This is a genomic window from Neorhizobium tunisiense, assembly GCF_039631515.1.
Classification (GTDB): Bacteria; Pseudomonadota; Alphaproteobacteria; order Rhizobiales; family Rhizobiaceae; genus Neorhizobium.
The window spans coordinates 1-56,829 of the sequence record NZ_JBDIUU010000013.1; the positions used below are offsets into that span (position 1 = coordinate 1).

49 protein-coding genes, 3 tRNA genes and 3 rRNA genes (1 of these 55 only partly in view) are annotated in these 56,829 nt (G+C 60.9%); 28 read left to right on the top strand and 27 right to left on the bottom strand.

Going from position 1 to position 56,829, the window contains the following annotated elements; translation table 11 throughout:
• The first annotated feature begins 408 nt into the window (after positions 1 to 408).
• The 6 genes from ABCW43_RS27955 (at position 409) to ABCW43_RS27980 (ending at position 6,424) form a co-directional block, all read left to right on the top strand.
• Positions 409 to 1,889 (top strand): 16S ribosomal RNA (locus ABCW43_RS27955).
• A gap of 325 nt (positions 1,890 to 2,214) precedes the next feature.
• A tRNA-Ile gene (locus tag ABCW43_RS27960) sits at positions 2,215 to 2,291 on the top strand.
• Positions 2,292 to 2,368: 77 nt separating this feature from the next.
• Positions 2,369 to 2,444, top strand: a tRNA-Ala gene (locus tag ABCW43_RS27965).
• A gap of 511 nt (positions 2,445 to 2,955) precedes the next feature.
• Positions 2,956 to 5,757, top strand: a 23S ribosomal RNA gene (locus tag ABCW43_RS27970).
• Between the two features lie 236 nt (positions 5,758 to 5,993).
• Positions 5,994 to 6,108, top strand: a 5S ribosomal RNA gene (gene rrf, locus ABCW43_RS27975).
• The 16S, 23S and 5S rRNA genes sit together here with 3 tRNA genes alongside, the layout of an rRNA operon.
• A 239-nt stretch (positions 6,109 to 6,347) precedes the next feature.
• A tRNA-Met gene (locus ABCW43_RS27980) sits at positions 6,348 to 6,424 on the top strand.
• Between the two features lie 140 nt (positions 6,425 to 6,564).
• Here ABCW43_RS27980 and ABCW43_RS27985 read toward each other — a convergent pair.
• The 8 genes from ABCW43_RS27985 to ABCW43_RS28020 form a co-directional block, all read right to left on the bottom strand.
• On the bottom strand, positions 6,565 to 6,819 hold the full coding sequence (locus ABCW43_RS27985; RefSeq protein ID WP_445739017.1) for a hypothetical protein: 255 nt from the start codon (positions 6,817 to 6,819) through the stop codon (positions 6,565 to 6,567).
• A 36-nt stretch (positions 6,820 to 6,855) separates the two neighbouring features.
• The gene (locus tag ABCW43_RS27990; RefSeq protein WP_345930609.1) at positions 6,856 to 7,716 is read right to left on the bottom strand and encodes a DUF3313 domain-containing protein; all 861 of its coding nucleotides are present in this window, start codon (positions 7,714 to 7,716) and stop codon (positions 6,856 to 6,858) included.
• Positions 7,717 to 7,750: 34 nt separating this feature from the next.
• Positions 7,751 to 8,908 carry a patatin-like phospholipase family protein gene (locus ABCW43_RS27995; protein WP_345930610.1) on the bottom strand — a complete coding sequence of 386 codons (1,158 nt, stop codon included), beginning with the start codon at positions 8,906 to 8,908 and terminating at the stop codon, positions 7,751 to 7,753.
• A gap of 789 nt (positions 8,909 to 9,697) precedes the next feature.
• The gene (locus ABCW43_RS28000) at positions 9,698 to 11,107 is read right to left on the bottom strand and encodes an ATP-binding protein (protein WP_345930611.1); all 1,410 of its coding nucleotides are present in this window, start codon (positions 11,105 to 11,107) and stop codon (positions 9,698 to 9,700) included.
• Positions 11,104 to 11,859, bottom strand: a complete 756-nt coding sequence (locus tag ABCW43_RS28005; RefSeq protein ID WP_345930612.1) for a response regulator — start codon at positions 11,857 to 11,859, stop codon at positions 11,104 to 11,106. Before ABCW43_RS28005 ends, ABCW43_RS28000 begins: the two co-directional genes overlap by 4 nt.
• Positions 11,860 to 11,978: 119 nt before the next feature.
• Entirely contained in the window at positions 11,979 to 15,074 is a 3,096-nt protein-coding gene (locus ABCW43_RS28010; RefSeq protein ID WP_345930613.1) for an efflux RND transporter permease subunit, read from the bottom strand.
• Positions 15,071 to 16,171, bottom strand: coding sequence for an efflux RND transporter periplasmic adaptor subunit (locus ABCW43_RS28015; RefSeq protein ID WP_345930614.1), 1,101 nt, complete (start codon positions 16,169 to 16,171; stop codon positions 15,071 to 15,073). The genes ABCW43_RS28010 and ABCW43_RS28015 overlap by 4 nt, the downstream gene beginning before the upstream one ends.
• 231 nt (positions 16,172 to 16,402) lie before the next feature.
• Positions 16,403 to 17,269 carry a MipA/OmpV family protein gene (locus ABCW43_RS28020; RefSeq protein WP_345930615.1) on the bottom strand — a complete coding sequence of 289 codons (867 nt, stop codon included), beginning with the start codon at positions 17,267 to 17,269 and terminating at the stop codon, positions 16,403 to 16,405.
• Between the two features lie 250 nt (positions 17,270 to 17,519).
• Here ABCW43_RS28020 and ABCW43_RS28025 point away from each other — a divergent pair, with 250 nt between their 5' ends.
• Positions 17,520 to 17,999, top strand: a complete 480-nt coding sequence (locus tag ABCW43_RS28025) for a hypothetical protein (RefSeq protein ID WP_345930616.1) — start codon at positions 17,520 to 17,522, stop codon at positions 17,997 to 17,999.
• 478 nt (positions 18,000 to 18,477) lie between these two features.
• On the opposite strand, the gene ABCW43_RS28030 is transcribed toward ABCW43_RS28025, so the two are convergent.
• The 7 genes from ABCW43_RS28030 to ABCW43_RS28060 all read right to left on the bottom strand — a co-directional run bounded on the left by ABCW43_RS28030 (position 18,478) and on the right by ABCW43_RS28060 (position 25,712).
• On the bottom strand, positions 18,478 to 19,317 hold the full coding sequence (locus tag ABCW43_RS28030; RefSeq protein ID WP_345930617.1) for a MurR/RpiR family transcriptional regulator: 840 nt from the start codon (positions 19,315 to 19,317) through the stop codon (positions 18,478 to 18,480).
• A gap of 104 nt (positions 19,318 to 19,421) precedes the next feature.
• Entirely contained in the window at positions 19,422 to 20,099 is a 678-nt protein-coding gene (locus tag ABCW43_RS28035) for an aspartate/glutamate racemase family protein (protein WP_345930618.1), read from the bottom strand.
• Between the two features lie 71 nt (positions 20,100 to 20,170).
• Positions 20,171 to 21,136 (bottom strand): ABC transporter ATP-binding protein, encoded by a 966-nt coding sequence (locus ABCW43_RS28040; protein ID WP_445739018.1) that lies wholly within the window; start codon positions 21,134 to 21,136, stop codon positions 20,171 to 20,173.
• Positions 21,137 to 21,138: 2 nt separating this feature from the next.
• Positions 21,139 to 22,200 (bottom strand): ABC transporter ATP-binding protein, encoded by a 1,062-nt coding sequence (locus ABCW43_RS28045; RefSeq protein ID WP_345930620.1) that lies wholly within the window; start codon positions 22,198 to 22,200, stop codon positions 21,139 to 21,141.
• The gene (locus ABCW43_RS28050) at positions 22,197 to 23,090 is read right to left on the bottom strand and encodes an ABC transporter permease (RefSeq protein ID WP_345930621.1); all 894 of its coding nucleotides are present in this window, start codon (positions 23,088 to 23,090) and stop codon (positions 22,197 to 22,199) included. The genes ABCW43_RS28045 and ABCW43_RS28050 overlap by 4 nt, the downstream gene beginning before the upstream one ends.
• 3 nt (positions 23,091 to 23,093) lie before the next feature.
• Positions 23,094 to 24,047 (bottom strand): ABC transporter permease, encoded by a 954-nt coding sequence (locus tag ABCW43_RS28055; protein ID WP_345930622.1) that lies wholly within the window; start codon positions 24,045 to 24,047, stop codon positions 23,094 to 23,096.
• Between the two features lie 78 nt (positions 24,048 to 24,125).
• Positions 24,126 to 25,712, bottom strand: a complete 1,587-nt coding sequence (locus tag ABCW43_RS28060; protein ID WP_345930623.1) for an ABC transporter substrate-binding protein — start codon at positions 25,710 to 25,712, stop codon at positions 24,126 to 24,128.
• Positions 25,713 to 26,197: 485 nt separating this feature from the next.
• Here ABCW43_RS28060 and ABCW43_RS28065 point away from each other — a divergent pair, with 485 nt between their 5' ends.
• Complete coding sequence (locus ABCW43_RS28065) at positions 26,198 to 27,019, top strand: bifunctional allantoicase/(S)-ureidoglycine aminohydrolase (protein WP_345930624.1); 822 nt, start codon at positions 26,198 to 26,200, stop codon at positions 27,017 to 27,019.
• A gap of 47 nt (positions 27,020 to 27,066) precedes the next feature.
• On the opposite strand, the gene ABCW43_RS28070 is transcribed toward ABCW43_RS28065, so the two are convergent.
• From ABCW43_RS28070 to ABCW43_RS28095, 6 genes are all read right to left on the bottom strand, one after another.
• Positions 27,067 to 27,903, bottom strand: a complete 837-nt coding sequence (locus ABCW43_RS28070; RefSeq protein ID WP_345930625.1) for a GNAT family N-acetyltransferase — start codon at positions 27,901 to 27,903, stop codon at positions 27,067 to 27,069.
• A complete protein-coding gene (locus ABCW43_RS28075) occupies positions 27,900 to 28,646 on the bottom strand; it encodes an aspartate/glutamate racemase family protein (RefSeq protein ID WP_345930626.1) in 747 nt (248 codons plus the stop codon). The genes ABCW43_RS28070 and ABCW43_RS28075 overlap by 4 nt, the downstream gene beginning before the upstream one ends.
• 5 nt (positions 28,647 to 28,651) lie before the next feature.
• Positions 28,652 to 29,470: an ABC transporter permease gene (locus tag ABCW43_RS28080; protein ID WP_306862142.1), complete on the bottom strand. Its 819-nt coding sequence runs from the start codon at positions 29,468 to 29,470 to the stop codon at positions 28,652 to 28,654.
• A gap of 1 nt (position 29,471) precedes the next feature.
• Entirely contained in the window at positions 29,472 to 30,383 is a 912-nt protein-coding gene (locus tag ABCW43_RS28085; protein WP_345930627.1) for an ABC transporter permease, read from the bottom strand.
• A gap of 194 nt (positions 30,384 to 30,577) precedes the next feature.
• Entirely contained in the window at positions 30,578 to 31,867 is a 1,290-nt protein-coding gene (locus ABCW43_RS28090) for an ABC transporter substrate-binding protein (protein ID WP_345930628.1), read from the bottom strand.
• Positions 31,868 to 31,903: 36 nt separating this feature from the next.
• Positions 31,904 to 32,995 carry an ABC transporter ATP-binding protein gene (locus tag ABCW43_RS28095; RefSeq protein ID WP_345930629.1) on the bottom strand — a complete coding sequence of 364 codons (1,092 nt, stop codon included), beginning with the start codon at positions 32,993 to 32,995 and terminating at the stop codon, positions 31,904 to 31,906.
• Positions 32,996 to 33,235: 240 nt separating this feature from the next.
• Between ABCW43_RS28095 and ABCW43_RS28100 the strand changes: the two genes are divergently transcribed.
• A complete protein-coding gene (locus ABCW43_RS28100) occupies positions 33,236 to 33,964 on the top strand; it encodes a GntR family transcriptional regulator (protein ID WP_345930630.1) in 729 nt (242 codons plus the stop codon).
• Here ABCW43_RS28100 and ABCW43_RS28105 read toward each other — a convergent pair.
• Positions 33,961 to 34,518, bottom strand: a complete 558-nt coding sequence (locus ABCW43_RS28105; RefSeq protein WP_345930631.1) for a nucleoside 2-deoxyribosyltransferase — start codon at positions 34,516 to 34,518, stop codon at positions 33,961 to 33,963. The two genes, ABCW43_RS28100 and ABCW43_RS28105, sit on opposite strands and share 4 nt — an antisense overlap.
• 218 nt (positions 34,519 to 34,736) lie before the next feature.
• On the opposite strand from ABCW43_RS28105, the gene ABCW43_RS28110 reads away from it, so the two are divergent.
• From ABCW43_RS28110 to ABCW43_RS28135, 6 genes are read left to right on the top strand one after another with little or no spacing between them, the layout of a single operon-like run.
• Positions 34,737 to 35,828, top strand: coding sequence for an ABC transporter substrate-binding protein (locus ABCW43_RS28110; protein WP_345930632.1), 1,092 nt, complete (start codon positions 34,737 to 34,739; stop codon positions 35,826 to 35,828).
• A gap of 3 nt (positions 35,829 to 35,831) precedes the next feature.
• Positions 35,832 to 36,896 (top strand): FecCD family ABC transporter permease, encoded by a 1,065-nt coding sequence (locus ABCW43_RS28115; protein ID WP_345930633.1) that lies wholly within the window; start codon positions 35,832 to 35,834, stop codon positions 36,894 to 36,896.
• Positions 36,893 to 37,654, top strand: coding sequence for an ABC transporter ATP-binding protein (locus ABCW43_RS28120; protein ID WP_345930634.1), 762 nt, complete (start codon positions 36,893 to 36,895; stop codon positions 37,652 to 37,654). The genes ABCW43_RS28115 and ABCW43_RS28120 overlap by 4 nt, the downstream gene beginning before the upstream one ends.
• Positions 37,651 to 38,265: a hypothetical protein gene (locus ABCW43_RS28125; RefSeq protein ID WP_345930635.1), complete on the top strand. Its 615-nt coding sequence runs from the start codon at positions 37,651 to 37,653 to the stop codon at positions 38,263 to 38,265. Before ABCW43_RS28120 ends, ABCW43_RS28125 begins: the two co-directional genes overlap by 4 nt.
• Positions 38,265 to 38,885 carry a hypothetical protein gene (locus tag ABCW43_RS28130; RefSeq protein ID WP_345930636.1) on the top strand — a complete coding sequence of 207 codons (621 nt, stop codon included), beginning with the start codon at positions 38,265 to 38,267 and terminating at the stop codon, positions 38,883 to 38,885. Before ABCW43_RS28125 ends, ABCW43_RS28130 begins: the two co-directional genes overlap by 1 nt.
• Positions 38,882 to 39,385 carry a hypothetical protein gene (locus ABCW43_RS28135; RefSeq protein WP_345930637.1) on the top strand — a complete coding sequence of 168 codons (504 nt, stop codon included), beginning with the start codon at positions 38,882 to 38,884 and terminating at the stop codon, positions 39,383 to 39,385. Before ABCW43_RS28130 ends, ABCW43_RS28135 begins: the two co-directional genes overlap by 4 nt.
• 6 nt (positions 39,386 to 39,391) lie before the next feature.
• On the opposite strand, the gene ABCW43_RS28140 is transcribed toward ABCW43_RS28135, so the two are convergent.
• Positions 39,392 to 40,495 (bottom strand): NADH:flavin oxidoreductase/NADH oxidase, encoded by a 1,104-nt coding sequence (locus ABCW43_RS28140; protein WP_345930638.1) that lies wholly within the window; start codon positions 40,493 to 40,495, stop codon positions 39,392 to 39,394.
• A gap of 118 nt (positions 40,496 to 40,613) precedes the next feature.
• On the bottom strand, positions 40,614 to 42,488 hold the full coding sequence (locus ABCW43_RS28145; RefSeq protein WP_445739019.1) for an adenine deaminase: 1,875 nt from the start codon (positions 42,486 to 42,488) through the stop codon (positions 40,614 to 40,616).
• 270 nt (positions 42,489 to 42,758) lie between these two features.
• Here ABCW43_RS28145 and ABCW43_RS28150 point away from each other — a divergent pair, with 270 nt between their 5' ends.
• The 8 genes from ABCW43_RS28150 to ccoP all read left to right on the top strand — a co-directional run bounded on the left by ABCW43_RS28150 (position 42,759) and on the right by ccoP (position 50,120).
• Entirely contained in the window at positions 42,759 to 43,799 is a 1,041-nt protein-coding gene (locus ABCW43_RS28150; protein ID WP_345930640.1) for an ABC transporter substrate-binding protein, read from the top strand.
• A gap of 90 nt (positions 43,800 to 43,889) precedes the next feature.
• Entirely contained in the window at positions 43,890 to 44,714 is an 825-nt protein-coding gene (locus ABCW43_RS28155) for an ABC transporter permease (RefSeq protein ID WP_345930641.1), read from the top strand.
• Positions 44,711 to 45,502 (top strand): ABC transporter permease, encoded by a 792-nt coding sequence (locus ABCW43_RS28160; protein ID WP_037086550.1) that lies wholly within the window; start codon positions 44,711 to 44,713, stop codon positions 45,500 to 45,502. The genes ABCW43_RS28155 and ABCW43_RS28160 overlap by 4 nt, the downstream gene beginning before the upstream one ends.
• 6 nt (positions 45,503 to 45,508) lie before the next feature.
• The gene (locus ABCW43_RS28165) at positions 45,509 to 46,567 is read left to right on the top strand and encodes an ABC transporter ATP-binding protein (protein ID WP_345930642.1); all 1,059 of its coding nucleotides are present in this window, start codon (positions 45,509 to 45,511) and stop codon (positions 46,565 to 46,567) included.
• Between the two features lie 137 nt (positions 46,568 to 46,704).
• A complete protein-coding gene (gene ccoN / locus ABCW43_RS28170) occupies positions 46,705 to 48,330 on the top strand; it encodes a cytochrome-c oxidase, cbb3-type subunit I (protein WP_345930643.1) in 1,626 nt (541 codons plus the stop codon).
• 12 nt (positions 48,331 to 48,342) lie between these two features.
• Complete coding sequence (gene ccoO / locus ABCW43_RS28175) at positions 48,343 to 49,074, top strand: cytochrome-c oxidase, cbb3-type subunit II (protein WP_345930644.1); 732 nt, start codon at positions 48,343 to 48,345, stop codon at positions 49,072 to 49,074.
• Between the two features lie 12 nt (positions 49,075 to 49,086).
• Positions 49,087 to 49,239, top strand: coding sequence for a CcoQ/FixQ family Cbb3-type cytochrome c oxidase assembly chaperone (locus tag ABCW43_RS28180; RefSeq protein WP_007762698.1), 153 nt, complete (start codon positions 49,087 to 49,089; stop codon positions 49,237 to 49,239).
• 17 nt (positions 49,240 to 49,256) lie between these two features.
• On the top strand, positions 49,257 to 50,120 hold the full coding sequence (ccoP, locus tag ABCW43_RS28185; protein WP_345930691.1) for a cytochrome-c oxidase, cbb3-type subunit III: 864 nt from the start codon (positions 49,257 to 49,259) through the stop codon (positions 50,118 to 50,120).
• On the opposite strand, the gene ABCW43_RS28190 is transcribed toward ccoP, so the two are convergent.
• Together ABCW43_RS28190 and ABCW43_RS28195 are read right to left on the bottom strand one after the other, a co-directional pair.
• A complete protein-coding gene (locus tag ABCW43_RS28190; RefSeq protein ID WP_345930645.1) occupies positions 50,121 to 50,537 on the bottom strand; it encodes a type II toxin-antitoxin system VapC family toxin in 417 nt (138 codons plus the stop codon). It abuts the gene before it with no gap.
• Positions 50,527 to 50,811, bottom strand: coding sequence for a hypothetical protein (locus ABCW43_RS28195; protein ID WP_345930646.1), 285 nt, complete (start codon positions 50,809 to 50,811; stop codon positions 50,527 to 50,529). The genes ABCW43_RS28190 and ABCW43_RS28195 overlap by 11 nt, the downstream gene beginning before the upstream one ends.
• Before the next feature lie 142 nt (positions 50,812 to 50,953).
• On the opposite strand from ABCW43_RS28195, the gene ccoG reads away from it, so the two are divergent.
• The 5 genes from ccoG to ABCW43_RS28220 all read left to right on the top strand — a co-directional run bounded on the left by ccoG (position 50,954) and on the right by ABCW43_RS28220 (position 56,067).
• A complete protein-coding gene (gene ccoG / locus ABCW43_RS28200; protein ID WP_345930647.1) occupies positions 50,954 to 52,534 on the top strand; it encodes a cytochrome c oxidase accessory protein CcoG in 1,581 nt (526 codons plus the stop codon).
• The gene (locus tag ABCW43_RS28205; protein WP_345930648.1) at positions 52,531 to 53,040 is read left to right on the top strand and encodes a FixH family protein; all 510 of its coding nucleotides are present in this window, start codon (positions 52,531 to 52,533) and stop codon (positions 53,038 to 53,040) included. Before ccoG ends, ABCW43_RS28205 begins: the two co-directional genes overlap by 4 nt.
• Positions 53,037 to 55,328 (top strand): cation-translocating P-type ATPase, encoded by a 2,292-nt coding sequence (locus tag ABCW43_RS28210; protein ID WP_345930649.1) that lies wholly within the window; start codon positions 53,037 to 53,039, stop codon positions 55,326 to 55,328. The genes ABCW43_RS28205 and ABCW43_RS28210 overlap by 4 nt, the downstream gene beginning before the upstream one ends.
• Complete coding sequence (ccoS, locus tag ABCW43_RS28215; RefSeq protein WP_345930650.1) at positions 55,325 to 55,471, top strand: cbb3-type cytochrome oxidase assembly protein CcoS; 147 nt, start codon at positions 55,325 to 55,327, stop codon at positions 55,469 to 55,471. Before ABCW43_RS28210 ends, ccoS begins: the two co-directional genes overlap by 4 nt.
• Positions 55,472 to 55,665: 194 nt before the next feature.
• A complete protein-coding gene (locus ABCW43_RS28220) occupies positions 55,666 to 56,067 on the top strand; it encodes a VOC family protein (RefSeq protein WP_080955874.1) in 402 nt (133 codons plus the stop codon).
• Positions 56,068 to 56,121: 54 nt separating this feature from the next.
• Here ABCW43_RS28220 and ABCW43_RS28225 read toward each other — a convergent pair whose 3' ends face one another.
• Positions 56,122 to 56,829, bottom strand: the end of a protein-coding gene (locus tag ABCW43_RS28225) for a hybrid sensor histidine kinase/response regulator (RefSeq protein ID WP_345930651.1). It continues 1,215 nt past the right edge of the window; the window shows 708 of its 1,923 coding nt (coding positions 1,216-1,923); its start codon lies off the right edge, out of view; its stop codon occupies positions 56,122 to 56,124.

A 56,829-nucleotide genomic window follows, 5' to 3' on the forward strand; every position in this document is an offset into this window, starting at 1 on the left:
GCTGTTGACTTCAAATGGTGGTGGGCACTATAACCCGCTCACTGAACGAGGGCGGCGGCGCTGCTGGCGACGACGACTTTCGTTCTAAAGAAATCACTGATTGATTGGCGCATGCTGGTTGGGACCGGGTTACGGTTTGGTCTCTGAAAGCAGTGCTGTTCGGGAAGTTTTGACGGTTTGGCCTTTTGGTTTTGAAGCGTCGGTTATTTGACAATTGAAGATGAGAAGAAAGAGAAACGTGGTCGGCGGTTTTCGCGGGTGAAGCTTTCGGGCTTTGCTCATAGGAAGACAAATGACGGTCACGTTTTGAACAAGAGAACACCTGGTTTTTTGGCGCAGTGATGCGGTTTAAGATCATAGTGAGTTCTCGTCGATTCAGAACAAGAGTGATTAGTCGGATTGGATTCTCAACTTGAGAGTTTGATCCTGGCTCAGAACGAACGCTGGCGGCAGGCTTAACACATGCAAGTCGAGCGCCCCGCAAGGGGAGCGGCAGACGGGTGAGTAACGCGTGGGAATCTACCCATCCCTACGGAACAACTCCGGGAAACTGGAGCTAATACCGTATACGCCCTTCGGGGGAAAGATTTATCGGGGATGGATGAGCCCGCGTTGGATTAGCTAGTTGGTGGGGTAAAGGCCTACCAAGGCGACGATCCATAGCTGGTCTGAGAGGATGATCAGCCACATTGGGACTGAGACACGGCCCAAACTCCTACGGGAGGCAGCAGTGGGGAATATTGGACAATGGGCGCAAGCCTGATCCAGCCATGCCGCGTGAGTGATGAAGGTCTTAGGATTGTAAAGCTCTTTCACCGGAGAAGATAATGACGGTATCCGGAGAAGAAGCCCCGGCTAACTTCGTGCCAGCAGCCGCGGTAATACGAAGGGGGCTAGCGTTGTTCGGAATTACTGGGCGTAAAGCGCACGTAGGCGGATATTTAAGTCAGGGGTGAAATCCCAGAGCTCAACTCTGGAACTGCCTTTGATACTGGGTATCTTGAGTATGGAAGAGGTAAGTGGAATTGCGAGTGTAGAGGTGAAATTCGTAGATATTCGCAGGAACACCAGTGGCGAAGGCGGCTTACTGGTCCATTACTGACGCTGAGGTGCGAAAGCGTGGGGAGCAAACAGGATTAGATACCCTGGTAGTCCACGCCGTAAACGATGAATGTTAGCCGTCGGCAAGTTTACTTGTCGGTGGCGCAGCTAACGCATTAAACATTCCGCCTGGGGAGTACGGTCGCAAGATTAAAACTCAAAGGAATTGACGGGGGCCCGCACAAGCGGTGGAGCATGTGGTTTAATTCGAAGCAACGCGCAGAACCTTACCAGCCCTTGACATGCCCGGCTCGCCACAGAGATGTGGTTTTCCCTTCGGGGACCGGGACACAGGTGCTGCATGGCTGTCGTCAGCTCGTGTCGTGAGATGTTGGGTTAAGTCCCGCAACGAGCGCAACCCTCGCCCTTAGTTGCCAGCATTCAGTTGGGCACTCTAAGGGGACTGCCGGTGATAAGCCGAGAGGAAGGTGGGGATGACGTCAAGTCCTCATGGCCCTTACGGGCTGGGCTACACACGTGCTACAATGGTGGTGACAGTGGGCAGCGAAGGAGCGATCCCGAGCTAATCTCCAAAAGCCATCTCAGTTCGGATTGCACTCTGCAACTCGAGTGCATGAAGTTGGAATCGCTAGTAATCGCGGATCAGCACGCCGCGGTGAATACGTTCCCGGGCCTTGTACACACCGCCCGTCACACCATGGGAGTTGGTTTTACCCGAAGGTAGTGCGCTAACCGCAAGGAGGCAGCTAACCACGGTAGGGTCAGCGACTGGGGTGAAGTCGTAACAAGGTAGCCGTAGGGGAACCTGCGGCTGGATCACCTCCTTTCTAAGGAAGCTGTGGAATTGGTAAGACGCCTGACCTGATCTTCGGATCAACTCAGGATGAACCTTCCCGTGCTTTTTAGAACAATAGATGGCACCAGTCAGGTGACCATCGAAACGCAATACGCCACGGAATACCTTCGGGTATCGGATGGTATGGCGAACCCGCCGACTACGTTTCTCTTTCTTCAAAAGGATATGAACCATTGGTTTGCGCTCACGCACGTACCGCCCTTCGGGCTGTGCTCCGCGAGGGCGCCGGACGACCGGCGACGGCTCGCTGAGCTTGTATGGGCGGTTTACGTTTGGGCTTTCGAGCCTGGCGAGATGGGCCCGTAGCTCAGTTGGTTAGAGCACACGCTTGATAAGCGTGGGGTCGGTAGTTCGAGTCTACCCGGGCCCACCATTTTTGGTTCGCCAATGTGGTTTGTTTGATGGTTTGCCTGATCCTGGCGTTTGTTTCGTCAGGTGTTTGTGATGGTTGGGGCTGTAGCTCAGCTGGGAGAGCACCTGCTTTGCAAGCAGGGGGTCAGCGGTTCGATCCCGCTCAGCTCCACCAATTCACTTTGGTGTCGATGCGAGCGCGAAACATATCCTTTGAAGAAATAAAAGTTTGCATCACTTCGATGAAGTGCTGCCTGTTCTGCAAAAATCGTGAAGAGAAGATTGATCTGGAGGCTTCCAGGTATGGGTTTAGGCCCATGTCCGAGGCCGGTTCCAATGACGTCGTGGATGGCCTAGCCGGCCGGATACGAAAGAGGGGCCGGAAGAGGTAGGAAGCTTGTCACTCTGGTCGGTCGTTGTTGGTGTTCTGACCTTCGGGTTTGAGCATCTCTGACGACTTGCTGATGTCCGTTTGCTAACCGCGCGGACCCGGATTTAATCTCGAGAAGCTGGTCTTAAAGACAGGTTTGCAAGCGGGTCGCTCGGCGTGACCCCAATCAAGCAGGCCTGTCGAACACGTCGATGGCATCATGAGAAGGGCTGGTTGTAAAAGGTAACCGGTCCGTCGCGCATTGGGTCTGAAAGCCTGATGGGTGGCTATATTGATGAGCATTGGCAATGAGAACGATTAAGTGTCGTAAGGGCATTTGGTGGATGCCTTGGCATGCACAGGCGAAGAAGGACGTGATACGCTGCGATAAGCCGTGGGGAGCTGCGAATGAGCTTTGATCCATGGATCTCCGAATGGGGCAACCCACCTTAGATACCTAGAAAGTTTAAGCCGATCTTCGGATCGGTTTAGGTTTCTAGGTATTGTTAAAAGGTATCTTACCTTCGAATAAAATAGGGGTAAGAAGCGAACTCGGGGAACTGAAACATCTAAGTACCCGAAGGAAAGGACATCAACCGAGACTCCGCAAGTAGTGGCGAGCGAACGCGGACCAGGCCAGTGGCAATCAGGAATAAAGCCGAACGCTTTGGAAAAGGCGGCCGCAGCGGGTGATAGCCCCGTAGGCGTAGAACACTGATTGTCCTAGAGTAGGGCGGGACACGTGAAATCCTGTCTGAACATGGGGAGACCACTCTCCAAGCCTAAGTACTCGTGCATGACCGATAGCGAACAAGTACCGTGAGGGAAAGGTGAAAAGCACCCCGACAAGGGGAGTGAAATAGAACCTGAAACCGGATGCCTACAAACAGTCGGAGGGGGCAACCCTGACGGCGTACCTTTTGTATAATGGGTCAACGACTTAGTGTAACTAGCAAGCTTAAGCCGGTAGGTGTAGGCGCAGCGAAAGCGAGTCTGAACAGGGCGTTCAGTTAGTTGCATTAGACCCGAAACCGAGTGATCTAGCCATGAGCAGGTTGAAGGTTGGGTAACACCAACTGGAGGACCGAACCCGCATCTGTTGCAATAGATTGGGATGACTTGTGGCTAGGGGTGAAAGGCCAATCAAACTCGGAAATAGCTGGTTCTCCGCGAAAACTATTTAGGTAGTGCGTCGATCGAATACCCCGGGGGGTAGAGCACTGGATGGGCTATGGGGACTCACCGTCTTACTGATCCTAACCAAACTCCGAATACCCGGGAGTACTAATCGGCAGACACACGGCGGGTGCTAACGTCCGTCGTGAAAAGGGAAACAACCCTGACCTCCAGCTAAGGTCCCCAAGTCATGGCTAAGTGGGAAAGGATGTGAGGATCCCAAAACAACCAGGATGTTGGCTTAGAAGCAGCCATCATTTAAAGAAAGCGTAACAGCTCACTGGTCTAATTAAGGGTCTTTGCGCCGAAAATGTAACGGGGCTAAAGCCATGCACCGAAGCTGAGGATACGTGACTTGTCACGTGTGGTAGCGGAGCGTTCCGTAAGCCTGTGAAGGAGGACCCGTGAGGGCCTCTGGAGGTATCGGAAGTGCGAATGTTGACATGAGTAACGATAAAGAGGGTGAGAGACCCTCTCGCCGAAAGACCAAGGGTTCCTGCTTAAAGTTAATCTGAGCAGGGTTAGCCGGCCCCTAAGCCGAGGCAGAAATGCGTAGGTGATGGGAACCACGTTAATATTCGTGGGCCTGGTGGTAGTGACGGATCGCAAAAATTGTTCAACCTTATTGGATTGGTTGGGCAGTGGGGCGGTTCCAGGAAATAGCTCCACCATTATAGACCGTACCCGAAACCGACACAGGTGGTCAGGTAGAGTATACCAAGGCGCTTGAGAGAACTATGTTGAAGGAACTCGGCAAATTGCACGCGTAACTTCGGAAGAAGCGTGACCCCATTTTGGGCAACCATAATGGGGTGGCACAGACCAGGGGGTAGCGACTGTTTATCAAAAACACAGGGCTCTGCGAAGTCTAAAGACGACGTATAGGGTCTGACGCCTGCCCGGTGCTGGAAGGTTAAGAGGAGAGGTGCAAGCTTTGAATCGAAGCCCCAGTAAACGGCGGCCGTAACTATAACGGTCCTAAGGTAGCGAAATTCCTTGTCGGGTAAGTTCCGACCTGCACGAATGGCGTAACGACTTCCCCGCTGTCTCCAACATAGACTCAGTGAAATTGAATTCCCCGTGAAGATGCGGGGTTCCTGCGGTTAGACGGAAAGACCCCGTGCACCTTTACTATAGCTTTACACTGGCATTCGTGTCGGCATGTGTAGGATAGGTGGTAGGCTTTGAAGCGGGGACGCCAGTCTTCGTGGAGCCATCCTTGAAATACCACCCTTATCGTCATGGATGTCTAACCGCGGTCCGTCATCCGGATCCGGGACAGTGTATGGTGGGTAGTTTGACTGGGGCGGTCGCCTCCGAAAGAGTAACGGAGGCGCGCGATGGTGGGCTCAGACCGGTCGGAAATCGGTCGTCGAGTGCAATGGCATAAGCCCGCCTGACTGCGAGACTGACAAGTCGAGCAGAGACGAAAGTCGGTCATAGTGATCCGGTGGTCCCGCGTGGAAGGGCCATCGCTCAACGGATAAAAGGTACGCCGGGGATAACAGGCTGATGACCCCCAAGAGTCCATATCGACGGGGTTGTTTGGCACCTCGATGTCGGCTCATCGCATCCTGGGGCTGGAGCAGGTCCCAAGGGTTTGGCTGTTCGCCAATTAAAGCGGTACGTGAGCTGGGTTCAGAACGTCGTGAGACAGTTCGGTCCCTATCTGCCGTGGGTGTAGGAATATTGACAGGATCTGTCCCTAGTACGAGAGGACCGGGATGGACATATCTCTGGTGGACCTGTTGTCCTGCCAAGGGCATAGCAGGGTAGCTATATATGGAATGGATAACCGCTGAAGGCATCTAAGCGGGAAACCAACCTGAAAACGAGTGTTCCCTATCAGGGCCGTGGAAGACGACCACGTTGATAGGCCGGGTGTGGACGTGCAGCAATGCATGAAGCTTACCGGTACTAATAGCCCGATTGGCTTGATCGTTCTCATTGATTATGCTCATCGAACGAAGTTCGATGTGCCTAAGACCTTTGTCCTGACGGCGTACGCAAACCTTTGGTTTGCTGCCTGCGGACGGCCCGCGCCACATGGCGCGACGGCCTCTGGCCTGCATGGGTGCCCAAAGCGCTCATCGGGTCTGGAAAGGTTTAAAGACGTGTTCAAAGACTAAAAACGAAGTGAAAACTTCACCAGCTTCTCACAATGTTGCGCTTCGCTGACCTGGTGGTTATTGCGGGGCGGCCGCACCCGTTCCCATTCCGAACACGGCCGTGAAACGCCCCTGCGCCAATGGTACTCCGTCTCAAGACGCGGGAGAGTAGGTCGCTGCCAGGTCTGCTAAACGCAACATATCTTCTCATTCACGAAAACAAACGGCCCCTGGCCGAAACCAAGGGCCGCCCAAAAGCGGCCCTTTTGCCGTTCAATACCGAAATACGAGGCAAGCCGCACTGGAAACTTTCCCCTGCGTCCCTCACAGGAGACAAATCGCCTTCGGCAATTTGCTCCGGCACAGTCCGCCATCGCGTCGCGACGGCGGAGCCGCGACAAACCTCAAAGAGGTTTGCGCTTAACGCGGGGTGGAGCAGCCCGGTAGCTCGTCAGGCTCATAACCTGAAGGCCGCAGGTTCAAATCCTGCCCCCGCAACCAAATCTTACATAATCATCAACACGAAAGCCCTCCTCACCCGAGGGCTTTTTGCGTTTAATGCCGATGATCTGTTCGTCTGTGAAACGATTGCGCTTCATTCCCTGGTCCTCTCAATGGGACAGAGCTTACTCCAGAATGGATTATTTCAACGGGGTAAGGTCAGGGCCGCGCCACGATCCGATCTGACGAAGAACCAGATGACTTCCGGGAGCAAAGCCGCGCAAGGCATGCCTGGCAGCGTTAGTCGTCAGGCAAATCCAACCGTCGTAGCGGAAGGAGGTGAGGCCGTCCCAACGCTTGAGCATGTAATCGAATCGCTTCGGCGACCGAAGAACTGGGCAACAGTTTGGCGTGTCTGGTCGGCACCCAGTCCCCAGTTCATCGATGAGCGGCATGCTCTCCTCGCGACGGCATTTGCCTGTCGTTCCTTTTTATTGGCCCTGGGCCGGACGCTGTCTGTCGGTCCAGGACGGCGGCATCCCGACCTGAGAGGCCGCGAAGTCCACCAGACCGGGTGACCGACCGAATTTCTCGCAGGCCGGGTATTTCGGCTTTCCACCGAGACCGGACTTGATCCTCTGCGCAGACGGGATTTTGGGGAGCCCCTTGAAGGGCGTCTTGCCGGTGACGAGCATCTTTGAAAAATCATTGCCGAAGCTCGCCGCAAGCAAATAGGCGTCCCCAATCTGCGAAACGCGCGCACTGGTGGTCACGAAGTTCGCTCCCCTGGCCCATACCATCGCGCCTATTTGCTTGCCTTCCCTTGTGGTCGCCTCCGCCTCTACGGAAAGACCTCCAAGCCCCATGGGCAGCCTCGGGACGGGCACCGGGACGACGAAGTTGGCTCCGAGCGACGTTGCAGTCGACAGGCCGGCCATCGTGGCATTGGTTGGCACGATGCGGGTGATGGTGGCGTGAACGACGAGATCCGCATCCTCTTTCCGCTCCACCACCACGAAACGATCGCTGACGCCAACGCAGAGCGCGCGGCTGATCACATTCGCGACCAGGGCTTGATCGGAAGACTTCTTGATGGATAGCGCAGCACCGCCTGCAACCTTCGTTGGCTCGATGTAAATCGTTCTGGTTGAGACGAGATCGGTTGAAGCGACACGATAATTTGCCTTGGTCAGCCGCCCGTTGTTCGATGTCAGACTGTCGTAGGAGGTCAGCGAATTTGCCCGTTCGAGCGGCACGGCGGCGCAGCCGCCAAGCGACAAAGCAAGGAGAGCGGGCGCAATCAGTCGACGACACGGCTGGATGCCTGCCAGGCCAAGGCGGGGATGTAGCATCTGGTTCTCCTATCGATGTGGGAAGGTCGGCGCGTTATCGGCCCTGCGCCGTCTGCGTGCCCGTGAGCGTTTCGGTGAGCATGTTGGTGAACGAAGGCCTGTCTTTCCACAGGCTGCCGCCCGTCATCTTGGCATATCCGAGGCTGTAGACCGCACGCATGTAGTTGGTGTTGAACGGATCGGTCATGTCGTAGGCGACCTGCGCATCGATCGAGGCCACCCGGAACCGGATGCCGTTCTTTTGGGCATAGACGTAGGTGGCCACCAGCGCACTGCGTGTCTGTGCCTTGATGAGGGAGGAATTCGCCCTGGCCATGACTGTAAACGTGTTGTTCGTGGTGGTGGAAAATTCGGACATCAGCGCGTTGTTGATGATGATGTACATGTTTAGCTTCACGCCCTTGGGCCACTCGACCTTGTCCGAATTGGCCATCCATCCCTCCGGAATCGTCAGGATCTGCGAGGCCGACCCGCCGTCGGAATGCATTTCCTCGAACGACTGATCGCCCGATCTTGCTTTGATGAGCACCGCCGGATAAAGGCCGGGGATGCTTGCCGAGGCGATGACAATGTCCCGGAAGAGCTGTAACGCGTCGGGCCGGCCACTGTCGGCGATGGCGCCCATGTTCCAGATCACCGCTCTTTGGGAATCGAGGTTCGAAGTCAGGATAAGGAGGCGCCGCCCCTTGCGATGCTCTGCGGCGATTTTCGTCAGGACATCCGACGTCAGGTACCGCTCGACCATGGTTCGAAGCGGCTTCTGCTTCAGGAGGCTGGCACCCAACAGACCCTGGGGCAGGAAATCTGCATCGACCAATTCCTTGGCAACGCCGCTCGTGTAGAGATTGACGAGGATGTCGTCATAGGCCGGACCAAGGAAGGCGTAGGGCGCGATCAATGCACCCGTGCTGACGCCGCTGACGATATCAAACTCGGGCCGTTGTCCCCTATCCGACCAGGCTTTCAGCGCCCCGACGCTGAAAGCGCCTCCGGCGCCGCCGCCCGACAACACGAGGTAGTTGACTTCCTTGTGTCTCGGGATGGGTAGCCACGCACGTGCCGCGGGCAGTTCCCGGCTCATATCCGCGTAGATACGGATATCGCCAAACCCCTCGATACCGGCGGTCGCGGCAGCCTTCGGTCCATAGGCAATGCGGTCCGGCGCCATGCAGCCGGCAAGAAAAACCAGCATGATGATGGCTATCACCCGATGCACAGCTAGCGCCTTGTACCGGGCGACTGCCTGGAGGAAACGTTAAAGTCCCCACCGGCGGCACGGCAGAGATCCGCGCATGCTGTCTGCGGACTCCGTAACGGTCCGATCGTCCAACGCCGCGGCCTCACCAGATAGCCTTTGAAACTCACTGTAATCTTCCTTGGGAATCAAATCTGGCGGTATTAATTCAGAATTTGTCATTGCCTTTGGTGTTGTAATGTTAAGTGTTATTGGCCGCAGCGATCGAGCGTCCACCACCGGTCAGCCGACGAACAACGCGCTTTGCAGACGGTTGAAATCCCGCAACAAAACTTCATCGATCGCCTTGGTTTCGTCCCTGTTTTGACATCGCGAGGTTGCTTGCCGCGGTTATCGGTAGCGACAGCGAAACGGGAGGTCGATGTGGCCCACGACGACATGACGATTGCCGAGGTCCTGAAGGATCCTCTGGTCCGACAAATGATGCGAGCAGACCGGGTGTCTTTGAGAGAGATGAAAAACTGCTTCAGGAGGCGGCTTGCCGGCCGAGGATTCCGAAGGAACCCATCCCTCCGCAGAGGCCGCCGGACCGATATGCGCTAGTTCGTCTGGCCGGCAATCCTTGAGGCCGGGGTTGCCGCGAACATCGTCAGCGGCCACGGGCTGATCGGAGGCGCACCGAATTGAACCCTCGAGTCGTCTTTGGCGATGATCACTCCCGAATGCGGGAAGGCCGGGGCACTCGCGGCACGACGATCATGGGGCATTTTGCCGGCATGTGGTCGATCACCTCCGCCTGACGAGAGCCTCTTGAGCTGGGATCCGTTCTTTCGCAGCGGGAACCTGACTGCCTTGGTGCTGAGCAGCCTGTACCGGCGGCAATTGTATCTTCACCCGCAGGCCGTGCGGCGATATGTTCTCCAGCAACAGCGAGCCGCCGTGGCCTTTGACGATTTCGTCCGCAATCGAAAGCCCCAGCCCGAAACCGCTGTTGGAATTTAGTGACCGGGCCTCATCGACCTTGAAGAAGGGCTCCAGGACTTTATCCTGGAGCCCTTCTTCAAGGCCAGGGCCGTTGTCGCTCACGATGATTGCCGCCCCGCCTTGCGAACTATGGCGCAATTCGACGGCTACCTTCGTGCCGAACCTCACCGCGTTCTCTGCGATATTGGTGATGGCGCGTATGAGGGCCTTCTGTTGACACAAGTATCCAAACCGCTCCGGCCCGCGGTAAACTACATCATGCCCGAGATCACAAAATTCCGACGCAATAGTCCGCAGAAGGCTGGAAATATCGACCTTTCGAAGCGGTTCGGTTGTGGCAGTGCTACTTAGATACTGAAGGCTTTCCTCGATCATGGTGGTAAGGTTGTCAATATCGGCCAGCATTGCTTCCCTGGACGCGGGGTCCTTCGAACGTTCCACGCGCATTCGCAGTCGCGTCAGAGGCGTCCTCAGATCGTGGCTCACGGCCGTCAGCATCCGTGTGCGATCATCGACCATTTTTCGAATACGGTGACGCATGTTGTTGAGCGCCGTGGCAAGCGTGCGAAGTTCCCTGGCGCCTTCGGTGGTGAATTGCTCTCCTTCGTTACCGTCGAGGCGCAGTTGCTTTGCCGCGTCGGCAAAGCGGACGAGAGGCGACGTGATCATCCGACTTATATAGAGCACCAGGAGGAGCATCGGCAGCATCAGGATGTTGGCTTTGACGATGAACTCGACGACTGCGCTGAAAGACGAGGGGGAAACATCGGCACCGCCGAACCCGATAACGAGAGCACGCAGCGCGTCAAGGCGCACCGCAACCGTACTGTGTCCATCGCCGTCCGACGTGTTTTCAAGAACCACCGTTTCAAAATCGGCAGGCAGTACGTCGTGAAGCGCATCCGAGATGAGGTGATCATCCGTTTGACGCGCCAATTCGCTACTGACGTCGCTCCATGGCAGAACCTTCAATTCGAGACTGCCGGAGGCGCTGGCCCTCACCAGATGCTCGATTTCGTCGTCGTTTCTGGCGCTTCTGACCTGATGCACAAGCAGCTCGATTTGGGCGCCTTTGCCTATGAGCATTTTTTCATTCTGGAAAATGAATGGCTCAGGGAGAATCGCGATGAGACAGATGACGAGCAGCGGAACAATAGATGCGAACACCATGAATTGTGTTCGTATGGACGCCTTGCGAAAGCGATCGATCATGTTGCTATCGCAACCTCCGGAGTGAAGACATATCCGCCCAGGCGCACGGTTTTGATGAATGTCGGCTCCTTGTAATTCGGTTCGATTTTCTGCCGGACACGACTGACGTGCACATCAATGCTCCGTTCTACAGGTCCTGCCGAGCCTGCGTGGGTACGGGCAAGTATTTCCTGGCGGTTCATGACCTGTCGGGGGTTCTGGCAAAACACCAGCAACACATCAAATTCCGCCGTCGTCAGCGACACATGGAAACCGTCACGGTCGGTCAATTCCCGGGTGACCGGGTCAATCCGCCAGCCCGCAAACGTCATCGGTTCCTGCTTTGGCTTGATCTGCGCTGAATACGACGATCGCCGCAGAAGTGCCTTTATTCTCGCCAGAAGCTCCCTGGATTTAAACGGTTTTGTGACGTAGTCGTCGGCGCCCAATTCCAGCCCGACGACCCTGTCTATCTCTTTCGTTCGCGCCGTAAGCATGAGGATGGGGATCGTATCGGACGACCTGATTCTTCCGCATATGCTGAAACCGTCCTCGCCTGGCAGCATTCCATCCAGCACGATAAGGTCGAATTTCTTCTTCTTCAGCAGGCTGTCCATTTCAACCGCCGACCCCACCGGTTCAGCGGCATAACCCGCCTCCGTGATCAGATCGATCAGCATATTCGCGATATCCCGATCATCCTCGACGACGAGGATGCGGGCTGAAGCTTGTATAAGACCATTGCTTACGAGGTTATTCATGGGCTTAGCCATTTTGTGTCGGAATCCCGATTATTAGTTAGCCCGTTTCGCGGCATCGTTGTCAGCAACAATTGTGTTAAATTTTGTTGCCGCGGTCCGCCACAGCCTCTGAACCGATGGGTTCGTCAACATTAACGGTCAGCCTCAATCTTCATTTCATGGAGCACGGCTTGGCTGCTGTCCTCTCCGAAGCTTCGCTTTAAAAGCAGCAGCAAGTCATCGACAAAAGTGAAGATGACGGGGATAACGACGAGGCTGAGGACGGTGGAAGTCATCAGGCCGCCGATGACGACGATCGCCATCGGTTGACGGAAGCTTGCATCGCCGCCGCTGAGGCTCAAGGCCACGGGAAGCATGCCGCCGCCCATGGCAATCGTCGTCATGACGATCGGACGGGCGCGCTTGTGGCAGGCATCGACCAGGGCGTCGAACCGCGAGAGGCCGGCGCGTCGCGACATGATCGCGTATTCGACCAGCAGGATCGAATTCTTCGTCACCACGCCCATCAGCATGAGCAAGCCGATCACCACGGGCATGGAGAAACTGGTTCCGGTCAGCACCAGCGGCAGCAGCGCGCCGCCAAGCGAAAGCGGAAGGGCCATCAGGATCGTCAACGGCTGGAAGAAGTCCTGGAAGAGCAATACCAGGACGGCGTAGATGCAGAACACACCGATCCCCATGGCAATGGCGAAGTTGTCGAAGAGCTCCGAGCTGCGCTCGAGTTCGCCCTGTTCGATGAGCTTGACGTCGTCCGGAAGGTTCTGAAGTGCGGGCAGCGCCTGCGCTTCGCGATAGACGTCGCCGAGGATACGGCCGTTGAGCTCGACCGACAGCGTAACGTTTCGCGAGCGGTCAATGCGGCTGATCTCGGAGGGGCTGCCCCCGATGCGGATGTCGGCGACCGAGCCGAGATCGACGCTGCCCCTGGCACCGGCAACGCGGAGATTTGCAATGTCGTCAAGCGTCGTTCGATTGCCGGGCTCGAACCGGACGCGGATGGGAAGCTGGCGCTGGGGCAGGTTGAGCTTGGCGAGCGAGGAGGAATAATCCCCGCTCGTGGCCACGCGAACCGCTTCGGAAATTGCTTCTGCCGTGACGCCGAGGGCGGCGGCGCGGTTGAGGTCCGGCACGATCTGGACTTCCGGGGCCTGCAGGGAGGCGCTGGAGGTCACTGCTCCGATGCCCTGAAGGCCGCGCAGCTGTTCTTCGAGTGCTCCCGCAGCCCGGTCGAGCGCATCGGAATCGTCGCTTGCGAGCGTGATTTCCAGCGTCGTACCGTTACCACCCGTACCCACCTCGATCCTGACGCCCGGGAGAACGACGAGTGCTTGCCGGATGTCGTTTTCGATCTCGGCCTGCTCGCGACTGCGTTCGCCGATCGTCTTCAGATCGACGACGAGCGAGGCGGTCGCCGTATCGGCGGTAGTTGAGGAATCGATCAGGTCATCCGACGAGGCGCTTCCGACGGCGGAGAACACCCGCGTGACGTCCGGCAGACCGGAGACGATATCCGCCGCCTGCCGCGTCATAACGTCCGTTTGTTCGATCGAGCTGCCGGGTGGAAGCGTCAGAGTGACCTTGGTCTGCGAATCGTCCGATGCCGGCAGGAAGCCGGCGCTGAGCATGGTAATCGTCGAGAGTGAGAGCCCGAGGAATATGCAGACGCCGAGGACCGTCAGCTTGCGATGGTGCAGGCAGGTTTTGACGACGGCCATGTAGGCGCGCATGATCCGGCCGTCCCTCTGCTCGATGGGATGCGCTTTCATCAGATAAGCGGCCATCATCGGTGTCAGCAGGCGTGCGACGACCAGTGAGGCGAGAACCGCCACCGCCGCTGTTATGCCGAACTGGCGGAAGATCAGGCCGGGAATGCCGGTCATGAAGGCTGTCGGCAAAAAGACCGCGACGAGCGTCAGGGTCGTTGCGATGACGGCAAGGCCGATTTCATCGGCTGCCTCGAGCGCAGCCCCTTTCGGTGGTTTTCCCATTTGCAGGTGGCGTGCGATGTTCTCGATCTCGACGATCGCATCGTCGATGAGGATGCCGACCACGAGCGAGAGGGCGAGCAGCGTCACCGTATTGAGGCTGAAATCCGCCAGATACATGACGAGAAAGGTCGGGATGACGGAGAGCGGCAGCGCCACCGCCGAGAGCAAGGTCGCCCGCCAGTCGCGCAGGAAGAGCCAGACCACCACGACCGCCAGGACTGCACCTTCATAGAGCATGTGCATGGAGCCGTCGTAATTTTCGATAATCGGCCCGACCGTACCGTAGGCCTGGACGATCTCGACATCGGGATTGGCCGAGGCAAAGTCCTGGATGGCCGCTTCGATGGCGGACGCGACGCCCGTATCCGAAAAGCCGTTCGATCGTTTCACCTCGACAGCGATCACCCGCTCGCCATCGAGATAGGCGATCGACGAGCGGTCGGCAAAGCTGTCCGTCACCATGCCGATCTCGGCCAGCTGCACCAGCTCCCCGCTCGGAAGCGGGATTGCGAGCGCTTTCAGTTCCTCGACCGAGGAAACCGCCCCGAGTGTCCGGATCCCCTGCTTGCCGCCGCCGATCTCGGCTCGACCGCCTGACGTGTCCGACTGCACGGACTTGAGCTGTGAGGAAACGGTAGCAGCGCTGAGGCCGAGCGCGCTCATGATCTGGGGGTTAAGGTCGATGTGCACCTCGCGCTCGGTGCCGCCGATCCGACTGACCTCGCCGACGCCGGGTACGGAAAGCAGGGCTTTCGTCATGTCGTTGTCGACGAACCAGGAGAGTTCCGTTTCGTCGAGGCGCGTGGAGCGCACCGCATAGGTGAGGAGTGTGGAACCCTGCACCGTCACCTTGGTCACGCCCGGCGCCTGCATCTCGGAAGGCAGGTCGCCGCCCGCGCTATCGACGGCATTGCGCACCTCGTTCAGTGCTTCCTCGCTGTCCTTTCCCAACTGGAACGAGACATTGATGGTGACCGACCCGTCCGTGACCTTCGTCGTGATGTGGTCGAGGAGGCTCAGCGAGGCGAGCCTGTCTTCGATCTTGCGCGCGACTTCTGTTTCGAGCTGGGCCGGCGCGGCACCTTCAAGCGAGGCGCTGATCTTGATCGTCGGCAGGTCCATGTCGGGAAAGTTCTGCACCGCCAGCCGGTCGAAGGCGATGAGGCCGCCGACGGTCAGCAGGATGAACAGCAGAATGGCGGGAACCGGATTGCGGATCGACCAGGCGGAAAAGTTCATCGCGATTCCCTCCTTTCGAGCTGGACGAGCGCGTCTCCGACCACTCGGACGAAGGCTTTGTCCGCAAGGAAAGCGCCGCCGGTCGTCACCACCTCGGTCGAGCGGTCGAGGCCCGAGAGGATTTCCACTTCGCTGCCGTTGCGGCGGCCGGTTTCCACGCGGATGCGTGAGGCACGCCTGTTGGCATCAACGGTGAAGACGTAAGCGATGCCGTCACGCAGGACGAGCGCCGTCTCGGGCACGGTAAGCGCCGCGGTGGTCTCAAGCTCGATCTGGCCGGTGACGTAAAGGCCGATGGGCGGGCGCGCCTCCGCCGGCAGCGCCACATAGGCGAGCGCCCGCCCGGTATCAGTGCTGACCGTCGGTCCGACGAGCCGAACGGTTCCTTTGACGCGTCGGCCACCAGGACCGACGATCATGGCTGTCAGACCTTCCCTAAGGCGAGGCAAATAGCGCGCAGACACTTCCGCCTGCCATTCGACGCGCTCCTGGCGGATCATGCGGAACAGCTCCGTGCCGGAGGAGACGACGGCGCCGAGCTGGGCCGAGCGGGATGTGATCAACCCATCGTCCACAGCCAGGATAGTCGTCTTCGCGAGCTTGATCCTCTGGCTTTCCAGTAGGGCCTCGGCGGATTCCACGCCAGCCACCGCCGTCTGTTCGGCGATCAGGTATTCATTGATCTTCTCGTCCGAAAGCACGCCGCTTCCCTGCACCTTGCGTGCCCGGTTGGCATTCGCTCTCGCCTTGGCGAGATCGGCCCTGGCGCTTGCCAAGGCGGCCTCCTGGTTACGCAGTTCTGCACGCACGGTTTCGTCGGCAAGCCGGACGAGGGGCTGACCCTTGGAGACGATCGATCCGACATCGACAAGGACGGCGGTCACGCGCAGGCCTTCGATTTCCGCGGCGATAACCGCTTCGTGCCAAGGCTTCAGCCAGCCGTTGGCCGGTACTGTTTCAGGCCATTGGCGTTCTGCCGGATTGGCCACGGCGACGGTAAGCGCTGCCGCCTTGTTCTGTTGCGCAAGCACGGGCTCTGCCACGCAAGCAAGGTTCACGCTCAGGAAGAGGGTGAGGAAAAGATTTGTCGGTCGCATCGGTTGAATCTGCTTTTCTTGCATCGCGCTTCCCGCCCACGGTTGTCAGTCGCGATTTCATGTCCGAACCGGTCGGACCGGCTCGGAATTGAAATCCCTCCAGGCGACATGAGGATCGGAATTGCGTCGGGTCCCGTCACCGAAAGCCACCTATCCCAATGCGGGAAACCGAGGATAAGAGGCCAGCGAACGGGGAGGACGTCGGCGGCTTTGCCGCGCCTTCGCGGGCCGCTAGAACTTGTAACCGGCCATCAGCATCGCAGATGGCTGCACGTCGTTCTGAACGATCGGGCTATCCTTCGCATCGCCGGTCAGGAAACCGACCCCTGCCTGGCCGCGAATAACCCAGTGTTCGGTCGCCATGTACGTTACGGACGCCTCGATGTCGAAACGCTTCAGTCCCGCGCTTGCCTCATATTGCCGCAAACCCGATCTTGCGGACTGGGCAGCGGTTACCCCAAAGTAGCTTTTCATGTGGTTGTCGTCGGCGAACGTCGCGGAAGCGCCCGCGGAAAGAATAAAGCGATCGTAGTGATGGGAGACATTTGCTCCGACCTGACCGAGAAGTCCGTCGCTCCCGCCGACCGTCTTGTCGACGGAGGCATAAAATTCCATCGGTCCCCATTCATACGAGAGCTGCGTTCCGACAACAGCCCCGGCGTCGATGTCGCCAAGCCCTCTCAGGTGGGAGGAATCGTCTTCATCGCGTCCACCCCCCATGTCGTAACCGCCCTTCACCGTGAGCTTGAAACCGTTGGACTTCAGTACATCGACCGCCAGCCCGCCCGGATCGACCGTGACGCGATCACCAAAGGTCGCGGAGATCATAGGAATGGGGACCAGTACGAACTCGTCCGATCCTTCGAATTTCGGCGCATACATGGCTCCGGCGCCGACCATGACGTTCCAGTCGGAGAGCTTCTGGCGTATCCCGCCAAACCGTCCCTTGTCGAAGTTCGCTGCCGCGGGGATGGCAGCCTCTTCAGCCTCGTAGGGGTCGGCAGCACCTGCCTGGGTAAGGGGGCAAGCAACGACTGCGAGCCCCGCAGCGATGGCGACACGCCGCGGACGGCTTAAAAAGGACTTGGTCAATGACATTCCAATTGGCTCCTGGGATCCGATAGAGAGTTTTGCGCGTGAAAAAGCCTGCGCCCGCCGCGTCGGCCTCTCGCGGTCGCATTGTCCCAGACGGCGTCGTTAACTTGGGTTTTGTGATGTTAAGTAATGTTGTCCCGGTCACTGCCGCTGACCCGCAGGTGGCGGCATTCGCAACAAAACCAAATAAAACCAAACACACTCTTGCACCGGCAAAAGCTAGATTTTCTCATATCCGTATGAGGAACTCACCATGTCCATCGAAACCATTCGCCCCAAGAAAATTCTTGTGTTTCTGCCCTCGGCGGCGGCCAGTGCGATTGTCGCGAAACTGGCGGACCATGGGCATGAGGCCGTTGCAGTATCGACGTTTCCAGAGGCTTTTACTGCGCTCCGGTCCGATCAGTATTCCTTCGCCATAACGACGCGACGGGAGATCGATCTCCTGCGCAATATTCGCTCCATACCGGTGGTCAATCTCGAGGTTTTCTTCCACACCGAGCCTTCCGGCGATGGTCCATTGATAACGTCAAAACGGTTCGACAGCCGCGCATTTATGAAGCGGATCGAGTTCCTTGTTCAGCCTATGGCGATGAGAATTGAACCCGCCCGCGCCGAGCAGGCAAAGAATGAAGGGATGCCGGAACGTGACACGCCCCGATGGTGGGCGGCGATAAAGTTCATGCTGGGTTTGTCGCGCCGGCGGGAAGGATTGAAGGATGTTCGATCCTGAGAGGCTTCCAGTGGTCGCCGCCGGCCTTGGTCCGGCGATAGAAGGGACCGCAGCCGGATAGAGGCCTTGTACAATGGAGTTCTGGCGGATTGTCGCTCCAAAGCAGGAGCAGGCCTTCTTCGGGATATGTCTTTTGATTTACTGGCTAATAAGCGCCGCCTCGTTGAGCGGATACATTCTGGGAGCTCTGTTTCTGATCGTGGCAGCGGGCCGGTTTGTGCGGCATGCCGCGACCCTGTTTGCGTCAAAACTGCCGAGGAGATCGCGACTCAGGCACTATATCGTACTGTGTACGTCGGTGGCCTTCTTCTTCCTGCTGGCTGTGCGAGGTTGTTACCTTGCCGCTGTGATCGTAGACGTCGGCTTCCGTTCCGATCCGTTTGAAGCCCGTAGCGATATCGGTCAGCATTGACTAGCAGCCAGATTGAGTGCCGGGGGCAACCCGGCCGGGCGTCTCTCGCCATCGGCGTTGATCTCATCAGAGCTCATCGAGCCCTTCATTCAGCGTCTCGATGTTGCGTAGGCGCTTTCTTCCCTCGACGCCTGCCTTCTCCAGGCATCGGGTGATTATCAGATGGCAGAGGGCCATGACCGCCGTATGGTTGAAGAGGGGGCCGGGCGCCAAGGTCTGGCATTGGAAATGCCACGTTGCCGATGTCTCGAACGCGGCACCCTCGTCGGTGATATAGAGGAGCTTCGCTTTGGATTTCCGAAGCTGGGCGAGGATGGCGTCCACCTGGGCGATTCTCCGGCGCATGGCGAAGAACACCACCACGTCGTCTTCGCGCAGGCTGACAAGGTGTTCTCCAAGCGTCTGCCCCGCGCCGGGGATCGCGACGATATCCTCGATCACCTGGGTCAACTGCCATTGCAGGTAGGAGGCAAAAGGATGGCTGCTCCGAAAACCGAGCACCCAGACCTTGCGGGCGGCAAGCATTGTTTCCGTCACGGCTTCGATCTGGCCCTCGGATACGGAAAGGAACGTTGCTTCAAGATTGGCGATCGCCTGAGCGACATGCGCCTGCATCGACTGGGCGGCCGACACGTCGGCGGCGGTCGTCAGGAAGAACCGGGAACCGGTCTGCTTTTCGGCCCGGGCATGGCGACGGGCTTCTTCATAGTTCTCATAGCCGAGGCGATGGATGAAGCGCGTCACTGTGGCCTTGGAAACATGCGCAAGCGCGGCAAGTTCCTGCGCCGAATAGCTGGCAAGCTCGCCGGGAAAGTCGCAGACGAACTCCCCCAGGCGCTTCTCGGCAGGATGCAACTGGGGAATTGCCTGCCTTACGCGAAACAGGAACGATTTATCCTTCGGCACAGGAAGCTCCGCCAAGACATCAGCGCACGGACTTTCCGGCGGGACGCCGCGACTTGCAACAGAAAAAACCACCTCTCCGGGGCATTGCCTGGGAGGCGCCTCCATCAGTTCGCCCTCGATCCGGCTGCAGGGGGACGGGCGATCCGGGATAGCAACAGTTCGACCGCAGAGCGGATAGGCGCGATTACCGGTGACGAGAAGGTCCGCTGAAGATCGTCGGCCGCCTGGCCCAGCGGGCCGCCACCGATGATGACCGCGTCAGCGCAATCCCGTTCGAGGCATTCGCGAACCGCAATCTCAAGCGACGCGTGCAAACGCGCGGGATCGGAGGCAAGAACCAGCGGGTCGCCGCCGGTCAGCCGTGTGCCGGTGAAGAGGTGGGCGAGGCCAAGCGTTTCGGCCTTGGTGGCGAAACTCGCCACGAGGTCGGGGGTGACGGTCGCGATGCCGAAACGCCGGCCTCCGGCGGAGGCTTCGTACATGCTCGCCTCGCAGATGCCGACGGCCGGCAGGCTGGACAGGGCTTTCAGGCGTTCCAGTCCCGGATCGCCGAATGCGCTGACGATCAACCCATCGCTGGTCCCCTCCGCAGCCAATCCCATTTCGACGACGCCGCCGGCCGCTGCCGCAAGCTCCTCGCCATTCAGGATCATCGCTACTCCCCTCGTGGCGGTGACACCCTCCACGGAGAAATTTTCCGGCAGGTATTTCCGGGCGATCTCGGTCATCATAACCGTCGTCGCCCGCGAGGTGTTCGGATTGATCAATGTGATACGCGTCATGTCTCGTTCCGCGCGCGATTGCACGGACAGCCTCCCCGCCTCGTCATTGTTTCTCATTAGCTTTGGCCTGTTCAGGCATATTGCACGCAAGCGACGCTGCCGGCTCCGCCGACCGGCATCAAGGCCGGCACCTCCGTGCGGCAGAGGTCGGAAACCTGGGCGCAGCGCGGCGCAAAGGCGCAACCGGGCGGCATGGCGGCCAGGTCAGGCGGCGCGCCGGGAATGGTGATCAGCCGGTCGCGTCCGTGGGCCAGTTCGACGCGGGCGCCGAGCAACCCCTTGGTATATGGGTGTCTCGGTTCGCGGATGATGTCGGCAACCCTGCCTTCCTCGACGATCCGCCCGGCATACATCACCGCGATCCGGTCCGCGACTTCCGCCGCAACGCCGATATCATGGGTGACGAAGATGACGGAGAGCCCGTATTCCTTCTGCAGATCACGGATCAGCAGGAGGATCTGGATCTGGACCGTCGCATCGAGAGCCGTGGTCGGTTCGTCGGCGAGCAGGACCTTCGGGTTGCAGGCAAGCGCCATGGCGATCATCGATCGCTGCAGCATGCCGCCGGACATTTCATGCGGATAATTTTGCAGCCGGCGCTCCGGGGATGGAATCTTGACCTTCTGGAAGAGAGCAAGCGCCCGCGCCGCCGCTTGCGAGCGCGAGATGCCCTCATGCCGCATGATGGTTTCTTCTATCTGGCGGCCGAGCGTGTAGACGGGGTCGAGGGCCAGCCGCGGCTCCTGGAAGACCATCGAGGCGACGGCGCCGCGAAAGGCACCGAGATCCTTGGCCGTCAATCCGGTCACATCGCGGCCGGCGACGGTCATCGAGCCTTCGATCGTTGTGCCTTTGGGGTGCAGGCGCAGCAGCGAGCGCATGGTGACGCTCTTGCCGGACCCGGATTCGCCGAGCAGCGCGACAACCTCGCCCGGCTGTACCGAAAGGCTGACGCCGTTGACGGCCTTCACCGGTTTGCGGCCGCGATTGAACGTCACGGAAAGATTGCGGATATCGATCATTGCGGCGGTTTGCATGGTCATGCCTCCATCAATGCCGGTGCACGGCTGTGGCCGGAGCCCGGTACGGACATCAGGCAGGCCGCGGACTGGCTTTCGGATACGCTTGCAAGCGGCGGCAGCTTGTCGCTGCAGACGCTCTCGGCAAACGAACAGCGGGTATGGAACCGACAGCCCGGCGGCGGATCGATCGGGTTCGGCGGGTCGCCCGAGAGCGGCGGCTCTGAGGTTCTTTCGGACGGGTCCATCTTCGGCATCGAGGCGAGAAGTGCGGCGGAATAGGGATGGCGGGCGTTCTCGAAGATCGCATCGCGGCTGCCGATCTCGGCCACTTTGCCGAGATACATGACCATCACCCGGTCACACATGAAGCGCACGACGTTGAGGTCGTGGGAGATGAACAGGTAAGTCAGACCAAAATCCCGCTTCAGGTCGAGGAGCAGGTTCAGGACCTGGGCCTCCACCGACTTGTCGAGTGCCGACACAGCCTCGTCGAGGATGACGAGCCGCGGTTCGAGTGCCAGCGCCCGGGCGATGTTGACGCGCTGCCGCTGTCCGCCTGACAGTTCGTGCGGGTAACGGCCGGCGAAACGCAGGGGCTCAAGCCCGACGCGGTGCAGCAGGTCATGGGCCCTGGCGATCGCCTTGCTCGCGGGAACGCCATGTACGCGTGGCGCGAAGGCGATGGATTCTTCGATCGTCAACCTCGGGTTGAGGGAAGCGTAGCTGTCCTGAAAGACCATCTGGACCTGGCGGCGGTAGTCGGAAAGCGGCAGCGCGCCGCCAACCGTCTCACCGTCGAACAGGATATCGCCTCGGTCGGGCAAGATGAGCTGCATCAGCAGCCGCGCCGTGGTGGACTTGCCGCAGCCGCTTTCTCCGACGACCCCGAGTGTCTCGCCCTTGAAGATATCGAAATCCACGCCGTCGACGGCGCGAACGACCTTCTTCGGCTTCATGAAACCGCTACCCTTGACCGGGAAATGCTTGATCAGGCCGCGGGCGGAGATCAGCGGCTGGGCGGGGCCGCCCCTTTCGCCGACGGGAAGATCGTAGGCAGGTTCTTCGACGATGCTGATCATGACTTCACATCCATGGCTGTGCGCAGCCCGTCTGAGAAAAGGTTGAAGCAAATCGAGGTGATGAAGATCATCAGGCCGGGCAAGGCCGCCACGAACGGGTTGTTGTAGATCGCCGTCCGAAGCGTGTTCAGCATCAGCCCCCATTCGGCATCCGGCGGCCGCACGCCGAGGCCAAGGAAGGAGAGGCCTGACGCGAGGATCATCGAGACGGATATGAGGCTCGTTGCAAAGACGAAGATCGGCCCGAGCACATTGCCGAGGATATGGACTCGGATGATCGTCATCGGCGGGGCGCCGGAGGCCCGCGCAGCGTCCACGTAGTCGAGCTTGCGGACCTGGGTGGTGACGCTTTCGGCGACGCGGGCGATCTGCGGGATGAAGACGACCGTCAGCGAGACGAGCGCATTGGTGAGCCCCGAGCCGAGTGCGCCCGACAGCGCCACGGCCAGAAGGACCGACGGAAAAGCGTAGAAGACGTCGACCGTGCGCATGATCAGCGTGTTGACGATGCCGCCCGCGTAACCGGCGACGATCCCGATCGTCGAGCCGATGATGAAGGCGATCGGCACCGGAATGACGCCCATGATCAGCGATAGCCGCGCGCCATAAATCAGCCGGGAGAGCATGTCGCGGCCGAGTTCGTCCGTGCCGAAGATGTAGCCTGGCGTGCCGATCGGCTTGAGGCGGCGGATGACGCTGCCCTTGGAGGGATCGTAAGGCGCGATATAGGGCGCAAGAATCGCGATCAGCACCAGGATCAGGAGAATAGCGAGGGCCGTCATGGCGACCGGATCGCGGCAGATGCGGCGCAGCACGCCGCTCCAGAAGCCGGGGGATTTGGCGATGGCGGCAGGGGAAGGGGCCGCGATGTCTGCGGTGACGACAGCCATGTGTCAGCTCCTCTGGATGCGGGGATCGATCGCGCTCTGCAGCACGTCGACGACGAGGTTGAGGAAAACGAAGAACATGGCGAGCACCAGGATCGTGCCCTGCAGGATGGGCAGGTCGCGGGTGAAGATCGCGCCGTTCAACAGGAAGCCGGTTCCCGGCCAGGAGAAAACCGTTTCGATCAGGATCGAGCCGCCAAGCAGGTAACCGAGCTGCAGCCCCATGACCGAGAGCGCGGTCGGCGCGGCGTTGCGCACCACGTGGCGCAGGATCTGCTGTGTCATCAGCCCCTTGGCGGCAAGTGCCTGGGTGAAGTCCTGGGAGAGGATATCGGCGACCAGCGAGCGGATGGTGCGGGCGATGATGCCCATCGGGATGACCGACATGGTGACGGCAGGCAGGATGAGGAACTGCAGATAGGCCCAGCTGAAGTTTCGGCCGGACGATCCCTCTGGTCCGCCGCCCATGGCGGGCAGCCAGCCGAGCGTGACGGAAAAGGCGATGACCAGCACCATGCCGAGCCAATAGTGGGGTACGCTGACGCCCAGCATCGAAACCGCCGATGCCAGGCGGTCCACCCAGCTTCCGCGGAAGACGCCGGCCAGGAAACCCAGGGTAGAACCCGCCAGGAAGCCGATAACGGCGGCAGCGAGCGCGAGGATGATGGAATTGACGGATGCATCCAGGATCTCGTTCAGCACCGGCCGGCCGCTGGCGATCGAGGTACCGAGATCGCCCTGCAGCGCGTGCCATGCCCAAAGGGCATATTGGACGGGAAGCGGTCGGTCCAATCCGTAGAAGCTGCGCATCTGTGTCTGCAATTCGGCGGAGGCGTCCGAAGGCAGGATCGCGGCGAGCGGATCGCCTGGGGCGATATGGATCAGCATGAAGCATACGATGCTCACGCCGATCGCGACGGGAATGACGTGCAGAAGTCGTTTCAGGGCGTAGAGCAGCATGGTGTCCTCACCGGGAGAGGTTGATCGGGCATCATGAAAGGCGGCGCGCCGATCGCCCGGCGCGCCGCATGCTCGGAATTACTCCATGGTAATCGTCGAAAAATCCTGGAACCAGTTCTGGGCCTGGACGAAGCCCTTGACCTTGGCGGTCATGGCGCGCGGATTGACGTCGTGCGTCACCATCAGGAACAGCGCATCGTTCACGTATTTCTCGTGCACCTGCTGCATTACCTTGTCCTGTTCGACGGGATCGAAGGTGTTGCGCACCTTGTCGAACAGCGCATCCATGTCCTTATCGCAATAATAGCCCCAGTTGGTGCCGGTCGGCGGGGCGAGCTTGCACTGCGACTGGCGGATCATGGCGGTGAAGGGATCCTGGATGAAGTAGCTGTAGTTGATCGCCGTTGCGCCTTTGGCGCTTGGGTCCTTGGCGCCGGCGCGCCAGACGTTGATGACCGTATTCCAGTCCATCACCTCGTATTCGACATTGATGCCGACCTCGGCAAGCGTCTGCTGGATGTATTCGTTCATTTGCAGGGGCAGCATCTGGCCGGAACCGGAGGAGGAGATGATGACCTTGGTCTTCAGCGGCTTGTCGGGGCCGTAACCCGCTTCCTTCATCAGCTTCTTGGCTTCCTCGACATTGTATTCCACCTTGAAGGCCGGCTTGCCGAACCACTGGTGGCCGGGCGGCATATAGCCTTGCGCCGGGACGGAAAGACCGCCGAGAAGTTCGTTCAGGCCCGCGCGGTCAACTGCAAGGTTCGCAGCCTTTCGGACGCGGATGTCATTCCATGGGGATCCGTCGATGCGCGACAGGTGCCAGGTCCAGTTATGCGGGTAGGAATTGGTGATGATCTTGAGACCGGCTTCTTTCAGCGATTTCACCGAGTCCGGGGCGGGTGCCTCGATCCAGTCGACCTGGCCGGAGCGGAGCGCTGCGACACGGGTATTGGGTTCAGGCAACGGGATAAGGACGAGCTTGTCGAGCTTGGGAACGCGCGCCTTGTCCCAGTAGTCCTTGTTGGGCGTCAGCTCGGCCCGCTCGCGTGGCGTAAAGCCGCTTTCCAGTTTCCACGGACCGGTGCCGGAAGGCTTCTGGGCGACCGTATCCCAGTTCTTGCCCTGCTTTTCCCAGTTCGCCGGCGAGGAAATGAGGATCCAGCTCAGCTGGTAGGGAAGCGTCGCATCCGGCGTGTTGGTGGTGATTTCCACCGTCAGGGGATCGACGACCTTGTAGGAAACGACCGCCGGGATGCGCGACTTGCCCTGCGCCGCCTGGCGCTTGTCGAACTGCGGAGCGTCGGTCTTCAACAGCTTGTCGAGGTTCCAGACGACCGCCTCCGCATCGAAGGCGCTGCCGTCATGGAATTTGACGCCGTCGCGGAGCTTGAAGGTCCATTTGGTCTTGTCGGCCGAATCGACCTGCCAGGAGGTCGCAAGGCTCGGAATGAGGGCGGATGGCTTGTCGGCTTTCGAAAGATCCCACTCGATCAGTGAATTGTAGACCGTATAACCCATGAAGCGCTGACCTTCGCCGCCCTGATCGGTCTGGCCGGTGGTGAGCGGGATATCGGAAGCGGTCATACCGATACGCAGCGTTCCAGCCGCCAGCGCGGGGGTTGCAAGGAGCGCTGCCGCGGTCGCGCCAAATACCGTCGTCATCCGCAGGTTCCGAAAAATGCTGATGCCATGCCGGTTATTTGATGATGTTTTGGTCATGCTGTTCCCTCTTTTATTGAAGTCACTGGACTTTTTTACCCAGTCATAAAAGGGAAAGCAGATTTCATGCCAATTTCTGTGAAACTGGGATTTCACATCGATCTCTAACGGACTAGCTCAAATAGATGAGCTCAATTTCGAGATACGGACGGCTCGTGCCGAATTCTGTGGCGAGAATGCGAGGCGTCTGCCGAAAAATGCCGCGCCGGTAGCCCCGACGCACCCGCGTCTGACGGATGTTTCAGTTCAGTTCCTCGAGACAGGCCGTTGCACTTCGCGGCGTGGCTTCGAGATCATCGGTTAGACAGATAATCGGCGGAAATCTTGGAGCCGCGGCTTGTCGGGTCGAATTTATGGGTTGCCTAGAGATGCGTGGCGCTTAAAGCATATGCGTCAGACGACGCGAAATTGGACCGCAAATCAGACCCATGACCAACAGAGATTATTATTCGAAACTCGGTGGCTTGCCGCCTCAGACCGAACTTCTTTCCAGCAAGGCCGTTTTCACGACATCCTATGCGGTCATTCCTCGGACCGTCATGTCAGATATCGTGGCCAGCCTGCTTCCCCATTGGGAGGGAACGAGGGCATGGATCATCTCCCGCCCGATGACGGGGTTTTCGGAGACGTTCTCCCAATACATCGTGGAAGTTCAGCCTGGTGGCGGAAGCGACCGGCCGGAACCCAACGCGCGCGCCGAGGCGGCAATCTTCGTCGTCGAGGGCGAGATGTCGATCGAGTTTGGCGGAAGCGATCATGCGCTGAGGGCAGGCTCCTTTGCCTATATCCCGGCCGGATCGCCGTGGAAGCTGCGCAATCGCGGCACGGCGCCGGTCAAGTTCCACTGGGTTCGCAAGGCCTTCCAGCCGGTCGAGGGGCTGGAAGCTCCGCCTGCGGTCTTCACCCATGAAGACGAGCATCCGATTTCATGGATGCCGGACACGGGCGACCGCTGGGGCACGACCCGTTTCGTCGATACGTCCGACGTCCGTTACGACATGCATCTCAACATCGTCACCCTGGAGCCCGGCGCGACCATTCCGTTCATGGAGACGCATGTCATGGAGCACGGCCTCTACGTGCTCGAAGGCAAGGCCGTCTACCGGCTCAATCAGGATTGGGTCGAGGTGGAAGCGGGCGACTACATGTGGCTGCGCGCCTTTTGCCCGCAGGCCTGTTATGCCGGCGGTCCCGGCCGCTTCCGTTACCTGCTCTACAAGGACGTCAATCGCCACACCGAACTGTGGTAGTCGCTGCCTGACGAGCATGCGCGGCGTCCTCGCGCCGGACGCCGCCGTCAGCCGAGTTCGAGGGTCGTAATCCCGAACACGCCCGGCATCCGCACCTTCGGCGCCGGGCCGCGATACATACGCGCGGTCGTGAAGCCTTTCACGAAACGATGTGCCTCGAGATAGGCTGAAAATTCCGTCTGCGAGGCGGATACGTCGACATGCATGGTTTCGGCGCCGATCTCCGCGGCACAGGCGCTCAGCAGTTTTTGAGCGTCGGCGGCGGTCTGGGCAAACAGCGGCCCGATCTTGTAGCCGTCATGGCATTTGCGGCAGACCGCATAGCCGCAGACATTGCCGTCACGGATGATGACCTTGGCAGCCCGCGGCGGCTTCAGCCAGGCGGTCAGGAAAATATCGCGCTTCGCAGGGAAGAACGCTTGGTCGTAGCCAAGAATGGCGGCCAAGAGATCGTCGGTGACTGCGGCCACATCGGCATCGCGGCTTCCGGCGAGGCTGCCGCTCCAGCGAAACGTCTCATAGGCCGGTTCGAAGCCCATGCTGCGATAGTTCGCCTGCTGTTCCGGCACGCCGTCAAGGCCGATCGTCCGGCCGTCGAGATGCGCCATACCGGCATCCCAAACCTTTCTGCCAAAACCTTTGCCGCGAAAATCTGGTTGGGTGATGTACAGGCCGATAAAGCCGAAATCGGAACCGTAGCGGACCGCGGATATGCCGGCCGCCATTTCCCCATTCACGAAACAGCCGATAAAACCCTGAGGGTCGGCGGCATGAAGAGCCGGTGCATCGGCAAGGCCGGGATTCCAGCCCTCGATCCGCGCCCAGTCGACGAGTTGCTCGACCTCGGAGAAGGTGAGCGCGCGGATGGTCGAGTCAGTCTTCATTTGGCGGCCAGCTTCCGGGGTTCGAAACCCTCCAGCAGTCCCTTGTAGGGCTTGGAGACGGGCGAAGCATAAGCGCCGCGTTTGGCCGTCGACAAGCCCAATGTCACCAGCGCCTCGGCGTGTTTCAGCGCCGCTGCGACGCCGTCGACCACAGGCACGCCGAATTCGCGGCGTAGCTCCGCCGTGAGGTCCGCCATGCCGGCGCAGCCGAGTACGATAGCCTCCGCCTTGTCCTCCCGCAAAGCCGTGGCGATCTCACTACGCAACCGATCGCGGGCATTGGAGTTCGGATCTTCCAGCGACAGAACCGGAATATCGGCAGCCCGCACCTTGCATCGCCCGGCCATGCCGTACCGGTCGACGAGATGTTCGAGCGGCAGGCGCGAGCGCTCCATGGTGGTGACGATGGTGAAGCGCTGGGCAATGAAGGTGGTCGTGGCCAGAGCCGCTTCGCAGATGCCGACAACGGGAATATTGGCCAGCGCCCGTGCGGCGTCGAGGCCCGTGTCGTCGAAACAGGCGATGATCGCCGCATCTGCACCGGCCTTCTCGCCCCTGGCGATCTCGATCAGCAGGCCGGGCACTGCGAAGGCCTCGTCATAATAGCCCTCGATCGAGACCGGCCCCATGGAGGAGGTGACCGCAACGATCTCGGTGTTCGGATTGGCGACACGCATGGCGGAGTCGGCGATCGTCGCCGTCATGCTGGCGGTGGTATTCGGGTTTACGACAAGAATGCGCATTCTGTTCACGACCGCAGGCGACGGCGATTGAGGTGGACGATCAGGCCAAGCGTGCCGGCGATGACGAGGAAGGAAAACACCGTCGTCACCGTGCCGAGCGCGTAGAGAACCGGTGTCGTGACATTGGTCGTCATGCCGTAGATTTCGAGCGGCAGCGTGTTGAAGGTGCCCGCGGTCATCAACGTGCGGGCAAATTCGTCATAGGACAACGTAAAGCCAAACAGGCCGACGCCGATGAGGCTCGGCGCGATCATCGGCAGCACGACATGGCGGAAGGTCTGCCAGGACGAAGCGCCGAGATCGCGCGCGGCTTCCTCGTAGGCGGGCGAAAAACGGTTGAAGACGGCGAACATGATCAAGACGCCGAAGGGCAGCGTCCAGGTGAGGTGCGCACCGAAGGCGGACGTATACCAGGACGGCTGGAACCCGAGCTGCTGGAAGACGACGCCGATGCCGAGCGAGATGATGATCGAGGGCACCACCAGGCTGGCGACCGCGAGATAGAAGAGCGCGGTCGAACCAATGAAGCGGCGGCGGAAGGCGAGGCCCGCGAGCAGCGAGACGACGACGGTGACGATCATCACCATGATGCCGAGCATGGCGGAGCGCCGGAATGAACCGCCGAAATCGCCGACCGCCTGGGTCTCGAACAGGTTGGCGAACCAGCGCAGCGAAACGCCGTTCAGCGGGAAGGTGAGGCCGCCGTTCGGCCCCTGGAAGGAGAGGATGAGGATCGCCGAGAGCGGACCGTAAAGGAACAGCACGAAGATGGCGAAGAAGATGGCGAGAAGATAGAATTCCCGGCCGCGCTTGTCGCTGTGCATCTCAAAGCTCCTTGCGGATATCGACGATGCGGAGAATGCCCGCGACCATCAGCAGAACGAGGACGAGCAGGACGACCGCGTTGGCGGCGGCTGCCGGATATTGCAATAGCGACATCTGGTTTTTCATCATCAGAGCCACCGAAGCGCTCTGGCCGCCGGACATCACCTGAACGGTGGAGAAATCGGCCATGACAAGCGTCACGACGAAGATGGTGCCGATCGCCATGCCAGGCTTGGCAAGCGGAATGATGACGTTGGTAAGGATTTGCGTGCTCGTGGCACCGGCGTCGCGCGCCGCTTCGACCAGCGATTTGTCGATGCGCATCAGCGTGTTGAAGATCGGCGTCACCATGAACAGCGTATAGAGATGCACCATGGCAAGCACGACGGCGAAATCCGAATAGAGCAGCCATTCGATCGGCTCCGGGATGATCCCAGCATTGATCAGGGTCGTATTGACGAGGCCATTGCGCCCCAACACCGGAATCCACGAGATCATGCGGATGATGTTCGATGTCAGGAACGGCACCGTGCAGACGAGGAACAGCACCATCTGCATGGCCGTGGTGCGAATGTGGAACGCCAGAAAATAGGCGACCCAGAAACCGACGAACAGCGTGATCGCCCAGACCAGGAAGGCAAATTTCAGGGTATTCAGATAGGTCTTCCAGGTCACCCACGAACCGAGCGTCTCCGCATAGTTCATCGACAGGAAGTCCGGATACATCTGGGCGAAGTCGTAATCCCAGAAGCTGACGACCGAGATCATCAGGATCGGCAGCAGCAGGAAGGCCCCGAGGATGAGCGCCAGCGGCGTCGCCTGGAGATAGGAGATCGCAGCCGGCGACAAGCGGAAGCTCTTGGGCTTTGCGTTCTCGGCGTTGGCCGGTTCGGAGGATGTGATCGTCGCCATGGTTGTTTCCCTTTTGAGGGGCTTAGCGGTGCGGCAGTCTTAACCCTCCCCCTCGTGGGGGTCCGGAGGACGGGACGGGGCAAGCGACCCGTCCCCGGTTGGTGGGACGGCAGGCGGGAGGGGTTTTCACCCGGAGCGAAGTCCCCTCCCCAACCCCTCCCCACAAGGGGGAGGGGCTTCACGCCCCATTCCTGCTACGCGGCGATGAACTCGTTCCAGCGGCGGACCATGTAGCGGTCCTCGTCCATCACCGAGTTCCAGCATGCGACGTGGCCCATGCGTTCCTCGAAGGAGCCGCCGTCGCGCACGGCGCCCGCCTTTTCCATGACCTTGCCGTCCGGAGCGACGATATCGCCCTTGGCCGGCTTGCCTTCGATCCAGTAGCCCCACTCGTCCGCGGACATGTGGGCCTTGGCGGTTTCCATGGCGGCCGAATAGTAGCCCTGGCGGTTGAGATAGGCGCCGACCCAGCCGGACGTGTACCAGTTGATATATTCATAGGCAGCGTCGAGCTTGGCGCCCGAGAGATGAGCTGCAAGCCCGAGACCGCCGCCCCACGAGCGATAACCTTCCTTGAGCGGCTGGTATTTGCAGGCGATGCCCTTGGAGCGCACGGCGGCGACCGCCGGCGACCACATCGACTGGATGACGACTTCGCCCGAGGCCATCAGGTTGACGCTCTCGTCGAACGATTTCCAGAAGGCACGGAACTGGCCCGCCTGCTTGGCCTTGATCAGGAAGTCGATCGTCTTGTCGATTTCCGCCTTGGTCATGTTGCCCTTGTCGGCATATTTGATGTTGCCCATGGCCTCCATGATCATCGCGGCATCCATGATGCCGATCGACGGGATGTTGAGGATCGAGGCCTTGCCCTTGAACTTCGGGTCCATGATGTCGGCCCAGGTCGAGATCTCGCGGCCGACGAGGTCCGGGCGGATGCCGAGCGTGTCGGCGTTGTAGATGGTCGGAACCATCGTGAACCACTTGGTTTCTTCCTTGGCGAAGGTCTTGTCGCCGGGCTTTGCGACATAACCGACCGTGTGCGGCGCGGTCCCTTGAGCGATCACGCTGTCGGGCTTCAGCTTGCCATTTTTGAACAGCGGCACGATCTTGTCGTAGTACTTCAGCTTGGTGGTATCCATCGGCTGGATGACGCCGGCCGGATAGACCTTCTTCAAGATCCAGTACTCGATATCGGCGATGTCGTAGGAGTTCGGCTGGGTGACGGCGCGCTGGGCGGCGGCATCCGAGTCCGTCGCGGTCATTTCGAGCGTGATGCCGAGGTCGGCCTTGCACTTCTCGGCGATCGCATTGAGGTTCGAAACACCGGTGCCGAACTGGCGCAGCGTGATCGGGTTCTGGGCCCAGATGGTCGGGAAGCCGGTGATGGCGCCGGAACCGGCGGCAAGACCGGCCGCGGCGGACGCCGTCTTCAGAAGCGTGCGGCGCGAAATTCCCTTAGGTGTCTTTTTGGTCTCAGTCATTGCCTTGTTCTCCTCTGTTGAGTTTTTGTGTTTGCATCAGTTCTTGAGGCGGCCGAGGACGATGGCGTCCTCGCGGCCCCAGGAAAGCGGGATCGCTCCTCCGACCTTGACCGGATTGGCAAAAAATTCGGCGTCGGTCAGGATCGCGGTGAAATCCTCGATGCCCGCGCCGTTGACCGAGAGCTTCACCGAAGAACCGCGATATTCCACGTTCGAGACGGAGCCGGTGAAGCCGAGGCCCTTTTCGGAAGGCTGGCCGATGCGGACATGGTCGGTGCGGATGGCGATGTCGGCCGTATCGGTCAGCCCGGCGGCGCCGTCGTCGGTGGCAAGGAAATCTCCGCCTGCGGGCACCGACAACATCAGCTTGTCGCCGGAACTCTGCGTCACCCGGCCCGAGATGACGTTGTGGTCGCCCATGAACTTGGCGACGAAAGCGGTCGCCGGTTTTTCGAATACCACGCGAGGATGGGCAGCCTGCTCGATGCGGCCGTCGTTCATGATGACGATGATATCGGCGAGCGCCATCGCCTCTTCCTGGCTATGCGTCACGTGCACGAAGGTGATGCCGAGCGACGCCTGCAGCTTCTTGAGTTCGGCACGCATGCGGATCTTCAGGAACGGGTCGAGCGCCGAAAGCGGTTCGTCGAGAAGCAACGCTTCCGGATCGGTGATCAGCGCGCGGGCAAGCGCCACGCGCTGCTGCTGGCCGCCGGAAAGCTGGGCCGGACGGCGGGTCGCATAGGCTTCGAGCTGCATCAGCCGCAGCATGTCCATAGCCTTGGCGCGCCGTTCGTCCTTGTCGACGCCCTTCATCTTGAGGCTGAAGGCGACGTTGTCGATGAGGTCGAGATGCGGAAAGAGGGCGTAGGACTGGAACATCATCGCCGTGCCGCGCTTGGCCGGCGGCAGGTCGGTGACGACGGTGTTGCCGAGGCGGACGTCGCCTGAGGAAATGCTCTCGTGCCCGGCGATCATCCGAAGCGTCGAGGTCTTTCCGCAGCCGGACGGACCGAGCAGGCAGCAATAGGTTCCGGCTGGAATCTTCAGGCTGATCGCGTGAACGGCCGTGGTTGTCCCGTAGATTTTTGAGACTGAAGCGATGTCTATTTCGGCGGCTTTGCTCATCAGGCGCTCCCTTGCGTCTGATATTGTCATGCATCAGCCATGCCAACTCGATTAAACCATTAGAAAGACTTGGATTTACCTCGAAGCCCTGACGGGCACGTTTTGCGACTGCGTAAGAATCGGGCGATCGTTTTCGATCCTTTGGGCAAATCGTATGCAATCTTGCCATTGGATCAAAAACAAGTCGCTTGGCATCCTGTAGCCACTCGGGTTACAAAAGCCGGACATCGGACCACAGCAATGAATATCAGCGAAAAGATCAATCTTACCGATACCACGCCCGAGGATCGTTCCCCGGAGGATCGTTCCATGGCGATCCGGGAATCCCTACGCAATGCGATCATCGATCGACGTCTTGCGCCCGGCACCAAACTATCTGAAAGCGAAGTCGGCTCACTTTTCGACGTCAGTCGCACGGTCGCGCGCGCCGCACTGCAGATGCTCGCCTTCGAAGGTTTGGTGAAAACCGAGCGCAACCGCGGCGCCTTCGTCTCCAATCCGTCGCCGGAAGAAGCGCGCCAGATTTTTGCTTCCCGCCGACTGATCGAGCCCGGCATCATCGCGTCAGCGATCGAGCGGATCACGCCCGAGGATATCGCGGAGTTCCGCCGCCAGCTCGACGAGGAACAGCGTTACATGAACGAGCGCGGGCCGGCTGCGCGGCGAGCCGAGATCAAGGCGTCCGGCGATTTCCACCTCATGCTGGCCTCGGTCGCCGGCAATGTCATCCTGCAGCGGTTCATGGACGAACTGGTCGCGCGTTCATCGCTGGTGATCGCGCTCTATGGCCGTTCCGGCGTTTCGAGCTGCGGACATTCAGAGCATACCGCCGTTCTCGATGCCCTGGAAAAGGGTGACGGCGAGCGCGCCGCGAAACTCATGATCCATCACATCGATCATATCGAGGCCGATCTCGATCTTCAGGTGAAGCAGGGCTTGGGTCTCAAGGACGCGCTGTCGCTCGTTTAACCCCGCAGATGCCGCAATGCCTCGGTATAGGCGGCTAGGTCCCGTTCCGGATCGGCCGGCAGTGCGGCGGCGCGAATGACCCGGCCGCCACCTTCCTCGATGCCGAGGTCGATCATCAGGTTGTCGGCCTTGCCGTGGTTCTCGATCGACAAGCCGTCCGGGCCGCGAGGACGACCGCTGCTCTCATCGATGTCGAGCCCAGAATACCAGATCGACCGCACCCGCGTACCATAGTCGTCGGGATGGTTGGTATAGGCCCAGACCCGTTTGCCGAGCGCGATCATGAAGCCGATTTCGTAGACGGTGCCCGGATCGGCGCTGATACCGCGGAACGGCGTGATATTGGCGAGGCAGACATCCGCGCGCCGCATCGCGTCGTCGTTCCGCTGGTAGATCGCGGTTGCCGTCAGCTGGCCTACAGGCGCCTGGTTCTCGTCGCTGCCGGGACCTGTCGGCTCGAAGCCGAAGCTGCGGGCGAGGCGGCGTTTCTCACCCATCACGATCTGGGCATCGGGCAAAAATACTTCGGGGCCGGCGAGATAAATGGTCGGCATGAAAATCCTCTGATGAATCGGTCAGCACCGGTGTTCCATAGCGTCCTGTCCGGCTCATTGCGAGCAAGAATGCGTCGGGCGACGGGCTTGAGCCGCCAAAGGCCGTTCAGTTCATTACTGAATGGGCGAATCGCATTTTAAAAGTGGAGATTTGTAGACAAGTATAATCACGCGCATTAGGAATGCTCCCCGACGACGTTACCGGCAGGGGATAGATCATGGTTTCGCTCACTCGTTTCGCTACGCGCGGCCTTCTGGCCGCCGCACTTTCCGGCTTGCTGGCGCATGGTGCCGCGGCCGAGGAGATCATTTTCAAGGACCAGGAAAACCGCGAGGTGAAACTCGCCAAGGCCGCCGAGCGGATCGTTTCGATCGTCATTCCGATGGCCTCGACGGTGATCGCGCTGGACGGCGGGACGAAGAAGCTCGTCGGCATGAACCCGACTGCCAAGAGCGCCGTGCTCGAAGGCATCCTGAGCAAGATCTTTCCGGAAACCAAGGACATTCCGTCCGACGTGACCGCTCCGAATTTCGTGCCGAACATCGAGGCGCTGACGGCGACCAATCCGGATCTCGTCATCCAGTGGGGCGGCCGCGGCAACGATATCGTCGCGCCGATCACCAATGCCGGCCTCAACGCCATGCTGATCCTTTACGGCACCGAGCAGCTGACCCGCGACTACATGACGATGACGTCGAGGGCGATCGGCAAGCCGGAGCGCATCAAGGAACTGGTCGAGTGGCGCGACCGGGTTCAGAAGGACATCGAAGCCAAGGCCAAGGCGATCCCGCAAGACAAGAAGCCCAGCACGCTTTATATCGCCCGCGCGCTGAGCGAGATCGCAACCACGGGAACCAAGGGCAGCTACAATGCATGGTACATGGAGCTTGTCGGCGGCAGGAACGCTTCGGCAGAGCTCAACGGCACGGTGACGATCAACAAGGAGCAGATCGCCCAGTGGGATCCGGAAATCATCTTTCTCAACGCCTTCGAGGCCAAGCTCGACGTGAACTGGGTCTATAACGACCCGATCCTGTCGCTGACCAAGGCGGCCCGGAACAAGCGGGTCTACAAGATGCCGCTCGGCGGTTATCGCTGGGATCCGCCGAACCAGGAATCGCCGCTGGCCTGGATGTGGACCGCCAACCTGACCCAGCCGGATATCTTCAAATACGATCTGCGCGCCGAGATGAAGACCGCATACAAGACGCTCTACAACTACGATATCACCGATGCCGATATCGATAGCATCCTGTGGATGAAGGAACAGAGCGGCTCGGCCAACTACGCCCAGTTCAAGGCGAAGTAGGTCATGGCGGCGTTGACGCAGGACGAGGCGGCTCCGATGGTCCGCCGGGCGCACTTGGCACGGCAGACCCTGGTCTTCGCAGGGCTGCTGGCGCTGTTTGCGGTCGCTTTCGTGGTCAGCCTCTGCGTCGGCCGCTTCTCGGTTCCGGCCACGCGGGCGCTGGAGCTGATCTGGCTCGGCGCGACCGACCCGTGGCGGGAACTCACCACGATCGAGGAGCGCATCGTACTTCTGGTCCGGGCACCTCGGGTCGTGCTGGCAGCGCTCGCCGGTGCCGGGCTCGCCCTCTCGGGTGCGGCACTGCAGGGCGTTTTCCGCAATCCGCTGGTCTCGCCGGATATCCTCGGCATCTCGCAGGGAGCGGCCTTCGGCGGTGCGCTCGGCATCATGCTCGGCATTTGGGGTTTCCCGCTGATCTCCATGGTGTTCATCTCCGGCATGGCGGCGGTGATCCTCGTCGGCCTGATCTCGCGCATCAACGGCCGCAGCGAGACGATCACCGTGATCCTTTCCGGCCTCGTGGTCAGCTCGATGTTCTCCGCAGTCGTCTCGCTGCTGCAATTCGTCGCCGACCCGAACACCTCGCTTCCGGCGATCGTTTACTGGCTGATGGGATCCTTCGCGACCGCCACTTGGGAGCGCACCCTGATTGCAGCGCCCGGCCTCATCATCGGCGGCGTGCTCCTCTGGATGCTACGCTTCCGGCTTAACATCCTGTCGTTGGACGAAGCGGAAGCCCAGAGCCTTGGCGCCAGGACGAGCCGCGAGCGCTGGCTGGTCTTCGGGCTGATCGCCGTCATCGTCGGCAGCCAGGTGGCGGTTTCCGGCATTATCGGCTGGATCGGCATCGTCATTCCGCATGCCTGCCGCCTGCTGGTCGGCCACGACCATCGCGCGCTGCTGCCGGCCTCGGTCGTGCTCGGCGCCGGCTTCATGGTGATCATCGATACGCTCGCCCGCACCGCGACCGCCGCGGAAATCCCGCTCGGCGTCATTACCGCCCTGGTCGGCGCGCCGATCTTCGCGCTGCTGCTGCGCAATCACTACCGCGAAAGGAACGGCTCATGATCGGCCTCGAGGACGCCACCGTCCGCTTCGGGTCACGCACCATCATCGAAGCCTTGAGTTTCGTGGTTCCCGTCGGCCGCACGCTCGCCATCCTCGGCCCGAACGGCCGCGGCAAGACGACGACACTGAAAGCCATGCTCGGTTTCCAGCCGCTTGATGCCGGCCGCAAGGTCGCCCCCGATATTGTCGGTTATGTGCCGCAGACCGGCTCCAGCAACCAGCGTTACCGCGCGCTCGATGTTGCCGTCATGGGCCGCGCCGCCCACCTCGGGATTTTCGGCCAGCCGGGGCCGGAGGATTTCAGAATAGCTCATTCGGCGCTGGAACGGGCCGGTGCCGCCCGCTTCGCCGATCATTATTTCGATCGCCTCTCCGGCGGTGAGCGCCAGTTGGTGCTTCTCGCCCGTGCGATTGCCACGGGCTCGCAGGTGCTGGTCCTCGACGAACCGGCCGCGGCGCTCGATCTGCATAACCAGGAACGGCTATTGACGCTGCTCAACACGCTGCGCCAGCCGCGTGACAAGGCGATCGTCTTCACCACGCACGATCCGAACCACGCGCTTTCGTCCGCGGACGATGCGTTGCTGATGATGCCGGACGGCCAGCCGCCGTTGTTCGGCCCGGTCGCCGAGGCAATCACGCCGAGGCACCTGGAAAACCTTTACGGCGTGCCGATGCGCGTCGTCGAACTGGCTGGTCCCTCCGGCGAAACCCATCGGGCCGTTCTGCCCGCCTTTGCAGGAATCCGTGCCGCATGACCATCCTGATGATCCAGTCGCATTACCAGGAGCCGTACTCGATGACCGCGCCGCTGTTCGGCGATGTCATCGCCTCCGGTCTCATGAGAATCGTGCGCGAGATGGAGCTGACCGGCGACGATTTCGCGACGGCCCGAGGGCTGATCACCACTACCCATCTCGACCAGGTCGGCTTCCAGCGTTTCGCGGCCGATGCCGCCGCTTTCCTCGATCGCGGCGGCCGGTGGATCTATCACGGCCATATCCTGCGCCCGATATTGGCCGAGTTCGGCATCTACCGGCCGATCGAGAACCCGAAGCGGGTGGACTTCGTGCAGACCCGGCTCTGCGAACATCCGATCTTCGCCGGCATCGACCAGAAGATGCTGGAAACGAACCATGGGGTAGCCGGCTTTTACGGCCGCGGCCACAATCCGCCGCCGGAGGGTGCCGTCGTCATCAACGCGCTCGGCCCGGCAAAAGTCCCGGTCGATTGGGTATGGTCCAGGCCGCAGGGCGGCGAATTCCTCTCCCACGCCGGCAACGAATTCTGGGGCTGCGGCGACGATCCCGAAATCAAAAAGCAGTTGGCGAGCCGCGCCGCCGCCTGGCTTTCCGGGGAGCTGAACTGATGAGCATTCTCGCGATCCATCCTGGCGCCTATTACCATATCGAAACGCTCGAGGCACCGCGCTACGCTCACCACTTCGATACGCTCGTGCGGCCGGAAGACCTTCCCTCCGTGGACCTCGGCGAACATGCCGTCGTCTTCGTCCCTTGCCGCACGCCGGCCGATCGGCTGGCGCCGTATGCAGCCCAGCTGCGCGCCTATCTCGACCAGGGCGGCACGATCGTCGCCACCGGCGAGACGAACTGGGACGTCTTCCTTCCGGGCATAACCTTCACGCCGCAGCCGACGAACTGGTGGTGGTGGCTGACGCCCGGTGCCGATCTCGGCGTCCGCATCGCCTCCCCCGATCATTCGCTGTTCCGCCATCTCGGTCAGGACGACCTCACCTGGCACCTGCACGGCTGGTTCGATCCACCGCAAGGTGCGGACGTGCTCGCCGTCGACGGCGAGGGCAAACCCATTCTCTATGTGGACGAGGTGACGACGCCCGGCCGCATGATCATCACCAGCCTCGACCCGTGCTTTCATCACGGGTCACATTTCATGCCGGCGACGACGCGCTTCCTGGACGGCTTTTTGCCCTGGATGCGGGAAGAGCTGGACGGAGCAAGGACAAAATGACCGACAAAATCGACGTTCTCGAAGACGGCAAGCCGCTCTCCTACACCTATGCGGACATGATGCATTTCCACGGCTTCGGCTTCCCGGGCGGTGTCGCCCATGCCTTCAAGGTGATGCAGCGCGCCATGCCTTTGCTGAGCCCCGACAGTCCGCCGGAGCGCCGCGAGATCGTCATCCGCACCGCGTTCCGCGGTCCTGGCGGCCGGGATGCGTTCGAAATGGTGACGCGCGGCCTGACCGAAGGCCGCTATACGGTCGACCACGGGCTCGAAAAGCCGGAGCGCGGCAATATTCTCGAACGCTACGTCTTTGAGCTCAGCTATCGCGGCAAGACGGTGACGCTGCAGCTTAAGGAAGGCCATGTCCGCGACGAGTTCATTACCGTCAGCCGCAAACCTGACCGGACGCCGGCCGAAGAGGACCGCCTGGTTTGGCTGAAGCAGGAAATGGCCGACCGGCTGCTGGCGCTGCCGGCCGACGCGGTCTACGAAGAGGCCTGAGCCTCGTCAGGCGGTAAACAGGTTCCTGAACTGTGACGGCTGGCAGCGGAGATATTGCGGTGCCGGCTTCACCTGGGCGCCGAGTTCCGCTGCAGCATGCCAGGGCCAGCGCGGATCGTAGAGCACCGCGCGGGCGATCGCGACGATATCGGCATCGCCCGTCGAAACGATCGCTTCCGCCTGCGTCGGTTCGGTAATCAGCCCAACCGCCACGACCGGCATCTTCACCGCAGCCTTGACGGCGCGCGCCAGCGGCACCTGATAGTTCGGGCCGAGCGGGATTTTCTGCTCTATATGCAGCCCGCCGCTTGAGACGTGAATGGCGTCGCAGCCCTTTTCGTCCAGCACCTGGGCAAAAGCGACGGTCTGATCGATGTCGAGACCGCCCTCGACCCAGTCGGTCGCCGAGACGCGCACCGTGACCGCCTTGTCTGACGGAAAGGCCTGGCGCACCGCGTCAAAAACTTCCAGCGGAAAGCGCATGCGGTTTTCCAGCGACCCGCCATATTCGTCCGTGCGCTGGTTGGACAGCGGCGACAGGAACTGGTGCAGCAGGTAGCCATGCGCCGCATGGATCTGGATCGCATCGAGCCCGATCCTTGCGGCCCGCGCAGCGGAAGCCGCAAAGGCGTCACGAACCTTTTTCAGACCTTGCCTGTCGAGCGCGACCGGCGGCACGTATTTCGGATTGAACGGGATCGCCGAGGCCGACTCGGTCTGCCAGCCGTTTGCATGATCCGGAGCGATTTGGGCACCGCCGAACCAGGGCTTGTCGGTCGAGGCCTTGCGACCGGCATGGGCGAGTTGCACGGAAGTCGGCATGTCCGACCATTTGCGGATGCTGTCGATCGTGCGCGCCATAGCCCTCTCGGTGGCATCGTCGTAAAGCCCGACATCCGCATAGGTGATGCGGCCTTCGGGAGTGACCCCGGTCGCCTCGATCGTCAGAAGCGCTGCACCTGAGAGCGCTAGCTGGCCGAGATGGATGAGGTGCCAATCGGTCATGCAGCCGTCCTCGGCCGAGTACTGGCACATGGGTGCGATGACGATGCGGTTCGAGAGATCCAGATTGCGGACACGAAGGGGCGTGAAAAGTGTCGGTTGGGCCATGGCGGATTCCTTTGCGCGATCGGTGGCGCCGAAAGGGAGGATGGGTTGCGCCGGGACCGGTTCCGGCTTTGTGGCAAATCGCGCCCGGTGCTTCAAGTCACGCTGATGCGAGCGCCGCTCACCAGACGACCGGATGCGTCTCGCCGGTGAGCACGTTGACAAACCCGTCCGGCGCCCGTTCCGACGGCGCCACCAGCACCCAGCGCCAGGGTGAGCAGGTGAGTGTCGCAAACGACAGCCGTTCCGGGAAGCCCGGCCACCAGCGCGGCGAAAATGTCGGCTCGTACATCCAGTCGATCGTCTCGCCGGCCTTGTAGAGCGCCTGCATTTCCGCATCGAGTTCTTCTGCCGGCCGCGCCGTCATCAGCCCGCCGACCTCGTAGTGGACGCGGGCGATCACCTTGCCACCTGACACCAGTACCCATCCGCCCTGCTGTTCATTGAGCGCATTGGCGACCATCGCCATTGCCTCGTCGGAGGAGCCGACCACCCAGATATTATGCTTGTCATGACCGAGCGTCGAGCCGAGCGCGGTGTCCGGCGTGCGCGGTCCGGTGCCAAGCCAGAACATCTTTGAGACCCTGGCCTCGCCGGAGAACCGGTCGACGATCGAGAATTTGGTGACGTTGCGGCCTTGGTCGCGCTGCACTGCGCCGTCCTCGACCGACAGTTCCATGGTGATGAATTCGTCCGACCAGTGGAAGGGCCGCAGCAGCGCGGCATTCGCGGCGGCCCGATCCGCCGGTGCCTCAATGCGAAAATCGGCGGCGGTCACCTGCCGGTCGATCTTCACCGTCTTCGTCGCCCATTCCGGCCAGTCGATTTGCGGGCGTACACCGATGAAGCTTTTGCCTTCTGAAGCTTGCCTTCCATCGGCCCAGACCTTGGCGATCGACAGTTTCTGTACGTCGTCCAGCAGGACGATATCCGCAAACCGGCCCGGTGCGATCGATCCGACCCACGGCGTCAACCGCATATGGCGCGCGGGGTTGAGCGTCACGCACTGGATGGCGATTTCCGGCGCAAGCCCGTTCTCGATCGCGAGGCGCCCGTTGTAATCGGTGGCGCCTATCTTCAGCGTGTCGGAGGCACTGCGGTCGTCGGTGACGAAAGCCACTTGCGACCAGTCGGCGAGGTTCTTGTCGATCAAGCCGCGAATGACCTCCGGCAGCGAATGCGGCCGGAGTTCGATGAACAGCCCATGCTGCAGCTTCTGCCAGATCTCCTCCAGGAACCAGCCTTCATGATCGGAGGCAAGGCCGGCGGCGGCAAAGGCGTTGATCGACGGCAGGTCGCGCAAGCCAGCGCCATGCCCCTCGACCACGCCGCGGCTCTCGAAGGTGGCGCCGATCATGCCCCACAGTCGGTCATAGGAGGGGTTTGAGGGATCGGAGATCGACGGCCAGTCCATTACCTCGTCGAGACCGGCGACCATCAGGCTTTCGCGCATGAACTGCTTCTGCTCGTCATGACCGAAATACCCGCCGCCCCATTCATAGGCTGTCGGCGGCACCGCCGAGCCGGGGAGCGGAAAGATCTTCATCGGCGAGCCGCGGCGGCGCGCTTCAAGCCAGAATTCCAGGTTGCGGGCGCCGTTGACGTTCGAGAACTCGTGGCTCGCCTCGCAGGTCCAGGTGACCCCGTGCGGCATGACGAGCGCAGCTTCCCATTCCGGCGTCAGGTGGGAACTCTCGATATGCTTGTGCGCCTCGCCGAAACCCGGCACTGCGGAAAGGTCGGGCTCATGGCAACGTTCCGCCACCTCGCCCGCATAGCTGCCGGCCGGGCCGACATAGGCGATCCGCCGTCCCTTGATGACGATCTCCTGGTCATCGAGCCATGTCCTGCTGTGGACGTCGAGCAATCTGCCAACCCTCAACAGCCGGTCCGCCGGCCGTTTGCCGAGCGCCGTCAGCACCAGATCCTGGCGAATGCGGACTTCATCCGTCGCGTTGATCAGCAGGTCGTCGGGGAGGGGCGGGGAAACTGTCATCGGGAGAATGCCTGTCGGTTCGGATCGCCGGACCCTAAAGACGATGCCCGGGGGTGTAAACCATCGCAAACCGTGCATTGCTTATCACCTTCGGTCCGAAATCAACCTGTAGTATAAGATATTTCAAGCCTAAAGAAATTTGGTTCTTTGGTCGCCTATGCCTAATAATTGGGCTTGCAGCCGGACCGTTCAAAAAATAGTATCGCCCCCAATTCCCGGGGGTGCCCCAGGGGAGCATCAACGCCGCTTTTCGAAAAAAGGACACGCCTCATGAAGGCCACTCGTTTCACCCAATTGGCAACCCTTGCTCTCCTGGCGACGCTCGGCGGCACGGCGACGGCAAGCGCCCAGTCGAAGACGCTCACCATTTCCTGGTGGGGCTACAACGGCGAGAAGATGACCGCCAACATCATCGATCCGTTCAAGAAGATCTGCGGCTGCGACATCGTCTTCGAAACCGGCAACAATGCCGACCGCCTCAACAAGCTGAAGCTGCGCGACGGCAAGGGTGTCGACGTCATCTACCTGACCGACAGCTTCTCGCAGCTCGGCATCGAACAGGGCCTGTTCCAGCCGGTCGATCCGGCGAAGATCCCGAACCTTTCCGAAATCTACGAACTCGGCCGCGCGCCGCAGGGCAAATACGGCCCGGCCTACACGATCGGCCGCATCGGCCTCGTTTACGACTCGGCCAAGGTCAACCCGCCGATCACCTCCTGGAGCGACCTGTGGCGGCCGGACCTGAAGGGCTCGATCTCGCTGCCGGGCATCACCACCACGGCCGGCCCGATGGTCGTGGTGCAGGCCGGCAAACATGCCGGCGTCGATCCTTATACCGCGACCGACAAGGCGTTCGAAGCCGTCGAGGCCCTGAAGCCGAACGTCGTGAAGAACTACAATACCGGTTCGGAACTGGTGAACCTGATCTCGACCGGCGAAGTTCGCGTCGCGATCGGCCAGGACTTCACGCTCGCCTCGATGCAGGCGGCGGTCAAGACGATGACCTGGGCGAAGCTCAAGGACGGCGATATCGCCACGCTGAACACCGTCAACATCCCGAAGGGTTCGACGAATGTTGAGCTGGCCCACCAGTTCATCAACTTCATCCTGTCCAAGGACGTGCAGCAGAAGGAAGCCGAACAGGGCGTCGATGCGCCGATCTCCACCAAGGTCGTGCTCACCCCGGACCAGGCGAAGATCTGGACCTACGGCGCCGACCAGGTTGCGAGCCTCAGCCGTGTCGATTATGCCAAGATGAACGCCGCCAAGACCGACTGGATCGACCGCTGGAACGAAGTTTTCGGCAAGTAATCCCGGACGTTGCCCGATTGGCGACATGGTTGAAGTGAGAACGGAGCGCCGCTATCAACGCGGCGCTCCTGCCTTTGAAAGAGACTGTCGATGAACAAGCTTGCCAGATGGGGTTTGACGATGCCGGCGACGATCGCCGTTGTCCTGCTTCTGGTCATCCCCGTCGTGCTGACGATCGCCACCACATTCGGCGAGGCGGGCGGTCCGTTTTCCACCTATACGGCTTTCTTCAAGAGCGGCTTCCGCATGGCCGTCCTCTACCGCACCCTGCAGATCGCCCTTGTCACCACGGCGATCGCTCTCGTAGTCGGCTTCATCACGGCATACGTCATCGCCCAGATGCCGGGACGCCTGAAAAGCATCATGATCGTCGCCGCGGTCTTTCCGCTGCTGACCGGCGTCGTCGTCCGTTCCTTCGCCTGGCTGATCATCCTCGGCAAGAATGGCATCATCAACAGTTTCCTGATGTGGGCCGGCCTGATCGGCGAGCCCCTGTCGATGCTGTACACGCAAGGCTCCGTCATCGTCGCGATGGTCTATCTGTTCGTGCCGCTGATGATCCTGACCTTGGTCGGCGTGCTGGAGGGAATCCCGCGTGACCTTATCGAAGCAGCCGCCTCGCTCGGCGCCCGGCCGATCCCGACATTCCTTCAGGTCATCCTGCCGCTTGCGGCCCCGGGCCTCATCGTCGGCGCGGTGCTGGTCTTTACCGGCAGCTTCACCTCCTATGCGACCCCCCAGCTCCTCGGCGGTGAAAAGCAGATGATGATGGGCACATTCCTCTACCAGCGCGCCATGGTGACCTTCGACTGGGTCGGCGCGTCTACGATCGCCGCCATCATGGTGGTCATAACCATCGGCGTCGTGTTCATCATGAGCCGCATGGCACGCCGGCTTAACCCGATGGCAGTCTGATGGCGACGCGCATTCACCCCCTTCTCGGCGCTTTCGCCATTCTCGTCTTCTTCTTCCTGCTCGCGCCGCTGGTCATCATTGTCGGCTCTGCCCTCAGCGACACGACATTCCTGACCTTTCCGCCGCAGGGGCTGACGCTGCGCTGGTTCGCCAACATCTTCCAGATGGAGGCCTTTCGCCGCACGGCGATCACCAGCCTGCAGGTGGCGCTTCTCGGCACCGGCCTGTCGCTGCTGATCGGCATTCCGGCCGCTTACGCACTCAATCGTTATCGGGTCGAGTTGCCCCGTTGGCTATCGACGCTGTTCGTGCTGCCGATCCTGGTGCCGGAAATCGTCTTCGGTTTCGCGCTCCTGAAGTCGATCACCATAGGCCTCGGCCTGCCGGTCTTCATCAGCCTCGTTGTCGGCCATGCGCTGCTGATCCTGCCCTATTCGGTGCGCGTCGTCGGTGCCAGCCTCGCCTCCTTCGATTTCTCGATCGAGGAAGCCGCGAGAAGCCTCGGCTGCCCGCCGCTGAAAACCTTCATGACCGTGGTGCTGCCGAACATCCGTGCCGGCGTCATCGCGGCCTTCATCCTCGCCTTCATCACCTCCATCAACGACGTCTCGGTCTCCGTCTTCCTGACCGGCCCGGGCATTTCGACCCTGCCGATCCAGATTCTGGCGCATATGGAGCAGTTTTTCGACCCGACGATCGCTTCCGTTTCCGTGCTCCTGATGCTCGTGACCGTCGGCGTCATGGCGATCGTCGAAGCGACGCTCGGCCTTACATTTTTGACCAAGTAGGTTCCCTTGACCGTATCCCTCACCATCGAAAACCTCTCCGCCCATTACGGAACCACCCAGGTTCTGAAGGACCTGTCAATCTCCGTCGCGGCGGGCGAACTCGTATCCCTGCTTGGTTCCAGCGGCTGCGGCAAGACGACGACGCTGCGCCTCGTGGCGGGCTTCCTGCAGCCGACCGGCGGCCGGATTCGGCTCGGCGACCGCGACCTGACGACGCTGCCCGCCCATTCCCGCGATATCGGCCTCGTCTTTCAGAACTACGCGCTTTTTCCGCATCTGACCGTGCTGGAGAATGTTGCCTTCGGCCTGAAGCAACGCGGCCTTGCGAAGCCGGACCGCACGAAACGCGCGGCGGCGATGCTCGACCGCGTCGGGCTTGCGCCGCTCGCCGACCGCCTGCCCGCCGCCCTGTCCGGCGGCCAGAAACAGCGCGTCGCGCTCGCCCGTGCCCTGGTCATCGAGCCGCCGCTCCTGATGTTCGACGAACCGCTCTCCAATCTCGATGCAAAGCTCAGGATCGACATGCGCGTCGAGATCCGCCAGCTCCAGCGCGCCAACGGCACCACGTCGCTCTACGTCACCCACGATCAGGAAGAAGCGTTTTCGATCTCCGACCGCGTCGCGATCATGAATGCCGGCCGCATCCTGCAGCTCGATACGCCGGAAGTGCTCTACCAGAAGCCGGCCAGCGCCTTCGTCGCCCGCTTCGTGGGTTTCGAAAACCTGATCCCCATGAAGGTCGTCGAGCGCCAGGCGGCAATCGTCACGGCTGAAGCTGCCGGCGGCACGCGGCTTCATCTTTCCCAGGACCTGTTCGGCCCGATCAAGGATGATTTCATTCTGGCCTGCCGCGCCGACGGGCTTGCTGTCCGCCGCGAGGGCGAAGGCATTCCGGCGGTGCTTGGGACGCGCACCTATCTCGGCCGGGCCTATCAATACAAATGCGAAACGGCCGCGGGCGAAATCACTGCCAACGGTCCGCTTTCCGACCCGTTGGATGCCGGCGCCCAGGCGGTCCTTACCCCGCTGCCGGAACAGTGCTGCATCCTCGGTCCGGAAGACTGAGCCGGAAATAGCACAAGCACAGAGCCGTTTGCCGGGGGCGTTGACGCAAGTCAAACCCCCGAAGCGGTCCGTATGTCAGCACATCATGGTCACAATCCTTCAACCGGCAGCGTAGTTGCGCTGTGAGGCTAAAGACCATGAATTACGTCTCAGAAACAATTTGGCTGGCGATCGGCACCTTCCTGGCGTTGCTCGCAGCCGCCTATGCCCATGACAGCCTGTTTGCGGCCCACATGTGGGTCCTATTCTTCGTGCTGTTGCTCAGCACGGTCGTTTTGCTGCGCAAGGCTTCCTTCGCGCCGCAAAGATTCGCGGTGCGCCCGCCGGCAAAATCTGAATATTTCGACGAGGTGGTCAAATACGGCACCATCGCCACGGTCTTCTGGGGCGTCGTTGGTTTCCTGGTCGGCGTCGTCGTCGCACTCCAGCTTGCCTTCCCGGACCTGAACATCGAACCCTGGTTCAATTTCGGCCGCCTGCGGCCGCTGCATACCTCGGCTGTCGTCTTCGCCTTCGGCGGCAATGCACTGATCACCACGTCCTTTTATGTGGTCCAGCGCACCTGTCGGGCCCGCCTTTTCGGCGGCAACCTCGCTTGGTACGTGTTCTGGGGCTACCAGCTCTTCATCGTCATGGCGGCGACCGGCTATCTGCTCGGCATCACCCAGGCGCGCGAATATGCCGAGCCGGAATGGTATGTGGACCTCTTCCTGACGGTCGTCTGGGTCGCCTATCTCGCCGTCTTCCTCGGCACGATCCTGATGCGCAAGGAGCCGCACATCTACGTGGCGAACTGGTTCTATCTCGCCTTCATCGTGACCATCGCCATGCTGCATGTGGTGAACAACCTGGCCGTCCCGGTCTCCTTCCTCGGCGTGAAGAGCTATTCGGCCTTTTCGGGCGTGCAGGATGCGCTGACCCAATGGTGGTACGGGCATAACGCGGTCGGTTTCTTCCTGACCGCGGGCTTCCTCGGGATGATGTATTATTTCGTGCCGAAGCAGGTCAATCGCCCGGTCTATTCCTACCGGCTGTCGATCATCCACTTCTGGGCGCTGATCTTCCTCTATATCTGGGCCGGTCCGCACCACCTGCACTATACCGCGCTGCCCGATTGGGCCCAGACGCTGGGCATGGTCTTCTCCATCATGCTCTGGATGCCCTCCTGGGGCGGCATGATCAACGGACTGATGACGCTCTCGGGCGCCTGGGACAAGATCCGCACCGATCCGATCGTCCGCATGATGATCATCGCCATCGCCTTCTATGGCATGTCGACCTTCGAAGGTCCGATGATGTCGATCAAGGCGGTCAACTCGCTCAGCCACTATACGGACTGGACGATCGGCCACGTGCATTCCGGTGCGCTCGGCTGGGTTGGCATGATCAGCTTCGGCGCGGTCTACTACATGACGCCAAAGCTCTGGAACCGCGAGCGCCTCTACAGTCTCGACCTCGTCAACTGGCACTTCTGGCTCGCCACCCTCGGCATCGTCGTCTACGCCGCCGTCATGTGGGTTGCCGGCGTCCAGCAGGGCCTGATGTGGCGCGAATACGACAACCAGGGCTTCCTCGTCTATTCCTTCGCGGAAACGGTCGCGGCCATGTTCCCTTACTACCTGCTGCGTGCGGTAGGCGGCGCCATGTACCTCGCCGGCGGGCTCATCATGGCCTTCAACGTCACCATGACCATCCTCGGTTACCAACGGCAGGAGCGGGTTCGGGGTGATGCTTCCCCCGCCGCTCTCCAGCCGGCCGAATAAGGAGGGACATCCATGTCCATTCTCGACAAACACCACTACATCGAACGCAATGCGACCCTGCTCCTGGTCGGCTCGCTGCTCGTCGTCTCGATCGGCGGCATCGTGGAAATCGCACCACTCTTCTATCTCGAAAACACCATCGAGAAGGTGGAAGGCATGCGGCCCTACTCGCCGCTCGAGCTTGCCGGGCGCGATATCTACATCCGCGAAGGCTGTTATGTCTGCCATAGCCAGATGATCCGCCCCTTCCGCGACGAGGTGGAGCGCTACGGTCACTACAGTCTGGCGGCCGAATCCATGTACGACCATCCGTTCCAGTGGGGATCGAAGCGCACGGGCCCGGATCTCGCCCGCGTCGGTGACCGCTATTCCAACGAATGGCACGTCCAGCACCTGATCGAACCACGCGATGTCGTGCCGGAATCGGTGATGCCGAGCTACGCCTTCCTCAAGGAGACGCCGCTCAAGATCACCGACGTTTCCATGGGCTTGAAGGCGAGCCGCGCCGTCGGCGTCCCCTATTCGGACGAGATGGTGGCGAGCGCCAAGGCGGATCTTTCGGCCCAGGCCGATCCGAATGCCGACACGTCCGGCCTGCTGGCCCGGTATCCCAAGGCCAAGGTCGGCGATTTCGACGGCAACGCCCAGAGCCTCACCGAGATGGATGCACTGGTCGCCTATCTGCAGATGCTCGGCACGCTGGTCGATTTCTCGACCTATGACGATGCCGCCGGTTACCGCTGAGGAGGAAAAGCCATGGAATTCTACACGGCCATGCGCCATTTCGCCGATAGCTGGGGCCTGCTCGCCATGACCCTGTTCTTCCTCGGCGTTCTCGTCTTCACCTTGCGCCCCGGCGCGAAAGCCTCTGCAGATGAGGCCGCCCGGATCCCTCTGAAGGAGGATTGAACATGCCAGGAAAACATATGGCGGAAAAACATATCGACCAACTGAGCGGCGTTGAGACCACCGGCCACGAGTGGGACGGCATCCGCGAACTCAACAACCCGCTGCCGCGCTGGTGGCTCTGGACATTCTATGCCTGCATCCTGTGGTCGATCGGTTATGCGATCGCTTATCCGTCCATCCCGCTGCTGACCGACGCGACGAAAGGCCTGCTCGGATATTCGAGCCGTGCCGAGCTTACGGCAGATCTCGATGGTGCCAAGATCGCCCAGGGCGGCATCCTGGAGAAAATCTCCGGTTCGTCGCTGGAGGAGATCGTCGCCGATCCACAGCTCAGCCAATTCGCAACCGCAGGCGGCGCCGCTGCCTTCCGTGTCAACTGCACCCCATGTCACGGCACGGGTGCGGCCGGCGGACGGGGATACCCCAACCTCAACGACGACGACTGGCTTTGGGGCGGTGATATCAACGCCCTCTACCAGACGATCGCCCATGGCATCCGTGATCCCGCCGACGGGGAGACCCGCATCTCCGAAATGCCGGCCTTCACGGATATGCTGAAGCCGGACGAGGTGCGCCAGGTCGCCGCCTATGTGGTGAGCCTTACCGGAACCCCGCGCGACCCGTCGATGATCGACGCCGGAAAACAGCTCTTCGCCGACAACTGCGTCTCCTGCCATGGCGAAAAGGCCGAGGGCAACCGCGACCTTGGTGGGCCGAGCCTTGCCGACGCCATCTGGCTGAAGGTCCATGGCGAAGCGGATATTGCCAGGCAAATCCAGAGCCCGAAACACGGTGTCATGCCTGCCTGGGAAGCCCGCCTCGGCGACGTGGCCGTCAAGCAGCTCGCTGTCTACATCCACTCGCTGGGCGGCGGGGAGTGATCAGGCTTCTCCCGAGAGATACCGCAGTTCGATACTGGCCGGGGCACGAATGCCCCGGTCGTTCGTCAGGAAGACGTGGCATTGCAAAGCTTCGGCGGTAGCGACGTGGATGGCGTCTATGAGCTTCATGTTGAACTCAACACCGAGTTCGGCAGCGCGTTTGATGAGAGCCAGACTGACAGGCTCGAGCGAGATAAACTCGGCATTGCTCAAAATGGCGACGAAAACGGCGGAGACATCCGGGGCATCGCGAGGTACCCCGCGCAGGCATTCCCCCAACGTGATCTCGCTGGAAAATAGCCTCCATTCACTTCTGATGAAGGCCATTACGGCGTTTTCAGCCAGGGATTTGAACTCGGGCGAGCCATCGACGTAGTAGATCAGGACATTGCTGTCGACATAGACCTTACTGGTCATATTTTCGATCTTCGCGGAATTCGCGGATTTGGCGATCGATCTCTTCCGCGGATCGGCCGGGACGTCCCAGCGCATCGATCCGCGCAGACATTTCGCGGAGGAAAGCCAGCCGTCTCTCTATAGCCGACCGATCCTGCGCGTCGATGGTTGGGGGAAGGTCTTTCAGCTTCTCGACGACGACCTCTGCACGTGAACGATTGATACGAGCGGCGGCGGCATCAATCCGCGACAGCATCTCGTCGTCCACTTCGATTTCCAGCTTGTGCAGGCCCATGGTCTTCTCCCGGTTACGGACGACAATAGTGCATTTTGCATGTCCCCGCCAGAATGTCGCGGTCTGCTCCCTCGCCCGGTTGACTTTGGTCAAGGGAGATTGCCTGCCCCGGTGCGAGAATATGGTCACAAAGGATTGGCCAATGAATCTCTACACAGCCTCCCACCTGGAGCAGAACGGATCGTCCGTCGAACGCATCGATGTCCAGCCCGTGCATTCTCCGGGCCAGCCGCTTTACGAGAAGCGCAAGAAGATATTTCCGAAACGAGCCGAAGGGCGGTTCCGCCGCTTCAAGTGGCTGGTGATGCTGATCACTCTTGGCATCTATTACCTCACTCCCTGGATCCGCTGGGACCGCGGCCCCTTCGCACCCGACCAGGCGGTGCTCGTCGACCTCGCAAACCGCCGTTTCTATTTCTTCTTCATCGAGATCTGGCCGCAGGAATTTTTCTACGTTGCCGGGCTTCTGGTCATGGCCGGTTTCGGCCTTTTCCTGGTGACCTCGGCCGTCGGCCGTGCCTGGTGCGGTTACACCTGTCCGCAGACGGTCTGGGTCGATCTCTTCCTGGTCGTCGAGCGCTTCATCGAGGGTGACCGCAATGCCCGCATCAAGCTCGATGCCGCGCCCTGGAGCCTCAGCAAGCTCTGGAAGCGGGTCACCAAACACGCCACGTGGCTGGCGATCGCGGTCGCGACGGGCGGCGCCTGGATCTTCTATTTTGCCGATGCGCCCTCGCTCGCCTTCGATTTCGTCACGGGTCAAGCGGCGCTGGTCGCCTATTCGACCGTGGCAGTTCTGACAGCGACGACCTATCTGCTCGGCGGGTTGATGCGCGAACAGGTCTGCATCTACATGTGCCCCTGGCCGCGCATCCAGGCCGCAATGGTGGACGAGAGCTCGCTGGTCGTCACTTATAACGACTGGCGCGGCGAGCCGCGCAGCCGCCATGCAAAGAAGGCGCTAGCAACCGGACAGCCGGTCGGCGATTGTGTCGATTGCAACGCCTGCGTGGCGGTCTGTCCCATGGGCATCGACATCCGCGAGGGGCAGCAGATGGCCTGCATCACCTGCGCGCTCTGCATCGACGCCTGCGACGGCGTGATGGACAAGATCGGCAAGCCGCGCGGCCTGATCGCCTATGCGACGCTCGACGAGTACGAGACGAACATGGCGCTCGCGACAAACGGCGGCACGACGGCGATCGACCCGGCGCAGGTGCGCAATCCGGACGGCTCCTTCATCGACAAGGTCCGCCACTTCGACTGGAGGGTGATCTTCAGGGCCCGCACTCTGATCTATCTCGGCGTCTGGTCGGCGGTCGGCCTCGGCCTCGTCTTCGCGCTCCTGTCGCGAGACCGGTTGGAGGTCAATGTTCTCCATGATCGTAATCCGCAATTCGTCCTGGAATCGGACGGTTCCATCCGCAACGGCTACACGATCCGGCTGCTCAACATGATCCCGGAGCCGCGCACGATCATGGTCTCGATGGAAGGCCTGCCCGAAGCGACGATGAAGATCTCGGGCGTCACGGATGTTCCGGGCCGTCTCTTCGCGGTGCAGGTGGAGCCTGACAAGACGCTTGCCTTGAAGGTCTTCGTGACCCTGCCCAAGGATGCCGTTTCCTCCGAGGCCGTCGATTTCCACTTCATTGCCGAAGACCGGTCGAGCCATGAAAAGGACAGCTATTCAGCGGTCTTCAACACCCCGGGAGCCAGAAAATGAGCCCGACGAAAATGAACGCAATCCCAGCAAAACCCTTCGTCTTCACCGGCTGGCATATGCTCGGCGTGCTGGTGCTCTTTTTCGGCACCATCATCTCGGTCAATTTCTACATGGCCTACAACGCGGTCATCAGCTGGAGCGGGCTGGTGGCGGAAAACACCTATGTCGCCAGCCAGCAGTTCAACGGCAAGGCGGCCGAGGCGCGGACCCTGACGGCCACGGGCGTCACCGGCCGTATCACCGTCACGGGCTCCGAGGTTCGCTACGAGGTCTTCCACCCGAAAGAGGGGCCGGTGACGGCCGATATGCTGACGCTCAGGTTCAAGCGGCCGGTCGGTGAACATCAGGATTTCGAACTCGACCTGATTCCCGTTGGCAAGGGGATCTTCACGGCCACCCATGAAATCCTGCCGGGCCACTGGATCGTCGATGCGAGCGCCATCCGGAACGGCAAGCGCATCCTGCATCAGGCCGAACGCATCGCCGTCTTGAGGAGCGCGGAATGAGCTGCTGCGCGCCTGGAACGGAAGGGTATCTGGATCGCCCGCTTCCCTCGTCCGAGGAGCTGACGCTGTCCAGCCGGACGATCTCGCCGGGGCTGCGCCAGACCGATCTCAGCGTCCCGCAGGTCCATTGCGGCACCTGCATCGCGGCGATCGAAAAGGCGCTCAATGCGCTGCCGTCGGTAGAGCGGGCACGGGTCAATCTGTCCACCAAACGCGTCTCGATCGTCTGGCGGGAAAAGACCGGAGACGACGCCACGGATCCGGTCGAGCTGGTCAGGGCCATCGTCGATGCCACCGGTTACGATGCACATCTTTTTTCGAATGCCGAGGAAGTCGGCGAGAAGCTGCAGCGCGACCTGATCCGCGCCGTCGCCCTCTGCGGCTTTGCGGCAGCCAACATCATGCTGCTCTCGGTCTCCGTCTGGTCGGGCGCCGATGCCTCGACGCGTGACATGTTCCATTGGATATCGGCGCTGATCGCCGCGCCGGCGCTGATCTATGGCGGCCGTTTCTTCTATCAGTCTGCCTGGAATGCGCTTCGCCGCGGCCGCACCAACATGGACGTACCGATCGCGCTCGCCATCACGCTGTCATACGCGGTGTCGCTCTGGGAAACCATGCATCACGGCGAACACGCCTGGTTCGATGCGACCGTCTCGCTGTTGTTTTTCCTGCTGATCGGCCGCACGCTGGACCACATCATGCGCGACCGGGCGCGGGCCGCGATCAGCGGCCTTGCGCGCCTGTCGCCCCGCGGCGCCACCGTCATAGGTCCGGAAGGCTCGCGTGAATATCGCCCCGTGGACGAAATCCGGCCCGGAGACCGGGTGGCGATCGCCGCCGGTGAGCGGGTGCCGGTCGATGGCTTCGTCGAAAGCGGGGCAAGCGATATCGATGTATCGATCGTCAACGGCGAAAGCGCACCAAGGCCGGTCAGGGTCGGCGATGTGATACAGGCCGGGACGCTCAGCCTCACCGGCTCGCTGGTGCTGAAGGCGACGGCCGCCGCCAAGGATTCCTTCCTGTCCGAAGTCATTTCGCTGATGGAAGCGGCCGAGGGCGGGCGGGCGCGTTACCGCCGGATCGCCGATCGCGCGGCCCAATATTATTCTCCGGCCGTCCACTTCCTGGCGCTCGCCGCCTTTCTCGCCTGGGGCTTCATCGGTGGTGACTGGAAACACGCGATGCTGGTGGCCATCGCCGTGCTGATCATCACCTGCCCCTGCGCGCTCGGCCTCGCCGTGCCCGTGGTGCAGGTCGTCGCAGCCGGCCGGCTGTTCAGGAACGGCATCATGGTCAAGGACGGTTCGGCCATGGAGCGGCTTGCCGAAATCGATACCGTGCTTTTCGACAAGACCGGCACGCTGACCCTCGGGCGGCCCCGGCTGCTGGATGCGGAGCGGTTCGACAGGAAGCAGCTCGCTTTGGCCGCCGGCCTTGCCGTCCATTCACGCCACCCTCTCTCGCAGGCGCTCGCGCTGGCGGTATCCGGCCCAGTCGCGGTCTTCGAAACGGTCACCGAAATCCCGGGTCGGGGCCTCGAAGCGGCAGCGCCGGCAGGCATCTATCGCCTCGGCAACCGGCGCTTCGCCTTGTCCGTGCCGGACGACGGAAGCCCGGGCAATAGCGTGACGGAAACGGTTCTTTCGCTCGACGCCGAGGAGATCGCCACCTTCCGCTTCGACGATTCGCTGCGCCCCGGCGCGCAGGCCGCGACGGCATCCCTTGCCGCCGGCGGTTTCGAGACCGGTATCCTCTCCGGCGACAGGCGCCGGGTAGTTGCCGATCTCGCGACCCGCCTCGGCGTCGAACATTGGCAGGCGGAGCTTTCGCCGAAACAGAAGGCGGAGTTCTGCACGTCGCTGGCGGCGAGCGGCCGCAAGGTGCTGATGGTCGGCGACGGCATCAACGATGCGCCGGCGCTTGCCGCAGCGCATGTTTCGATCGCGCCGGCGACAGCGGCGGATGTCGGCCGCCAGGCCGCCGACTTCGTGTTCATGCGCGACAGCCTCGAAGCAGTGCCGCTGGCGATCGATATATCGCGGCGTGCGGGCCGGCTGATCCGCGAAAATTTCGCGCTCGCCATCGGCTACAATGTCATCGCCGTGCCGATCGCGCTTGCCGGTTATGCGACGCCGCTGATTGCCGCCGTTGCCATGTCCACGTCGTCGATCATCGTTGTCGCCAACGCCCTGCGGCTCAGCGGATCGGGAAGCGCCGACGAGGCCGATGCGGCGGGAAGCCATGGTGAAGCAAAATTTCCGCCTAGTGAGGCCCGCGTCGCATGAACATGCTCATCTACCTCATCCCGATTGCGCTTTTCCTCGGGGGGCTTGGCCTCTTCGCCTTTCTCTGGTCGTTGAAGAGCGGCCAGTACGACGATCTCGAAGGCGCCTCCTGGCGCGTGCTGCGGGACGATCCGCCGGACTAGCCGGTGGCCTCCGACAAGCTTCGGCGCCGAATACGGGCGCCAGACCGCATACCGCGCTCGCTCTCAAAGTCTCAGGAATGGGCGTCGCCGGCGGTTTTCTTGCCGAGAGCACTGTCGTGAGGCATTCTTTTGGTTGAACTGCCAGCAAACGGCATCTGCGCTGCAAGGACGGCGACCTTCACGAAAGGAATTCGATGCGTTTTATCAATCCCATTCCTTTCGTCCGTGACATAAATCACTCGAAAGCGTTTTACCAGGACAGGCTCGGGCTGAGGATACTGGAGGATTTCGGAGATTGCGTACTCTTCGAAACTGGTTTTGCAATCCATGAAGGGAGTTCGCTCGAGCAAACGATTTGGCGGGATGACTCTGTTGCGAAGGAACCCTATGGACGGAGAAATTTGTTGCTATATTTCGAACATGAGGATGTCGATGCGGCCTTCGAAAACATCGCGCCGCATGTGGAATTGATCCATCCGGTAGAGCGGCAAGCTTGGGGACAGCGAGTCTTCCGCTTTTATGATCCCGACGGACACGCAATAGAGATCGGTGAACCACAAAGGCTAGGCCCTTCAGGGAGTTCGCAGAAACTTTGAACTTTCGGCAGAATCTGAGGCGCTGGCCGCAGATGCAGCCCTTTTGAAACCCACTCAGTCCAGCAGTTCGCGTAGCCGCACCGCGAGCTCCCTTGCGGTGTAGGGTTTCTTTAGCCAGCTACCGGATTGGGCGAGTTCGCGCCCGGCGATGGCCGGTTCGGCATAGCCGGAGGTGAACAATACCTTCATGCCGGGGCGTCTGGCGCGCACTTCGGCTGCCAGTTCGTCGCCGGTCATTCCGCCCGGCATCACGATATCGGTGAAAAGAAGGTGGATGCCGTCGTGCTGGCCGAGTTGGTCCAGCGCTTCCTGGCCGTTCGAGGCCTCAATGACTCCGTAGCCGAGTTGCGTAAGCCGGGAAACGGCAATGCGCCGGACCCGCGGGTCGTCCTCGACGACGAGGATCTTTTCGGTGCCGCCGGGAATGGTGGCCTGCTTCGAGCCAGCCTCGACGGCAAGCGGACCCGCCGCCTCCGTCTTGTGCGCCACCGGCAGGAAAATTCTGACGCTCGTGCCCTGTCCCGGCTCGCTATAGAGCTGGATATGCCCGCCGGACTGCTTGGCGAAACCGTAGACCATGCTGAGGCCGAGGCCCGTTCCGGCGCCCAGGCCCTTGGTGGTGAAGAAGGGCTCGAAGGCCTTGTCCTTGACGTCGGGCGACATGCCGATGCCCGTATCGGTGACGGAGATCAGCACGAAATCACCGGTGCGGACATCGGGATACATCTGCGCATAGTCGACATCCAGCCTGACGCGGGAGAT

Excerpts from the sequence above, each read along its gene's own strand:
- ABCW43_RS28100 (WP_345930630.1), top strand. The coding sequence starts at position 33,236 with ATGAATATCAGCGAAAAGATCAATCTTACCGATACCACGCCCGAGGAT.
- ABCW43_RS28105 (WP_345930631.1), bottom strand. The coding sequence starts at position 34,518 with ATGCCGACCATTTATCTCGCCGGCCCCGAAGTATTTTTGCCCGATGCC.
- ABCW43_RS28035 (WP_345930618.1), bottom strand. The coding sequence starts at position 20,099 with ATGACGCGTATCACATTGATCAATCCGAACACCTCGCGGGCGACGACG.
- ABCW43_RS28180 (WP_007762698.1), top strand. The coding sequence starts at position 49,087 with ATGGAATTCTACACGGCCATGCGCCATTTCGCCGATAGCTGGGGCCTG.
- ABCW43_RS28005 (WP_345930612.1), bottom strand. The coding sequence starts at position 11,859 with ATGGCTAAGCCCATGAATAACCTCGTAAGCAATGGTCTTATACAAGCT.
- ABCW43_RS28020 (WP_345930615.1), bottom strand. The coding sequence starts at position 17,269 with ATGTCATTGACCAAGTCCTTTTTAAGCCGTCCGCGGCGTGTCGCCATC.
- ABCW43_RS28010 (WP_345930613.1), bottom strand. The coding sequence starts at position 15,074 with ATGAACTTTTCCGCCTGGTCGATCCGCAATCCGGTTCCCGCCATTCTG.
- ABCW43_RS28130 (WP_345930636.1), top strand. The coding sequence starts at position 38,265 with ATGAGCATTCTCGCGATCCATCCTGGCGCCTATTACCATATCGAAACG.
- ABCW43_RS28115 (WP_345930633.1), top strand. The coding sequence starts at position 35,832 with ATGGCGGCGTTGACGCAGGACGAGGCGGCTCCGATGGTCCGCCGGGCG.
- ccoG (WP_345930647.1), top strand. The coding sequence starts at position 50,954 with ATGAATCTCTACACAGCCTCCCACCTGGAGCAGAACGGATCGTCCGTC.
- ABCW43_RS28110 (WP_345930632.1), top strand. The coding sequence starts at position 34,737 with ATGGTTTCGCTCACTCGTTTCGCTACGCGCGGCCTTCTGGCCGCCGCA.
- ABCW43_RS28055 (WP_345930622.1), bottom strand. The coding sequence starts at position 24,047 with ATGCTGCTCTACGCCCTGAAACGACTTCTGCACGTCATTCCCGTCGCG.
- ABCW43_RS27990 (WP_345930609.1), bottom strand. The coding sequence starts at position 7,716 with ATGCTACATCCCCGCCTTGGCCTGGCAGGCATCCAGCCGTGTCGTCGA.
- ABCW43_RS28190 (WP_345930645.1), bottom strand. The coding sequence starts at position 50,537 with ATGACCAGTAAGGTCTATGTCGACAGCAATGTCCTGATCTACTACGTC.
- ABCW43_RS28000 (WP_345930611.1), bottom strand. The coding sequence starts at position 11,107 with ATGATCGATCGCTTTCGCAAGGCGTCCATACGAACACAATTCATGGTG.
- ABCW43_RS28045 (WP_345930620.1), bottom strand. The coding sequence starts at position 22,200 with ATGATCAGCATCGTCGAAGAACCTGCCTACGATCTTCCCGTCGGCGAA.
- ABCW43_RS28140 (WP_345930638.1), bottom strand. The coding sequence starts at position 40,495 with ATGGCCCAACCGACACTTTTCACGCCCCTTCGTGTCCGCAATCTGGAT.
- ABCW43_RS28145 (WP_445739019.1), bottom strand. The coding sequence starts at position 42,488 with ATGACAGTTTCCCCGCCCCTCCCCGACGACCTGCTGATCAACGCGACG.
- ABCW43_RS28220 (WP_080955874.1), top strand. The coding sequence starts at position 55,666 with ATGCGTTTTATCAATCCCATTCCTTTCGTCCGTGACATAAATCACTCG.
- ABCW43_RS28195 (WP_345930646.1), bottom strand. The coding sequence starts at position 50,811 with ATGGGCCTGCACAAGCTGGAAATCGAAGTGGACGACGAGATGCTGTCG.
- ABCW43_RS28050 (WP_345930621.1), bottom strand. The coding sequence starts at position 23,090 with ATGGCTGTCGTCACCGCAGACATCGCGGCCCCTTCCCCTGCCGCCATC.
- ccoS (WP_345930650.1), top strand. The coding sequence starts at position 55,325 with ATGAACATGCTCATCTACCTCATCCCGATTGCGCTTTTCCTCGGGGGG.
- ABCW43_RS28120 (WP_345930634.1), top strand. The coding sequence starts at position 36,893 with ATGATCGGCCTCGAGGACGCCACCGTCCGCTTCGGGTCACGCACCATC.
- ccoO (WP_345930644.1), top strand. The coding sequence starts at position 48,343 with ATGTCCATTCTCGACAAACACCACTACATCGAACGCAATGCGACCCTG.
- ABCW43_RS28090 (WP_345930628.1), bottom strand. The coding sequence starts at position 31,867 with ATGACTGAGACCAAAAAGACACCTAAGGGAATTTCGCGCCGCACGCTT.
- ABCW43_RS28065 (WP_345930624.1), top strand. The coding sequence starts at position 26,198 with ATGACCAACAGAGATTATTATTCGAAACTCGGTGGCTTGCCGCCTCAG.
- ABCW43_RS28060 (WP_345930623.1), bottom strand. The coding sequence starts at position 25,712 with ATGACGACGGTATTTGGCGCGACCGCGGCAGCGCTCCTTGCAACCCCC.
- ABCW43_RS28095 (WP_345930629.1), bottom strand. The coding sequence starts at position 32,995 with ATGAGCAAAGCCGCCGAAATAGACATCGCTTCAGTCTCAAAAATCTAC.
- ABCW43_RS28150 (WP_345930640.1), top strand. The coding sequence starts at position 42,759 with ATGAAGGCCACTCGTTTCACCCAATTGGCAACCCTTGCTCTCCTGGCG.
- ABCW43_RS28015 (WP_345930614.1), bottom strand. The coding sequence starts at position 16,171 with ATGCGACCGACAAATCTTTTCCTCACCCTCTTCCTGAGCGTGAACCTT.
- ABCW43_RS28070 (WP_345930625.1), bottom strand. The coding sequence starts at position 27,903 with ATGAAGACTGACTCGACCATCCGCGCGCTCACCTTCTCCGAGGTCGAG.
- ccoP (WP_345930691.1), top strand. The coding sequence starts at position 49,257 with ATGGCGGAAAAACATATCGACCAACTGAGCGGCGTTGAGACCACCGGC.
- ABCW43_RS27985 (WP_445739017.1), bottom strand. The coding sequence starts at position 6,819 with ATGCCGCTCATCGATGAACTGGGGACTGGGTGCCGACCAGACACGCCA.
- ABCW43_RS28085 (WP_345930627.1), bottom strand. The coding sequence starts at position 30,383 with ATGGCGACGATCACATCCTCCGAACCGGCCAACGCCGAGAACGCAAAG.
- ABCW43_RS28125 (WP_345930635.1), top strand. The coding sequence starts at position 37,651 with ATGACCATCCTGATGATCCAGTCGCATTACCAGGAGCCGTACTCGATG.
- ABCW43_RS28155 (WP_345930641.1), top strand. The coding sequence starts at position 43,890 with ATGAACAAGCTTGCCAGATGGGGTTTGACGATGCCGGCGACGATCGCC.
- ABCW43_RS28080 (WP_306862142.1), bottom strand. The coding sequence starts at position 29,470 with ATGCACAGCGACAAGCGCGGCCGGGAATTCTATCTTCTCGCCATCTTC.
- ABCW43_RS28075 (WP_345930626.1), bottom strand. The coding sequence starts at position 28,646 with ATGCGCATTCTTGTCGTAAACCCGAATACCACCGCCAGCATGACGGCG.
- ABCW43_RS27995 (WP_345930610.1), bottom strand. The coding sequence starts at position 8,908 with ATGCTGGTTTTTCTTGCCGGCTGCATGGCGCCGGACCGCATTGCCTAT.
- ABCW43_RS28025 (WP_345930616.1), top strand. The coding sequence starts at position 17,520 with ATGTCCATCGAAACCATTCGCCCCAAGAAAATTCTTGTGTTTCTGCCC.
- ABCW43_RS28210 (WP_345930649.1), top strand. The coding sequence starts at position 53,037 with ATGAGCTGCTGCGCGCCTGGAACGGAAGGGTATCTGGATCGCCCGCTT.
- ccoN (WP_345930643.1), top strand. The coding sequence starts at position 46,705 with ATGAATTACGTCTCAGAAACAATTTGGCTGGCGATCGGCACCTTCCTG.
- ABCW43_RS28040 (WP_445739018.1), bottom strand. The coding sequence starts at position 21,136 with ATGCAAACCGCCGCAATGATCGATATCCGCAATCTTTCCGTGACGTTC.
- ABCW43_RS28205 (WP_345930648.1), top strand. The coding sequence starts at position 52,531 with ATGAGCCCGACGAAAATGAACGCAATCCCAGCAAAACCCTTCGTCTTC.
- ABCW43_RS28135 (WP_345930637.1), top strand. The coding sequence starts at position 38,882 with ATGACCGACAAAATCGACGTTCTCGAAGACGGCAAGCCGCTCTCCTAC.